Source organism: Streptomyces sp. NPDC127197 (genome assembly GCF_042672405.1).
Classification (GTDB): Bacteria; Actinomycetota; Actinomycetes; order Streptomycetales; family Streptomycetaceae; genus Streptomyces; species Streptomyces flavusporus.
In genome coordinates this window covers 1-57,671 of record NZ_JBHXVG010000002.1, presented here as the reverse complement: position 1 = coordinate 57,671, position 57,671 = coordinate 1, and the positions used below count along the sequence as shown (strand labels likewise).

49 protein-coding genes and 2 tRNA genes (1 of these 51 running past the window's edge) are annotated in these 57,671 nt (G+C 70.6%); 32 read left to right on the top strand and 19 right to left on the bottom strand.

Annotation, left to right across the window (positions count from 1 at the left end; genetic code table 11):
- Positions 1-946, bottom strand: the 5' end (the start) of a protein-coding gene (locus tag ACFVJQ_RS02920) for a DEAD/DEAH box helicase (protein ID WP_385780465.1). 1,460 nt of this gene lie to the left of the window's left edge; only the first 946 of its 2,406 coding nucleotides appear in the window; its start codon is at positions 944-946; its stop codon lies off the left edge, out of view.
- A 332-nt stretch (positions 947-1,278) separates the two neighbouring features.
- Here ACFVJQ_RS02920 and ACFVJQ_RS02915 point away from each other — a divergent pair, with 332 nt between their 5' ends.
- The gene (locus tag ACFVJQ_RS02915; protein ID WP_224735562.1) at positions 1,279-2,031 is read left to right on the top strand and encodes a ferritin-like fold-containing protein; all 753 of its coding nucleotides are present in this window, start codon (positions 1,279-1,281) and stop codon (positions 2,029-2,031) included.
- Between the two features lie 202 nt (positions 2,032-2,233).
- Here ACFVJQ_RS02915 and ACFVJQ_RS02910 read toward each other — a convergent pair whose 3' ends face one another.
- The 4 genes from ACFVJQ_RS02910 to ACFVJQ_RS02895 form a co-directional block, all read right to left on the bottom strand.
- Positions 2,234-2,503, bottom strand: coding sequence for a hypothetical protein (locus tag ACFVJQ_RS02910; RefSeq protein WP_385510726.1), 270 nt, complete (start codon positions 2,501-2,503; stop codon positions 2,234-2,236).
- A gap of 194 nt (positions 2,504-2,697) precedes the next feature.
- Complete coding sequence (locus ACFVJQ_RS02905; protein ID WP_385510725.1) at positions 2,698-2,925, bottom strand: DUF3107 domain-containing protein; 228 nt, start codon at positions 2,923-2,925, stop codon at positions 2,698-2,700.
- 150 nt (positions 2,926-3,075) lie between these two features.
- Complete coding sequence (locus ACFVJQ_RS02900) at positions 3,076-3,720, bottom strand: TetR/AcrR family transcriptional regulator (RefSeq protein WP_385510723.1); 645 nt, start codon at positions 3,718-3,720, stop codon at positions 3,076-3,078.
- Positions 3,721-3,915: 195 nt separating this feature from the next.
- Positions 3,916-4,140, bottom strand: a complete 225-nt coding sequence (locus ACFVJQ_RS02895; protein WP_385510722.1) for a hypothetical protein — start codon at positions 4,138-4,140, stop codon at positions 3,916-3,918.
- A 219-nt stretch (positions 4,141-4,359) separates the two neighbouring features.
- On the opposite strand from ACFVJQ_RS02895, the gene ACFVJQ_RS02890 reads away from it, so the two are divergent.
- From ACFVJQ_RS02890 to moeZ, 7 genes are all read left to right on the top strand, one after another.
- A complete protein-coding gene (locus ACFVJQ_RS02890; protein WP_385510721.1) occupies positions 4,360-5,382 on the top strand; it encodes an alpha/beta fold hydrolase in 1,023 nt (340 codons plus the stop codon).
- An 8-nt stretch (positions 5,383-5,390) separates the two neighbouring features.
- Entirely contained in the window at positions 5,391-6,977 is a 1,587-nt protein-coding gene (locus ACFVJQ_RS02885) for a DUF3152 domain-containing protein (protein WP_385780460.1), read from the top strand.
- Positions 6,978-7,184: 207 nt separating this feature from the next.
- On the top strand, positions 7,185-8,927 hold the full coding sequence (locus tag ACFVJQ_RS02880) for a DUF3492 domain-containing protein (protein WP_385780457.1): 1,743 nt from the start codon (positions 7,185-7,187) through the stop codon (positions 8,925-8,927).
- Positions 8,924-10,180: a hypothetical protein gene (locus ACFVJQ_RS02875; RefSeq protein WP_385780454.1), complete on the top strand. Its 1,257-nt coding sequence runs from the start codon at positions 8,924-8,926 to the stop codon at positions 10,178-10,180. Before ACFVJQ_RS02880 ends, ACFVJQ_RS02875 begins: the two co-directional genes overlap by 4 nt.
- Before the next feature lie 184 nt (positions 10,181-10,364).
- Positions 10,365-11,375: an NAD-dependent epimerase/dehydratase family protein gene (locus ACFVJQ_RS02870; protein WP_385510716.1), complete on the top strand. Its 1,011-nt coding sequence runs from the start codon at positions 10,365-10,367 to the stop codon at positions 11,373-11,375.
- Positions 11,363-12,112, top strand: a complete 750-nt coding sequence (locus ACFVJQ_RS02865) for a spherulation-specific family 4 protein (RefSeq protein ID WP_385780451.1) — start codon at positions 11,363-11,365, stop codon at positions 12,110-12,112. Before ACFVJQ_RS02870 ends, ACFVJQ_RS02865 begins: the two co-directional genes overlap by 13 nt.
- A 63-nt stretch (positions 12,113-12,175) precedes the next feature.
- Complete coding sequence (moeZ, locus tag ACFVJQ_RS02860; protein ID WP_129802271.1) at positions 12,176-13,354, top strand: adenylyltransferase/sulfurtransferase MoeZ; 1,179 nt, start codon at positions 12,176-12,178, stop codon at positions 13,352-13,354.
- A gap of 65 nt (positions 13,355-13,419) precedes the next feature.
- Here the strand turns inward: moeZ and ACFVJQ_RS02855 are convergent, their stop codons facing one another.
- The 3 genes from ACFVJQ_RS02855 to ACFVJQ_RS02845 form a co-directional block, all read right to left on the bottom strand.
- On the bottom strand, positions 13,420-14,955 hold the full coding sequence (locus ACFVJQ_RS02855; protein WP_385510714.1) for an alpha/beta hydrolase: 1,536 nt from the start codon (positions 14,953-14,955) through the stop codon (positions 13,420-13,422).
- A 138-nt stretch (positions 14,956-15,093) separates the two neighbouring features.
- Positions 15,094-16,641: an alpha/beta hydrolase gene (locus ACFVJQ_RS02850; protein WP_385780448.1), complete on the bottom strand. Its 1,548-nt coding sequence runs from the start codon at positions 16,639-16,641 to the stop codon at positions 15,094-15,096.
- 218 nt (positions 16,642-16,859) lie between these two features.
- Positions 16,860-19,601, bottom strand: a complete 2,742-nt coding sequence (locus ACFVJQ_RS02845; protein ID WP_385510711.1) for a YbhN family protein — start codon at positions 19,599-19,601, stop codon at positions 16,860-16,862.
- A gap of 185 nt (positions 19,602-19,786) precedes the next feature.
- Between ACFVJQ_RS02845 and ACFVJQ_RS02840 the strand changes: the two genes are divergently transcribed.
- From ACFVJQ_RS02840 to nudC, 5 genes are all read left to right on the top strand, one after another.
- The gene (locus ACFVJQ_RS02840; protein WP_224740215.1) at positions 19,787-20,173 is read left to right on the top strand and encodes an MGMT family protein; all 387 of its coding nucleotides are present in this window, start codon (positions 19,787-19,789) and stop codon (positions 20,171-20,173) included.
- 308 nt (positions 20,174-20,481) lie between these two features.
- Entirely contained in the window at positions 20,482-23,835 is a 3,354-nt protein-coding gene (locus ACFVJQ_RS02835; protein WP_385780445.1) for an ATP-dependent helicase, read from the top strand.
- Positions 23,836-23,926: 91 nt separating this feature from the next.
- The gene (locus tag ACFVJQ_RS02830; protein ID WP_385510708.1) at positions 23,927-27,484 is read left to right on the top strand and encodes an ATP-dependent helicase; all 3,558 of its coding nucleotides are present in this window, start codon (positions 23,927-23,929) and stop codon (positions 27,482-27,484) included.
- 10 nt (positions 27,485-27,494) lie between these two features.
- Entirely contained in the window at positions 27,495-28,898 is a 1,404-nt protein-coding gene (locus ACFVJQ_RS02825) for a dipeptidase (RefSeq protein ID WP_385510706.1), read from the top strand.
- Between the two features lie 154 nt (positions 28,899-29,052).
- The gene (gene nudC / locus ACFVJQ_RS02820; protein ID WP_224737493.1) at positions 29,053-29,997 is read left to right on the top strand and encodes an NAD(+) diphosphatase; all 945 of its coding nucleotides are present in this window, start codon (positions 29,053-29,055) and stop codon (positions 29,995-29,997) included.
- Positions 29,998-30,042: 45 nt separating this feature from the next.
- Here the strand turns inward: nudC and ACFVJQ_RS02815 are convergent, their stop codons facing one another.
- Genes ACFVJQ_RS02815 through ACFVJQ_RS02800 form a run of 4 tightly spaced genes read right to left on the bottom strand, consistent with a single transcriptional unit; the run spans position 30,043 to position 33,058 of the window.
- The gene (locus ACFVJQ_RS02815; RefSeq protein ID WP_385780440.1) at positions 30,043-31,620 is read right to left on the bottom strand and encodes an IS200/IS605 family accessory protein TnpB-related protein; all 1,578 of its coding nucleotides are present in this window, start codon (positions 31,618-31,620) and stop codon (positions 30,043-30,045) included.
- On the bottom strand, positions 31,505-32,140 hold the full coding sequence (locus ACFVJQ_RS02810) for a Scr1 family TA system antitoxin-like transcriptional regulator (protein WP_385510703.1): 636 nt from the start codon (positions 32,138-32,140) through the stop codon (positions 31,505-31,507). Before ACFVJQ_RS02810 ends, ACFVJQ_RS02815 begins: the two co-directional genes overlap by 116 nt.
- A 19-nt stretch (positions 32,141-32,159) precedes the next feature.
- Complete coding sequence (locus ACFVJQ_RS02805) at positions 32,160-32,858, bottom strand: DUF6879 family protein (protein ID WP_385780437.1); 699 nt, start codon at positions 32,856-32,858, stop codon at positions 32,160-32,162.
- Positions 32,859-32,869: 11 nt separating this feature from the next.
- On the bottom strand, positions 32,870-33,058 hold the full coding sequence (locus ACFVJQ_RS02800) for a hypothetical protein (protein WP_385510701.1): 189 nt from the start codon (positions 33,056-33,058) through the stop codon (positions 32,870-32,872).
- A 450-nt stretch (positions 33,059-33,508) separates the two neighbouring features.
- On the opposite strand from ACFVJQ_RS02800, the gene ACFVJQ_RS02795 reads away from it, so the two are divergent.
- Positions 33,509-33,679, top strand: a complete 171-nt coding sequence (locus tag ACFVJQ_RS02795; protein WP_385510700.1) for a hypothetical protein — start codon at positions 33,509-33,511, stop codon at positions 33,677-33,679.
- 67 nt (positions 33,680-33,746) lie between these two features.
- Here ACFVJQ_RS02795 and ACFVJQ_RS02790 read toward each other — a convergent pair whose 3' ends face one another.
- Positions 33,747-34,004: a mycoredoxin gene (locus ACFVJQ_RS02790; RefSeq protein ID WP_385780433.1), complete on the bottom strand. Its 258-nt coding sequence runs from the start codon at positions 34,002-34,004 to the stop codon at positions 33,747-33,749.
- A 183-nt stretch (positions 34,005-34,187) separates the two neighbouring features.
- Here ACFVJQ_RS02790 and ACFVJQ_RS02785 point away from each other — a divergent pair, with 183 nt between their 5' ends.
- The 5 genes from ACFVJQ_RS02785 (at position 34,188) to ACFVJQ_RS02765 (ending at position 38,115) form a co-directional block, all read left to right on the top strand.
- Entirely contained in the window at positions 34,188-36,416 is a 2,229-nt protein-coding gene (locus ACFVJQ_RS02785) for an ATP-dependent DNA helicase UvrD2 (protein ID WP_385780430.1), read from the top strand.
- A gap of 165 nt (positions 36,417-36,581) precedes the next feature.
- A complete protein-coding gene (locus ACFVJQ_RS02780; protein WP_129802263.1) occupies positions 36,582-36,905 on the top strand; it encodes a hypothetical protein in 324 nt (107 codons plus the stop codon).
- A gap of 175 nt (positions 36,906-37,080) precedes the next feature.
- Positions 37,081-37,449, top strand: a complete 369-nt coding sequence (locus ACFVJQ_RS02775) for a WhiB family transcriptional regulator (RefSeq protein ID WP_019072119.1) — start codon at positions 37,081-37,083, stop codon at positions 37,447-37,449.
- Positions 37,446-37,769: a hypothetical protein gene (locus ACFVJQ_RS02770; protein ID WP_385510696.1), complete on the top strand. Its 324-nt coding sequence runs from the start codon at positions 37,446-37,448 to the stop codon at positions 37,767-37,769. The genes ACFVJQ_RS02775 and ACFVJQ_RS02770 overlap by 4 nt, the downstream gene beginning before the upstream one ends.
- Before the next feature lie 136 nt (positions 37,770-37,905).
- Positions 37,906-38,115 (top strand): hypothetical protein, encoded by a 210-nt coding sequence (locus tag ACFVJQ_RS02765; RefSeq protein ID WP_385510695.1) that lies wholly within the window; start codon positions 37,906-37,908, stop codon positions 38,113-38,115.
- Between the two features lie 76 nt (positions 38,116-38,191).
- Here ACFVJQ_RS02765 and ACFVJQ_RS02760 read toward each other — a convergent pair whose 3' ends face one another.
- Positions 38,192-39,580 (bottom strand): ABC1 kinase family protein, encoded by a 1,389-nt coding sequence (locus ACFVJQ_RS02760; protein ID WP_385510693.1) that lies wholly within the window; start codon positions 39,578-39,580, stop codon positions 38,192-38,194.
- Positions 39,573-40,787, bottom strand: coding sequence for a TOMM precursor leader peptide-binding protein (locus ACFVJQ_RS02755; protein WP_385780420.1), 1,215 nt, complete (start codon positions 40,785-40,787; stop codon positions 39,573-39,575). The genes ACFVJQ_RS02760 and ACFVJQ_RS02755 overlap by 8 nt, the downstream gene beginning before the upstream one ends.
- 280 nt (positions 40,788-41,067) lie before the next feature.
- Here ACFVJQ_RS02755 and ACFVJQ_RS02750 point away from each other — a divergent pair, with 280 nt between their 5' ends.
- The 4 genes from ACFVJQ_RS02750 to ACFVJQ_RS02735 all read left to right on the top strand — a co-directional run bounded on the left by ACFVJQ_RS02750 (position 41,068) and on the right by ACFVJQ_RS02735 (position 45,029).
- Complete coding sequence (locus ACFVJQ_RS02750; RefSeq protein WP_129802258.1) at positions 41,068-41,664, top strand: M48 family metallopeptidase; 597 nt, start codon at positions 41,068-41,070, stop codon at positions 41,662-41,664.
- A gap of 147 nt (positions 41,665-41,811) precedes the next feature.
- On the top strand, positions 41,812-43,563 hold the full coding sequence (locus ACFVJQ_RS02745) for a TerD family protein (RefSeq protein WP_385780415.1): 1,752 nt from the start codon (positions 41,812-41,814) through the stop codon (positions 43,561-43,563).
- A gap of 13 nt (positions 43,564-43,576) precedes the next feature.
- Entirely contained in the window at positions 43,577-44,257 is a 681-nt protein-coding gene (locus tag ACFVJQ_RS02740) for an AIM24 family protein (RefSeq protein ID WP_086173603.1), read from the top strand.
- Positions 44,258-44,273: 16 nt separating this feature from the next.
- On the top strand, positions 44,274-45,029 hold the full coding sequence (locus ACFVJQ_RS02735) for an AIM24 family protein (RefSeq protein ID WP_224736748.1): 756 nt from the start codon (positions 44,274-44,276) through the stop codon (positions 45,027-45,029).
- 54 nt (positions 45,030-45,083) lie between these two features.
- On the opposite strand, the gene ACFVJQ_RS02730 is transcribed toward ACFVJQ_RS02735, so the two are convergent.
- Positions 45,084-45,605 (bottom strand): NUDIX hydrolase, encoded by a 522-nt coding sequence (locus ACFVJQ_RS02730; protein WP_385510688.1) that lies wholly within the window; start codon positions 45,603-45,605, stop codon positions 45,084-45,086.
- Positions 45,602-47,056: a zinc-dependent metalloprotease gene (locus ACFVJQ_RS02725; protein WP_385510687.1), complete on the bottom strand. Its 1,455-nt coding sequence runs from the start codon at positions 47,054-47,056 to the stop codon at positions 45,602-45,604. Before ACFVJQ_RS02725 ends, ACFVJQ_RS02730 begins: the two co-directional genes overlap by 4 nt.
- 193 nt (positions 47,057-47,249) lie before the next feature.
- On the opposite strand from ACFVJQ_RS02725, the gene ACFVJQ_RS02720 reads away from it, so the two are divergent.
- The 4 genes from ACFVJQ_RS02720 to ACFVJQ_RS02705 all read left to right on the top strand — a co-directional run bounded on the left by ACFVJQ_RS02720 (position 47,250) and on the right by ACFVJQ_RS02705 (position 50,408).
- Positions 47,250-48,362, top strand: a complete 1,113-nt coding sequence (locus ACFVJQ_RS02720) for an SDR family oxidoreductase (protein ID WP_224736751.1) — start codon at positions 47,250-47,252, stop codon at positions 48,360-48,362.
- 91 nt (positions 48,363-48,453) lie between these two features.
- On the top strand, positions 48,454-48,912 hold the full coding sequence (locus ACFVJQ_RS02715) for a molybdenum cofactor biosynthesis protein MoaE (protein ID WP_385510685.1): 459 nt from the start codon (positions 48,454-48,456) through the stop codon (positions 48,910-48,912).
- A 180-nt stretch (positions 48,913-49,092) separates the two neighbouring features.
- On the top strand, positions 49,093-49,257 hold the full coding sequence (locus tag ACFVJQ_RS02710) for a hypothetical protein (RefSeq protein WP_165396464.1): 165 nt from the start codon (positions 49,093-49,095) through the stop codon (positions 49,255-49,257).
- Positions 49,258-49,310: 53 nt separating this feature from the next.
- The gene (locus ACFVJQ_RS02705; protein ID WP_385780408.1) at positions 49,311-50,408 is read left to right on the top strand and encodes a PDZ domain-containing protein; all 1,098 of its coding nucleotides are present in this window, start codon (positions 49,311-49,313) and stop codon (positions 50,406-50,408) included.
- 72 nt (positions 50,409-50,480) lie between these two features.
- Here ACFVJQ_RS02705 and ACFVJQ_RS02700 read toward each other — a convergent pair whose 3' ends face one another.
- Positions 50,481-51,023 (bottom strand): PPA1309 family protein, encoded by a 543-nt coding sequence (locus tag ACFVJQ_RS02700; protein WP_129802251.1) that lies wholly within the window; start codon positions 51,021-51,023, stop codon positions 50,481-50,483.
- Between the two features lie 162 nt (positions 51,024-51,185).
- On the opposite strand from ACFVJQ_RS02700, the gene ACFVJQ_RS02695 reads away from it, so the two are divergent.
- The 4 genes from ACFVJQ_RS02695 to ACFVJQ_RS02680 all read left to right on the top strand — a co-directional run bounded on the left by ACFVJQ_RS02695 (position 51,186) and on the right by ACFVJQ_RS02680 (position 56,595).
- Complete coding sequence (locus ACFVJQ_RS02695; RefSeq protein WP_385510961.1) at positions 51,186-54,143, top strand: UPF0182 family protein; 2,958 nt, start codon at positions 51,186-51,188, stop codon at positions 54,141-54,143.
- A gap of 57 nt (positions 54,144-54,200) precedes the next feature.
- A tRNA-Met gene (locus ACFVJQ_RS02690) sits at positions 54,201-54,274 on the top strand.
- Between the two features lie 205 nt (positions 54,275-54,479).
- Positions 54,480-56,297: a sel1 repeat family protein gene (locus ACFVJQ_RS02685; RefSeq protein WP_385510681.1), complete on the top strand. Its 1,818-nt coding sequence runs from the start codon at positions 54,480-54,482 to the stop codon at positions 56,295-56,297.
- 224 nt (positions 56,298-56,521) lie between these two features.
- Positions 56,522-56,595, top strand: a tRNA-Met gene (locus ACFVJQ_RS02680).
- Between the two features lie 116 nt (positions 56,596-56,711).
- On the opposite strand, the gene ACFVJQ_RS02675 is transcribed toward ACFVJQ_RS02680, so the two are convergent.
- Positions 56,712-57,128, bottom strand: a complete 417-nt coding sequence (locus ACFVJQ_RS02675) for a Fur family transcriptional regulator (protein ID WP_129802250.1) — start codon at positions 57,126-57,128, stop codon at positions 56,712-56,714.
- A 125-nt stretch (positions 57,129-57,253) separates the two neighbouring features.
- Between ACFVJQ_RS02675 and ACFVJQ_RS02670 the strand changes: the two genes are divergently transcribed.
- Positions 57,254-57,671, top strand: a 418-nt coding sequence (locus tag ACFVJQ_RS02670; RefSeq protein WP_385780403.1) for a catalase, incomplete at its 3' end; no start/stop codon positions are given.

Sequence of the window (57,671 nt, the reverse complement as noted above, 5' to 3'; positions counted from 1 at the left end):
CGAAGCCGCGCTGCTTGAGCTGGTCGGCGAGGTCGGCCGCGGTGCGCTTGGTGCGGCAGAAGACCATGGCCAGTCCGCGGCCGTCGGCCTGGAGTATGCGGGCGACCATCTCGGGCTTGTCCATGTTGTGCGCGCGGTAGACGTGCTGCGAGATGTTCGCGACCGTCACGCCCTCGTCGTCCGGCGCGGTGGCGCGGATGTGCGTGGGCTGCGACATGTAGCGACGGGCCAGGCCGATCACCGCGCCGGGCATCGTCGCCGAGAACAGCATCGTCTGGCGGCGCGCCGGAAGCATGTTGATGATCTTCTCGACGTCGGGCAGGAAGCCCAGGTCGAGCATCTCGTCGGCCTCGTCGAGGACCAGGCACCTGACGTGGTTCAGGTTGAGCTTCTTCTGGCCGGCCAGGTCCAGCAGCCGGCCCGGGGTGCCGACGACCACGTCGACGCCCTTCTTCAGGGCCTCGACCTGCGGCTCGTACGCTCGGCCGCCGTAGATCGCGGTGACGCGCACGTTGCGCACCTTGCCTGCGGTCAGCAGGTCGTTGGTGACCTGCGTGCACAGCTCGCGCGTGGGGACGACGACCAGGGCCTGTGGTGCGTCGGTGAGCGCCTCGGGCTTGGCGCGGCCGGCCTCGACGTCGACGGGAACGGTGACGCGCTCGAGGAGCGGAAGGCCAAAGCCCAGCGTCTTTCCGGTGCCGGTCTTGGCCTGGCCGATGACATCCGTGCCGGAGAGGGCGACGGGGAGGGTCATCTCCTGGATGGGGAACGGGGTGACGATGCCGACGGCTTCCAGGGCCTCGGCGGTCTCGGGGAGGATCCCGAGCTCTCGGAACGTCGTAGTCAGGGTGCTGCCTCTTCTGTGTGTGCGGTGCGAGGCGAGCGCGGGGGTCGTGTCTGACCGTGCCGGGGACGTCGGCTGCCGCGGGGGCGAGCCGTAGGACACGGGACCTCTGCCAACGCTCAAGAGCCTGCGTACCGCTGAGGGCCCCTCCGATCGTCGTACGCACACTTGCGTACGGTCAGGGAGGGCTGTCGGGTCGGAGCCGATCGGGCCACCGACCGGGCATCCTCATACGTGCGGCCTGTCGAGGTACGACAAATTGGGCGTCGTACCAGCAGGCGCATTACCACCATACCCCGGATTCGCGCACATGCGATGGCCGATTCGGTCACGTAGTCGTCGTCACACCCGTGGACGCAGTCCTTCGCGTCGTCGTGGTCACACTGACTGACCAGGGACTTCCTCCGCGCGGCAAGCGGGCTATTGTGCGCTTCATGACGACCTCTGACAAGCCTGACAACGCCGCCGAGACCCCCGACGCCGCCGAACACACCGGGGTCGCCGCCCAGGACTGGGCGACCGCCTCCGCCGATCCGCAGTACCGGGCCGCGGTCGTGGACCTGCTCGGTGCGCTCGCTTACGGGGAACTCGCGGCGTTCGAGCGGCTCGCGGAGGACGCCAAGCTGGCGCCGACGCTGGAGGACAAGGCGGAGCTGGCGAAGATGGCGTCGGCCGAGTTCCACCACTTCGAGCGGCTGCGCGACCGGCTCACGGAGATCGGCGAGGAGCCGACGGCGGCCATGGAGCCGTTCGTCGCCGCGCTGGACGGCTTCCACAAGCAGACCGCGCCCTCGGACTGGCTGGAGGGGCTCGTCAAGGCCTACGTCGGCGACTCGATCGCCAGCGACTTCTACCGCGAGGTCGCCGTACGGCTGGACTCCGACACCCGCTCCCTGGTGCTCGCCGTGCTCGACGACACCGGGCACGCCGGCTTCGCCGTCGACCGGGTGCGCGCGGCCATCGACGCCGACCCGCGGGTGGGCGGGCGGCTCGCGCTGTGGGCGCGCCGGCTCATGGGCGAGGCCCTGTCGCAGTCCCAGCGGGTGGTCGCGGAGCGGGACGCGCTGTCCACGATGCTCGTGGGCGGTGTCGCCGACGGCTTCGACCTCGCCGAGGTCGGCAGGATGTTCTCCCGCATCACCGAGGCACACACCAAGCGGATGGCGGCACTGGGGCTCGCTGCCTGAGCGCTCCGCTGGAAGTCCGGTACGCCATCCGCGGGTGCGTCGTGGCTGGTCGCTCCCCCACTCTCGGCTTCGCTCGAGCGGGGGGACCCCCATCGCGGCGGAGCCGCATATCGAAACAGCCCCGCGCCCCTTTGGGCGTTGCCGAACCCCGCGCTCTAGGTGTGAGGTCGCCCGCGCCCGCGACGGCGGCCTCGGCGGCTGCTCACGCCGTCGCCGAGCGTCGGCGGAGTCTTCCCGCCGGGCGCAGCAGCAGCGACAGGGAGGCGACGGAGAGGATCGCCGCGCCGACCAGGATCGGCAGGAAACCGCCGGCCTCCAGTGCGCTGTGGGTGACGAAGGCGCCGAAGAGGGCTCCGGCGACGCCGGTCGACAGGACGAGCGGGCGGGCGGGAAGGCGATGCGGCAGGCGCACGGCGTAGACCCATGCGAGGGCCAGGCCGAGGATCGCGGAGCTGAGCGCTTCCAGGAGCATGTCAAGGTCCTCCCACACGGCCGGCCTGCCCGAAACAGTCGTAGCCCGTCTTACCCCTGACCTGCGGAATCCAATCCACTCCTGTGAGCGAGATGTGCTCCGTTCGTGGAGGCGGACGGAGAGCGGAAACGACAGGGCCCGGCGGCTTGCAGAAGCCGCCGGGCCCTGTCGTTCGCGTCTGTCCGCAGCGTCCGCTACAGCGCGCCGAAGCCCACCTTGCGCGGGGCCGGTTCGCCGAGCTCGACGTAGGCGAGACGGTCGGCCGGGACCAGGACCTTGCGGCCGTGCTCGTCCACAAGGCTGAGCAGCGTTGACTTCCCGGCCAGCGCCTCGGCCACCACGCGCTCGACCTCCTCGGAACTCTGACCGCTCTCCAGAACGATCTCGCGCGGCGCGTGCTGAACGCCGATCTTGACCTCCACGGCTATGTCCCTCCGAACGGTCAGTGAAGTGCGCGGGCGTCCGCGCCGTACCAGCACACATTAGCCCGGCGAGGGGACGCGCACCCTCCGCGCAAGAACGCCAGGAGCGAACAGCGCACGGGAACAAAACGTCCCGCCCGCCGGCCGGTCTCAGTGCTGCTGCTCGTTGCCGTGCAGTGGGAAGCCCGCGATACCACGCCAGGCCAGCGAGGCCAGCAGCTGAACCGCCTGGTCGCGCGGGACGCTGCGGTCGCTGTGCAACCAGGAACGGGCCACCACCTGGGCGAGGCCGCCGAGGCCGGAGGCGAGCAGCATCGACTCGGCGCGCGACAGCCCGGTGTCCTCGGCGATCACGTCGCAGATCGCCTCTGCGCACTCGTTCGTGACCTTGTCGACGCGCTCGCGGACGGCGGGCTCGTTCGTCAGGTCCGACTCGAAGACCAGGCGGAAGGCGCCGCCGTCGTCCTCGACGTACGCGAAGTACGCGTCCATCGTGGCTCGTACGCGCTGCTTGTTGTCGGTCGTCGACGCGAGCGCGCCCCGTACGGACTGGATCAGGGACTCGCAGTGCTGGTCCAGCAGGGCCAGGTAGAGGTCGAGCTTGCCCGGGAAGTGCTGGTACAGCACCGGCTTGCTGACGCCCGCGCGCTCGGCGATGTCGTCCATCGCGGCCGCGTGGTAGCCCTGGGCCACGAAGACTTCCTGGGCGGCGCCCAGAAGCTGGTTCCGACGGGCACGGCGCGGCAGGCGCGTACCCCGCGGGCGTGCCGCCTCTGTCTGCTCGATGGCTGTCACGCCGCCTCCCAAAATCGTCCACATGCGGTGTGCGCCGCGCGGCCATCGTACTTTTCGGTAACCGTGACGTGCGCGCTGAGAGCGCAGAATTTCACGGACCGGACGGCTACGAAAGCCGCATAGAAGGTTTCGAACGGGTGCAGAGCGGGCAAAAGTGCGCCTCGTTCCTCCTCAAGCGCCGGGTGTCCGCACGGGTCACCGGTAGTCGTCCTCGTCGAGGGAGACGACCCGGGCCTGCTCCACGAGGTCGGCCTCGTTGGCCCGGGCGGGGTCGACGCCGGTCAGCGGGTCGTCGCGGTCCGGGGTGACGTCCGCGTGCTGCTCGGCCGCGTCGACATCGGGGGCCTCGACGTCGTACTCCAGGGCTTCCTCAGTGTCCTCGTCCTCGAAGGTCTCGGGATCGGTCGGGTCAATGGCCATGGTGGGCTCCCTTTCTACGAACGTCCCTGGAAGAAGCAGGGGCCACACGCGGGTGCCCTCTCTACGAGCCTAGGAGACACCCGATCCGGACGCTATGCGATCCGCGTCCGGAACGTCACGCGCTGCGTATCCGCCGGTCTGTGTAGATACGGTGCCGTCCTGCGTGTCTGTGACGGCGAACACATGAACCACGACGTGATCACCTCGTAACATTGCCGCATGTCTTCGACCGAGCTGCCGTATGTGCCCAGCGCCAACGTGCTCCCGAAGGTGGCGCCCGTCAGGGTCGCGGAGGGCGAGCGGCTGCGATCGGTCCAACTGCCCGGCATCACACTCACGGTGCGTTCGAGGCCTCCCGCGCGGGAGGGGCTGCCGCCGGCGCTCTACGTCCACGGCCTCGGCGGTTCCTCGCAGAACTGGTCGGCGCTGATGGAACTGCTCGACGCGGACGTCGACTGCGAGGCCGTCGACCTGCCGGGCTTCGGCGACTCCCCGCCACCGGACGACGGCGACTACTCGGTCACCGCGCACGCGCGCGCGGTCATCCGTTACCTCGACGCCTCCGACCGTGGTCCGGTGCACCTTTTCGGCAACTCCATGGGCGGCGCGGTCACCACCCGCGTCGCCGCCGTCCGGCCCGATCTCGTCCGGACGCTCACGCTGGTGTCGCCCGCCCTGCCGGAGATCCGGATCCAGCGCACCGCCGTCCCAACCGCACTGCTGGCAGTGCCCGGCGTGGTCTCGCTCTTCACCCGGTTCACCACCGGCTGGACGGCGGAACAGCGGGTCCGGGGCGTTGTGACGCTCTGCTACGGCGACCCCGGGCGGGTGTCGCACGAGGGTTTTCGCAACGCCGTGGAGGAGATGGAACGGCGCCTGCAACTGCCGTACTTCTGGGACGCGATGGCGCGCTCCGCGCGCGGGATCGTCAACGCGTACACCCTGGGCGGCCAGCACGGGCTGTGGCGCCAGGCCGAACGCGTCCTCGCCCCCACACTCCTCGTCTACGGCGGCCGGGACCAGCTCGTCCGCTTCCGTATGGCCCAGAAGGCCGCCCGCACCTTCCGCGACTCCCGGCTTCTGACCCTCCCGGACGCCGGGCATGTGGCGATGATGGAGTACCCGGAGACGGTGGCGAAGGCGTTCCGTGAGCTCCTTGCGGAGACGGGGTCCGACGGCGCGCCCCCAGGGGCGTCCCGGACGTCCGCCGACGGGGCCGAGCCCGCGAGCACGGGGAGCTGAGGCGCGAGGTGGGACGCCACAGCCGCCGCGGCCCGGCACCCAAGGGTGCGGCCGCGGACAAAGGGGCTCGTCGGCCGGCACCGGGGCCCTCGGGGGGTCGACAGACGCCGATGCCCGACGGCACTCCCGCGCATGCGGTTCCGCGGCTGCCCGACGGTACGCCGGCGGGTGGGGTTCCGCGGATGGCGGACGGCCCGGCGGGGTATGCGGTGCCGCGTTATGCCGAGGGCACGTTGGCGCATGGTGTGCCGCGGTTGCCTGACGGTACGCCGGCGCATGGTGTGCCGCGGTTGCCTGACGGTACGCCGGCGCATGGTGTGCCGCGGTTGCCTGACGGTACGCCGGCGCATGGTGTGCCCCGGTTGCCCGACGGCACTCCCGCGCATGGGTTTCCCCGCCTGCCGGACGGCACCCCCGCCCACGGCACGCCCCGTTTCCCCGACGGCACGCCCGCTCACGGCACCCCCCAGGTCCGTGGCGGCCACCCCGAGCAGCGTGAAGGGGGTGGTGGCTGGGGTGAGTTGAGGGGTGGGCCCGGCGGCGGGCAGGGGGTCGCCGTCGGACCGGGCGTTCCGCGGCAGCGGTACCTGCCCCCGGGGCCGCGTCAGGAGTACGTCGACGCGTTCGACGAGGACGACGACGTCTTCACGCGTCGTACGCCCGCCTCCTCCACCCTTGCCGAGGACCCGTACGCATCCGTCACCAGCTGGGACACCGACACCCGGACCGGCACCGACGCCGGCATCGACGACGACGCGCCGCCGACCGGCGAGCCCGTCCCGGCCAAGGGTGCCAAGGGCCGCACGTTCACCGGGATCGCGGCCGCCGCCGTGACCACCGTGCTGGCCGTGATCGTCGCCGGTCAGGTCACGGACGCGGGCGACGACACCGGCGTACAGTCGCAGTCCGCCGCCGACCAGGCCCGGGACGCCCGGGACTCCGCGTCGCGCGGGGACGGGCGGCCGACGCCCTCCGATTCGCCGAGCGCGGTGCCGCTGACGTACGAACAGAAGATGGGCAGGACGTACGAGCTGAGCGCGACGCTCGACGGCTCGGGGGAGTTCGACGCGATCGCCGGGATCGACAAGGCGCCGGGCACGGGGCAGAAGTACACCTACCGCGTGGACGTGGAGCAGGGACTCGGCCTCGACGGGGAACTCTTCGCGCAAGCCGTGCAGAAGACGCTCAACGACGACCGCAGCTGGGCCCACAACGGCGGCCGTACCTTCGAACGGATCCACTCCGGCAAACCCGACTTCGTGATCACCCTCGCCAGCCCCGGCACCACCGCCGACTGGTGCGCCAGGTCCGGCCTGGACACCACGGTCGACAACGTCTCCTGCGACTCCGCCGCCACCGAGCGCGTGATGATCAACGCCTATCGCTGGGCGCAGGGTTCGGAGACGTACGGCGACGAGATCCACGCCTACCGGCAGATGCTGATCAATCACGAGATCGGCCACCGTCTCGGCTACCACCACGTCACCTGCGACAAGGACGGTGAACTCGCCCCCGTCATGCAACAGCAGACGAAGTTCCTCGATCACGACGGGATCAGTTGCAAGGCCAATCCATGGCCGTACCCGGGCAGTTGAGCACGCCTCGCGGAACGTGGCCCTCCGTGCCCGCGTGATCTCCTAGCGCGACGAAACGCGCTCTGCGCGGGAAAGTTACGACCGTTCACCCCTTTTGGTGGCGCGATGGACAACCGTCCGTCGCGCCACCGGCTTGTCCGCATACGTTCGTCCCGCTGCGAGTCGCCGGACAACGGTGGCTCCCCATACGGGAGATCGGGGGTGCACATGCGCATCGGACTGCTTACGGAGGGTGGCTATCCGTATGTGAGCGGTGACGCCAGGCTCTGGTGCGACCGGCTCGTGCGCGGGCTCGCGCAGCACGAGTTCGACGTCTACGCGCTCAGCCGCAGCAAGCGACAGGAGGACGAGGGCCGGATCCCGCTGCCGTCGCAGGTCGTCCGGGTGCGAACGGCACCGCTGTGGACTGTCGAGGAGGACCGGGCGGTGGTGGGCGACGGGCGGGCGTACGGGCGCCGCGCTCGCCGGCGGTTCGCCGAGTGCTACGGGGAGCTGGCGGGCGTCCTGTGCGCGGGGGCCTCGGGGGAGGCGTCGGCGGAGGCGCCCGCCGCTGAGGCGGACCGTTTCGCCAACGCCCTGTACGGGCTCGCCGAACTCGCTCGCGAGGAGGGCGGCCTGGTGGGGGCGCTGCGCTCCGAAGCGGCCGTACGCGCCCTGGAACGCGCCTGTCGCGCGCCGGGAGCGCCGCGCACGGCGCACGAGGCGCGGGTGCCCGATCTGCTCGCCGTCGCCGCGCACCTGGAACGCGCCCTGCGCCCCCTCTCGCTCGACTGGTACGAGGACGACGGGCTCGGCTCCGTCGACCTGTGCCACGCGGCGTCCGGCGGCGCGGCGGCCCTGACCGGGCTGCTGGCCCGTCACTTCTTCGGCGTACCTCTGCTGGTGACCGAGTACGGGGTGCAGCTGCGCTCGCACTATCTGGCCGCCGCCACGGAGTCCTCGCCCGCCGTACGGTCCCTGCTCGCCGCCTTTCACGGGCGGCTCGCCGCCGAGATCTACCGGCAGGCCGACTGCATCACGCCCGGCAACGCACACGCCCGCCGCTGGCAGGAACGCTGCGGCGCCGACCGTACGAAGCTGCGCACCGTGTACCCCGGCATGGACGCCAGGCCCTTCGCGGAGGTGGGGGAGTCGCCGGAGCTCGCGGAGCCGGACACGCTGGTCTGGGTCGGCCGCGTGGAACCGACCAAGGACCTGGTCTCCCTGCTGCACGCCTTCGCGGAGGTCCGGGAGCTCCGCAAGGGCGAGCCGGGCGCGCCCCGGACCCGGCTGCGGATCGTCGGCGATCCTTCCGGCGCCGAGGGCGCGGACTACCTCACCCACTGCAGGGTCCTCGCCGCACAGCTCTTCCCCGACGAGGCGGAGGGCCCGCACGCCGTCGGCGACAACCCCGTCTCCTTCGAGGAGATCGGCGGCCCGGACGCCCCGACCCTCGCCGACGTCTACGCCTCCGGCGCGGTGATCGTCCTGTCCAGCGTCGTGGAGGGCTTCCCGATCGGCCTCGTCGAGGCCATGCTCTGCGGCCGGGCGACGGTGTCGACGGACGTCGGTGCGGTGGTCGAGGTCATCGGCGGGACGGGGCTCGTGGTCCCCCCGCGCAACCCACGGGCGCTCGCCGAGGCGTGCGTGGCGCTGCTGTGCGACCCCGAGCGCCGTGAGCGCCTGGGCGCCGCCGCGCGCGCCCGAGCGCTCGAACTGTTCACCGTCGAGCAGAACGTCGCGGCGTTTCACGGCATTTACCTGGAGATCGTCTCGCGCTGCCCCGTCCCCCGCGTCGTCCTCGACGACTCCGGCGAACCCCAGCCCTTCGCCGTCCCCGCAGAGGCCCGCGTCCCCGGCCGCTGGACCGACGCCGCAACGCGCGTGGTGGCACGCGGTGGTCCCAGCTGGGCGGCCGGCCCCCCGGTACGCGCCACACTCTCCGTGCCCGCCACAGGAGCAGCCCGATGAACGACCTGGAGAACCTCGACCGCCCCCGCACCCCGGCCGGCGACGGAGTCGAGGCGCGGCAGAAGGCTCGCGTCGGTGAGGCGCACGGGGGCGCAGCCGAGGGTGAGGCTGCCGCCGCCCCCGGGCGGGACGTCGTCGGCACTTCCGTCGCCCACCGTGGCGCCGCCGATCCCGTGAAGGTCCTGATGCACCGTCACCGTGAGCTCTGCGAACGGGCCGTGGACCCCCTGGAGATCGCGGCCGGCCTGGAGGCACACGGTGTCACCGACCGCACTGCCGCGCGCTTCCGCCACCGGGACGTCTTCTCCCTGGCAGAGGAGATGTACGCCCGTGTCCCGCGCGACGGAGACCCATCCCGGCGCCCCACACCGACCACAGGTACCCGGCCGCGCGCGGACTGGATCGTCCGCACCCTGCTGCCCGGCACGCTCTGCGCCGCGACCCTGGCAGGCCTGCACCTCACCCACGGCCGGGCACGCCTCGTGCTGACCGCCGCCGGCACCCTGGCCGTGGCTCTGGCCCTGCGCGCGGCTTTGTCCCACGGCCCCCTGGGCACGAACCGCGCTCGGCCGGGCCCACCCCCGGCACCCGGCACCCGGACATGGACCTGCTGGCTCGTCGCCTACGCCGTCCTCGGCGACGGACTTCTGCAGGCCGCCGCCTCCGGAGGCCCCGACGGCCTTCCCACCGGCGCCGCGGACAGCCCCTGGCCCCTCACCACCGCCCCCCTCCTGGCCCTCACCCTGGCCTGCGCCCCCGCGGCCTGGAGCGCCCATCTCTTCGCCGTGCGGGCCCGCCACAAACTGACGGCCAGCCGTGGACTCGAGGAGTTCGCCGCCTCCGTACGCCCCCTGCTGCTCGGCGCGTTCACCCTGTTCCTGGCCGCCCTGACCGGCCTCCTCGCCCTCAGCACCGCCACCGTGGACGACCCCGCAGCCCCCTCCCAGACCCTCACCCTCGGCGCCCTCCTCTTCCTCGCCCGGCTCCTCACCATCCACGGCTTCACCCACGCCCCGGCCGTGCTCCTCACCGCGGCGGCCACGGCCGAGGCCACCGCCCTGGCCACGCTCTTCGCCGGCCGCCTCCCGCACTGCGACGTCCTTGCCACCCCGACGCAGACCCTCCTGGAGACCTGGGGTCCCGGCAGCATCCCGACCCTCGCCTGCGGAGCAGCGGCCCTCGCCCTTCTGCTGCACGCCTTCCGCAGACTGACCCGCGCCTCGGCGCACGGACGAACGGACAGCCCGTGGTGACCCCGGCAGGCGCCGCACCCGCGCCCACCGCAGGCGGCCTCCCGCCGATGCCGCACGACAGACCCGCTTCACCCCTCGCCGCAGGCGCCCGGCCCGGACGTCGGAGGCAACCGCACCACCCCTTCGAAGGAGAACACCGCATGAGTACCTCCCGATCCGCCAACCTGGCCCCGGGAGCCGCCCGATGAGAGTCCTGCTGATCGGAGCCAATGGCTACCTGGGCCGCTTCGTCGCCGACCGTCTGCTCGCCGACCCGGCCGTCCAACTCACCGCACTCGGCCGCGGCGACGACGCCGACGTCCGATTCGACCTCGCGTCCGGCAGCCCCGGCGCACTCACCCGCTTCCTCGACGCCGTCCACCCCGGCGTCGTCGTCAACTGCGCCGGCGCGACCAGAGGCGGCGCCCGCGAACTCACCCGCCACAACACCGTCGCCGTCGCCACCGTCTGCGAGGCCCTGCGCCGCAGCGGCTGCGGCGCCCGCCTCGTCCAGATCGGCTGCGCAGCCGAGTACGGGCCCAGCCAGCCCGGTTCCTCCACGGCGGAGGATGCGGTACCGCGGCCCGGTGGACCCTACGGAGTCAGCAAACTCGCCGCCACCGAACTGGTCCTCGGCTCCGGCCTGGACGCGGTCGTCCTCCGTGTGTTCTCCCCGGCAGGCCCCGGTACTCCTGCAGGCTCCCCGCTCGGCCGCCTCGCCGAGGCCATGCGGCGCGCCATGCAGACCGGCGACGGCGAACTCAAGCTCGGCGGCCTCGGTGCCCAGCGCGACTTCGTCGACGTCCGCGATGTGGCTCGCGCCGTCCACGCGGCCTCCCTCTCCGCCGCGCAGGGCGTCATCAACATCGGCTCCGGCCGCGCGGTCCGGCTGCGCGACGCCGCCGCGATCCTCGCCCGTGTGGCCGGCTACGGCGGCGCCCTGCACGAACTCGACGGCCCACCCGGCCCGCTGAGGCCGACCATCGGCCACCCCAGAGAACCGCTCGGCCACCCCCGCCACGAACCCCTGGGCCACCGCAGCGACTCCGACCACACGGCCCACTCGGCCCCCGTCGCGTACCCCTATCCGGACGGCTGCGGCAGCTGGCAGCAGGCCGACGTACGCACCGCCCGCGACCGGCTCGGGTGGCGTCCCCGGATCAACCTCGAGGAGTCCCTCGCCGACATCTGGATGGAGGCGGCATGCCGTATCTGACCAGGACCAAAGCGGCCACGGCGGGCACCGATGTCCGCACCGGCTTAGGCATCCCCGGCTATGCGCACCCCCTTCTCGCCCCCACCGAGTGGGGCGAACTCACGCGCCCCGGCACCCCCTTGCACTGGGTCGTCCTCAATGTCGCCGACGGTCCCGGCGCCCGTCCCGACCCCCACTGCCTGGAGGCGGCCAGCCGCCTCCGCAATGCGGGGGTCCGCGTGCTGGGTCACCTCGACACGATGTACGGCGCCCGCGGCTTCGCCGAGGCGATCTCGGACGCTCGCCGGTATCTGGACTGGTACCAGGTCGACGGCTTCCTCCTGGGCCGCTGCCCGGCCGAACGCGCCGGCCTCCTCGAGATCCGCCGCACGGTCACCACCCTGCGCGCGCTGCGTGACGATGCCCACATAGTCCTCGGCCACGGGACCCACCCGTATCCCGGCTACGCCGAGAACGCCGACCAGCTCGTCACGTTCTCGGGTCCCTGGAGCGGCTACCGCTGGTCGCAGGCGGCCGAGTGGACCGCCGACTATCCGCCCGAGCGGTTCTGCCACTTCGTGCACGGAGTACCCCGCGGCCACCTCGACGAGGCGCTGCGCATCGCGCGCTGGCAGGGCGCCGCGACGATCTACTTCACCGACCGCACGGATCGCGGCGGCCGCACGGACCCCTGGGAGAGCATGCCCGGCTACTGGGACGAAATCGTCTCGCGGATCGGAACGGGTGTCTCGGAATGAAAAAGGCCGTGGCAGTGTTACGAGGAGAACAACCGTAGTGATTGACCGACCAACGGAGTCCCCGTGTCGCTGCCACCCCTGGTCGAGCCGGCTTCCGAGCTCACCGTAGACGAGGTTCGCAGGTACTCCCGCCACCTGATCATCCCCGACGTCGGGATGGACGGGCAGAAGCGGCTGAAGAACGCCAAGGTGCTGTGTGTGGGCGCGGGCGGCCTGGGCTCGCCGGCCCTCATGTACCTGGCCGCGGCGGGCGTCGGCACCCTCGGCATCGTGGAGTTCGACGAGGTCGACGAGTCGAACCTGCAGCGCCAGATCATCCACAGCCAGGCGGACATCGGCCGCTCCAAGGCGGAGTCGGCCCGCGACAGCGTGCTCGGCATCAACCCGTACGTGAACGTGATCCTTCACGAGGAGCGGCTCGAGGCCGACAACGTGATGGACATCTTCAGCCAGTACGACCTGATCGTCGACGGCACCGACAACTTCGCGACCCGCTACCTCGTCAATGACGCGTGCGTGCTGCTGAACAAGCCGTACGTGTGGGGCTCGATCTACCGCTTCGACGGCCAGGCCTCGGTGTTCTGGTCCGAGCACGGCCCCTGCTACCGCTGCCTCTACCCGGAGCCCCCGCCCCCCGGCATGGTTCCCTCCTGCGCCGAGGGCGGCGTCCTGGGCGTGCTGTGCGCGTCGATCGGTTCCATCCAGGTCACCGAGGCCATCAAGGTCCTCACCGGCACGGGTGAGCCGCTGGTCGGCCGCCTGATGATCTACGACGCCCTGGAGATGCAGTACCGCCAGGTCAAGGTCCGCAAGGACCCCAACTGCGCGGTCTGCGGCGAGAACCCGACCGTCACCGAGCTCATCGACTACGAGGCCTTCTGCGGCGTCGTCTCCGAGGAGGCCCAGGCGGCGGCCGCCGACTCGACGATCACTCCCAAGCAGCTCAAGGAGTGGATTGACGACGGCGAGAACATCGACATCATCGACGTCCGTGAGATCAACGAGTACGAGATCGTCTCGATCCCGGGCGCCAGGCTCATCCCGAAGAACGAGTTCCTCATGGGCACCGCCCTGGAGAGCCTCCCGCAGGACAAGAAGATCGTCTTGCATTGCAAGACGGGTGTCCGCAGTGCGGAAGTCCTCGCGGTCCTGAAGTCCGCGGGCTTCTCGGACGCCGTCCACGTCGGCGGCGGCGTCATCGGCTGGGTCAACCAGATCGAGCCGCACAAGCCGGTCTACTGACCCGGCCCTGCTTCCCGTCCGGCGGGGGCTTCGCGCACCAAGGGTGCCCGGAGCCCCCGCCGACGTCATGAGCAGACCTTGCCGTCCTTCGGCACCGTTCCGTTCAGCACGTAGGCGTTCACCGTGGAGTCGACGCAGTCGCTCCCGCTCCCGTAGGCACCGTGCCCCTCGCCCTTCCAGGTGAGCACCACGCCGACCCCCTTGCCCAGCTCGTCCGCCATCCTGCGGGCGCCCTCGTAGGGAGTCGCCGGGTCGCCGGTGTTGCCCACCACGAGGATCGGCGCCGCACCCGGCGCGCTCACCTCCGGGCTGGCGAACTGCCCGGCCACCGGCCAGTCGTGGCACCAGCCTGCTGTGTCCCAGCCCAGGAACGTCCCGAACACCGGCGAGATCTTTTCGAACTCCGCGAGCAGCCCCTCCGCCTCGTCGGGCGTCGGCCGCTGCTTGTCGTCCAAGCACGATATGACCCGTTGTGAGTGGGTCGTCGTGGTGTAGTGGCCCGAGGCGTCCCGCTCGTTGTAGGCGTCGGCGAGCGCCAGCAGCTCGGAGCCGTTGCCCTGCTCGGCCGCCTCCAGGGCGCTGGTCAGAGCAGGCCAGCTGGACTTGCTGTACAGCGGGAGGATGATGCCGGTGAGCGCGAGTGCCTGGGTCAGCTTCCGATCGGTCGACGTCGGCAGCGGCTCCGCGTCGATCCGCTCCAGCAGGTCGGCGATCTTCTGCGAGCCCTGCTGCGGGTCCTGGCCCGTCGACTCGAGGTAGTCGTCGAGCGCGCGCTGGAATCCCAGGGTCTGGTTCCTGGCGTGGCCCACCGCGTCGGCGCTGGGGTCGACGACCGCGTCCAGGACCAGTCGTCCCACGTTCTTCGGGAACAGGTGGGCGTAGACGCCGCCGAGTTCGGTGCCGTACGAGATGCCGAAGTAGTGCATCTTCCGGTCGCCGAGGACCTGCCGCATCAGGTCCATGTCGCGGGCGGTGTCGGTGGTGGACACATGCGCCATCAGCTTCCCGGCGGACTCCTCGCAGCCCTTGCCGAAGTCTGCGGCGTCCTGGAAGTACGCCGTCTCCTCGGCCGGGGTGTCCGGCGTGGGGTCCACCGCCTCGGCGGCTTGGATCTCCTTGTCGCCGCGACAGCGGATGCCCTCGCTGGCGCCCACCCCGCGCGGGTCCCAGCTCACCAGGTCGTACCGCTCGTGGAGCACCGAGACGGTGGAGGAGTACGCCGGCAACGTCGATACGCCCGAGCCGCCGGGGCCGCCGAAGTTGAACAGGAGGGAGCCGATGCGATCGTCACCGGTCGCCTCGGCACGGATCAGCGCCAGATCGATCGTCGTGCCCTCCGGCTTCGACCAGTCCAGGGGCACCTTGAGCGTCGCGCACTGCCAGTCGTCGCCCGGCGGAGGGGCGTCGGCGGTGGCCTTGCAGTCGCCCCAGTCGAGTTCCTGCGCGGTGAGGGACGGGGACAGCCCGGACGTGGATTCGCCCGACGAACCGGTGGGTGAGGCGGCCGTCCCCTTTCCGTCGTCGGACGAGCCGCTGCTGCAGCCCGCCGTGAGCAGCGCGGCGGCGACCGTCAGAGCCGTCCACCGTACGAAGCGTGCCATGAACACATCCCCCCTCCAGAGCCGCCCGCACTTCGGTCGCGAACGGCAGTCCCGCCATGGTAGGCCGACCGAGCCGCACCCGCCGCGGCCTGTGGATAACCTTTTGACCTGCGACTTTCCCGGGATCCGGGGCCAGGTTCAGGAGCAGACGGTCCCGACTGCCGGCACCTTCCCGTCCAGCAGATAGGCGTTCACGGCGCCCTGCACGCATTTGTTCTTGCTGTCGTATGCACCGTGTCCCTGCCCCCGGTACGTCAGCTCCACGCCGACGCCGTTGCCCAGCGCCTGGACCATCTTCCGCGCCCCCTCGTAGGGAGTGGCCGGGTCACCGGTGTTGCCCACGACGAGGATCGGCGCCGCCCCGGGCGCACTGACGTCGGGATGGTCGGCGGCGCCCTGCACGGCCCAGTCGGTGCAGCTGAGCATGCTCCAGGCCAGGAAGTCGCCGAACAGGGCGGAGGCGGCCCGGAACTCGGGCAGTTTCCGTTCCACGTACTCGGTGGTGTACCGCGGCTTGTCGTCGGCACAGTTGATGGCGACGTTGGCCGCGGTGAGATTGCTGTACTCGCCGTTCTGGTTGCGCCCGTTCAAGGAGTCCGACAGCAGGAGCAGGATCTGGCCGTTCCCGTCGTACGCCTGCTCGAGGCCCTCGGTGAGGTACTCCCAGAAGTCCTGCGAGTACAGCGCCTGGGCGATGCCGCTGGTCGCGGCGGTCTGGGTCAGCTCGCGGGGGAAGATGCCCGGGATCGGCTTGCTGTCCAGGTCCTTGAGCAGCTTCGCGATGCGGGCCTTGACGTCCTGGGCGCTGTTCCCGACCGGGCAGTCCTCGACCTGTGACACGCAGTGCTCGGCGTAGTTGTCGAGCGCGAGCTGGAAGCCCTCGGCCTGCCCGAGGGAGCCCTGTTCGGGGGTCTCGGTCGGATCGACGACTGCGTCGAAGACGGCCCGGCCCACGTTCTCCGGGAACAGGTGGGCGTAGACGCCGCCGAGTTCGGTGCCGTAGGAGATGCCGAAGTAGTGCAGCTTGTCGTCGCCGAGGACCTGGCGCAAGAGGTCCATGTCGCGGGCCGCGTCCGTGGTGCGCACGTGCGGCAGTATCCGCTCGGAGTTCTTCTCGCAGGCGGCGTTGAACTCCTTGACGTTGTCGACGTATTCGGTGCGCTCGGTGGCGTCGTCGGGGGTCGCGTCCTGCTGGAAGTAGATGTCGAGTTGCTGGTCGTTCTCGCACCACACCGGTGCGCTGCGGCCGACCCCACGCGGGTCGAAGCTCACCAGGTCGTAGCGGGTGCGCAACGTCGCATAGCCCGCGCCGAACGCGGGCAGCGCGGTGACGCCCGAGCCGCCGGGGCCGCCGAAGTTGAAGATCAGCGAGCCGATGCGCCGGCTCTCCGCGCCGCTGGTCTGCGCCCGGATCAGCGCGATGTCTATGGTGTCGCCTTCTGGGTCGTCCCAGTCGAGGGGCGCCTTCATGGTCGCGCACTGCCAGTCGTCGCCGTCCGGCAGAGGCGAGGGGGCGTCGCCTCCGCCCTGGGCCTGGGCGGGCGCCGGGCAGGCCTTCCAGCTCAGCTCCTGGGCGGTGAGGTCCTCGTCCTGGGAGCCGTCGTCGCTGCATCCCGCCAGCACGGAGGACAGCAGCACGGCGGTGGCGGTCAGAGCGGCGGCGCGCAGACGGGAAAGGTTCGGCATGCATCCATCGTGCGGTCGCGCGGGGCCGGGCGCTCGGGACGTGGGCCGAATGAGGTACGCGCGCGTGCGGGTGCGTTGTGGCTCAGGCGCGCGTGCGAGTGCGTCGTTGCGGTGAGGGACGCGTGCGGGTACGTCCATTGCGATGAGGGAACCGCGCGTGAGTGCGCGTTGTGGTGTACGTGCGTGTGCAGGGCCTGCCCGCGTACCCGCGATCTGGCCTACAGCGCGCCCTTGCGCGTCAGGTGGTTGAAGGCCAGCCAGCCCGGCAGCACCGGCAGCCACAGGGTCAGCAGGCGGAACAGCAGCACGGCCGGGGCGGCGACCTCGCTGGGCAGGCCGACGGCGATCAGGCCGACGGTCAGGGTCGCCTCGACCGCGCCCACACCGCCGGGTGTCGGGGCTGCGGAGCCGAGCGCGTTGCCGGCGAGGAAGACCACGGCGACGCTGGCGATGCTGATGGACGTGGTCTCGTCGCCGAAGGCGCGGATCGACGCGTCCAGGCACATCACGAAGCATGCGGTGAGCAGCAGCATGCCGCCGATGCCGGTGACCAGCTTCTGCGGCCGCTGGAGCACGTCCAGCATGCGCGGCACGACACCGGCGAAAAGCGACCGCACGCGCGTGACGACGAATTTCCGCATGAACGGCACCGACGTCACCACGAGCACCAGCACCGCGACCGTCAGCAGACCCGCGATGACCGTCCGGGACGGCGACAGGGACGGTGTCTTCTCGGTACCGGTCAGATAACCGAAGGCCAACAGCATGAGGATGTGACAGCCCAGCCCGAACAGCTGCGACGCGCCGACGCTGGCCACCGCCAGACCGGGCCGCACCCCCGCGCGCTGGAGGAAGCGCGTGTTGAGCGCGACACCGCCCACCGCGGCCGGCGCCACGATCTTCACGAACGACCCGGCGACCTGGGCCGCCACGGTCCGTGGGAACGGCACCCGTTCGGGCACGAACCCCAGCAGGCTCATCGCGGCGGCGACATAGCTGAGTGCCGAGAACAGCACGGCCGCGATGACCCAGCCCCACTCGGCGTTGGCCACGAGCGGTCCGAACTCGATGTGCGTGAGCTGCGTCAGCAGGAAGTACGCGCCGATGGCTCCGGCGATGAAACTGATCAGCGTGCGCGGTCGCACCCGCTCCAGCCGGGCCGGCTCGACCGGTGCCTGCGGCCTGATCCGCAGCACCTCGTGCCGGATCTGGGTGAGCAGATCGTCCTCGCGCGCCTCCTCCACGGCCTCGTCCATGGCCCGCTTCTCTGCCCTGGCCTGCGCGCGTACGGCCTTCTTGCCGGGCTTTGCCGGTACGACCGCACTGTCGTCGTCCGCGGCCGCCCCCGCACGGGCCTGCCTGGACTGCCGCGACGCCGCCAGCACCGCCTCCCGCTCGCGCTCGGCGCGCTCCCGGGCCAGTCGCCGCAGGGTCGCGCGTGTGGAGCGGGTGAGCGCGATGGGCTGGAGCATCGGCAGGCAGTCGGCCACGGCGTCAGGGCCGAGCACCGCGACGGCGGAGGCCACTGCCCGCTCGGCGCCGACCCGCAGGGCGAGCGTCGTCATCAGCTGTGCGACGTCCATGCGCAGCAGCAGGTCCCCGGCCGCGATCTCGCCACCGCGCAGATCGGTGAGGATGACCGTGCCGGAACGATCCACCAGGATCGCGTCACCCGCGAGCCTGCGGTGTGCGATGCGCCGGGACTGCAGCGCCTGCACCTGGTGCCAGGTGCTGCGCAGCAGCTCGTCGGAGATCTCCTCCTCGGCCAGCGAGTCGAGGGTGCGGCCGCCGGTGTGCTCGTAGACGAGCATCACGGCGTCGGGGCCCAGTTCGGAGGTGGCGATCAGCTTGGGTGCGTTGGCGCCCGCCGCGATGGCCGCGTACGCCAGCAGTGCCTCCTGCTCCAGCGCCTGCCGCAGCGACTGGAGGCTGCGGCGGGTGGCGAAGCCGCGCAGCGTCAGGTTGCGCCACACCCGGTAGAAGAAGCCCTGTGCCTGTTGCTCCCGGTCGACCACTGTGACGTCCAGTGGTGGTCCGTTCTCCAGGGTGACGAAATAGCGCCGGCCGCGGTCGCCGTTGTCCGCTGCATCCGGGGTCTCCTCGCGCGACGCGCTCACCGGGTGGAAGCCGACCGTCCGCAGGCCCGCCATCAGGGTCCGACCGGTGGGCCGGACGTTGGGCGAGCCGACCGCGTACAGCGTGCCGTAGGCGACGGTCCAGCCGATCAGCACCGTCAGGATGATCGAGAACGGTGTGGTGTAGCCGGTGACAAGCATGGAGAAGGCGTCGAGGAGCAGCACGATCCACAGCACGGCCCGCCAGCGCGGTCTGCGGGACATGCCGACGGCCGTCATGTACGCGATGACCGGGGCGAGATAGCCGTGCACCGGGTCGGTCAGGGCGTTGATGTCGCCGGGGGAGGGCTGGGTGAGCGCCTCCTGGATCGAGTCGGGGGCGGCCCGGGCGACCCACAGGTCGGTGGCGAGCGTCACCCCGTGCGCGAGGACCGCCGCGAGCACGCCGTCGGCGATGCGCAGTCCGTCCCGCTTGATCAGCCGTTCGATGGCGAACGCGACCGGAACCAGGAGGATCGCGATGCTGGACGCCAGTCCCGCGATTTTGATGAGTAGGTCGGGTGCCTGACCGGTGCCCTTGGTGATGTCCTGTTCGAGGCCCGAGGTGGTGCCGTGCGCGAACGCGGCGATGGCGATCAGCACGACGACGGCGAGCACGCCGACCAGGAGTCGCATCAGGTCGGAGGGGCGGTGCACGCGCGCGGGGAGCAGCGGTTCGTCGCCCTCGACCTCGTCGATCGGGGCCTCGTCGGCGCGGGATGCGCCCTTCCCGCTCGGTGGGTCGGCCTTCGTCACCGGCTTCTCGTTCGCGTCGGCGGTGTCCGGGCGCGATGACGCATCAGAGGTGCTCTCCGCGTCCTCGGGCCGCACACCCTGCTGCTTCATCGTCTCTTCTTGATCTCGTATCACCAGTCACCGCCCGCACGATGGTGGCATGCCCCACCGACACACGGGGGCATCAGGGTGCAAATGCGGGAGCGCACAGTCTGCCGACGGGCCGCTCCACGGCGAGGGCCACGCACAGTTGCGAGCAGGTCACCTTGTCGGTGCCGTGCGGCAGGATGGGGCGAATGAGCGAGGAGAGTCTTCCTGGGGACGCCCGCCCGGAGTACACCGACGTCCTGCCGGAGTACGCCGAGCGGGTCCTCGAGGTCGCCGAACTGATCCCGGCCGGGCACGTCATGACGTACGGCGACGTCGCGGAGTGGCTGGAGGAGGGAGGCCCCCGCCAGGTCGGCCGCGTGATGGCTCTCTACGGGGGAGCCGTTCCGTGGTGGCGCGTCGTCCGCGCGGACGGCGTCCTGCTTCCCGGGCACGAGCTGGAGGCGCTCGGTCACTACCGCGCGGAGGGCACACCCCTGAAGGAGGCGAGCCGGGCCGCAGAGGGGCACCTGCCGCGCGTCGACATGAGACGCGCGCGGTGGGACGGCGGCGAACGCGCGGAGGGTCACATCTGACAGCTTCCGCCATTGGACGCGTCCGCGTGTGACCCGTGATCCGTACGAGCGAAACAGGGCACATCTGTGGCATGACGTACGTTCGAGAGACAAGAGGCACGCGGGCCACATGAGTCGCGAGGGAAGAAGCGGAAGCCCTGCTTCCGTCCCTTTCGTCGGCGTAGCGTCGGCTGCGCGTGTCTCCCTCATCCCGCGGTCACCGCCCGCCTCGCGCGGTGGACGGCCCACCCGTCACCCGACCACCACCCCCGACGACGGCGCTCCGCGCCGGCACCGAGACTGCACACCCACCAGGACCGGCGAACCACGTGAGCTCCTCTTCCTCCACCCAGCGCCCGTCGCACCCGCAGGTGCGACAGGGGAGCCGTGGCGCTTACCGACTGGTGCGTACCCCGCCGGTCCGAACGGGTCCCCCTCGTCTGGACGCGGCACAGCGCGCGGTGGTTGACCATGAGGCGGGACCTCTGCTCGTCCTCGCGGGCCCGGGAACCGGCAAGACCACCACGCTCGTGGAGTCCGTCGCGGCCCGCATCGCGCGCGGAGGGGACCCCGAGCGGATCCTGGTGCTGACGTTCAGCCGTAAGGCCGCCGTGGAGCTGCGCGACCGCATGGCCCTGCGCATAGGGGCGGCCCGCGCGCCCCAGGCGACCACCTTCCACTCGTTCTGCTACGCCCTCGTGCGCGCCCACCAGGACAGCGACCTGTTCGTCGAGCCGCTGCGGCTGCTGTCCGGGCCCGAGCAGGACGTGACCGTCCGCGAGTTGCTCGCCGGCCAGCCGGACCTCGAGCGGCTCGGTCTCGCGCACGTGCGCTGGCCGGACGAGCTGCGCGCCTGCCTGACCACCCGCGGCTTCGCCGACGAGGTCCGTGCGGTGCTCGCCCGCAGCCGCGAGCTGGGCCTGGGACCGGACGCCCTGGACGCCTTCGCGCGGCGCATCGGCCGCCCCGACTGGCGCGCCGCGGCAGCCTTCCTCGCCGAGTACCTCGACGTGCTCGACCTGCAGGGCGTGCTCGACTACGCCGAACTGGTCCACCGCGCGGTGCTCATCGCCCGCCGCCCCGAGGTCGCCCAGCGGCTCATCGCGCAGTACGACGCCGTGTTCGTGGACGAGTACCAGGACACCGACCCCGCCCAGGTCCGTCTCCTGCACGCCCTGGCCGGCGAGGGGCGCACCCTGGTCGCCTTCGGCGACCCCGACCAGTCGATCTACGCCTTCCGGGGCGCGGACGTGAACGGCATCCTGGACTTCCCGCGCGCCTTCCCGCGCGCGGACGGCCGCCCGGCCCCCGTCGAGGTGCTGCGGACCTCCCGCCGTTCCGCTGCCGCCCTGCTCGCCGCGACCCGGCTGCTGACCCAACGCATGCCGCTGACCCGCCTTCCCACGGACAAGGTGCGCGCCCACCGCGAGCTGGCTCCGGTGCGCGACGGCGGCCGCGTCGAGGTCTACACGTACCCGACGCCCGGCACCGAGCTGGACAACATCGCCGACATCCTCCGCAGGGCCCACCTCGAGGACGGCGTCCCCTGGAGCGACATGGCCGTCCTGGTGCGCGCCGGATCGCGCACCATCCCCACGGTCCGCCGCGTCCTCACAGCCGCCGGCGTGCCCCTCGACATCGACGGCGACGACATGCCGCTGCGCCACGAGCCGGCGGTGGCCCCGCTGCTGACGGCGCTCCGGGCGGTCGCCACGGCGGAGTCGGGCCGGGCAGGCAACGACCCGCGCACCCCGGAGCGGGCGGAAACCGCGGAGCCGGCGAATCCCGAAGAGACCGAACAGCACACCCCCTGGCTCGACACCGAAACCGCCCTCACTCTCCTCGCCTCCCCCCTCGCCGGCATGGACGCCGCCGATCTGCGCCGCCTCGGCCGTGCCCTGCGTGAGGAGGAGCGGGCCGCGGGCAATCCGGTGCCGCCACCGTCGAACGAGCTGCTCGCGCGAGCGCTCGCCGAACCCGAACGCCTGGTGGCACACGACCCGGCGTACGCGCGCGGTGCCCAGCGCCTCGGCGCGCTGCTGCGCACGGCGCGTGAGCGCCTCGCGGGCGGCGGTACCGCCGAGGAGGCGCTGTGGGACCTGTGGCAGGGCACGCCCTGGCCCACGCGCCTGGAGAGGGCCGCCCGGCGCGGCGGTGCCGCCGGACGCAACGCGGACCGCGACCTGGACGCCGTGTGTGCGCTGTTCGCGACCGCGGCCCGCGCCGAGGAACGCTCCGGCGGCCGCGGCGCCCTCAACTTCCTGGAGGAGCTGGAGGCCGAGGACATCGCCGCCGACACCCTCACGCGGCGTGCCGTACGCCCCGACGCCGTGCGGCTGATGACCGCGCACCGCTCCAAGGGGCTCCAATGGCGTCTGGTCGTCGTCGCGGGCGTCCAGGAGGGCCTGTGGCCGGATCTGCGCCGCCGCGGCTCCCTCCTGGAGGCCGACCGCATCGGCCGCGACGGACTTGCCGAACCACTCACCCCCGGTGCACTGCTCGCCGAGGAGCGCCGCCTGTTCTACGTTGCCGCCACGCGCGCGCGTGAACGCCTCGTCGTCACCGCGGTGAAGGCTCCCGCCGACGACGGCGACCAACCCTCCCGCTTCCTGACCGAACTCGGCGTCGAACCCAAGGACGTCACGGGCCGCCCGCGTCGCCCGCTGTCCGTGGCCGCGCTCGTCGCCGAACTGCGCGCCACGACGGTCGACCCGCGAGTCTCCGACGCCCTGAGGGAGGCCGCCGCACGCCGACTGGCCCGGCTCGCCGCGCTCGCCGACGAGGACGGCCGCCCACTCGTCCCGTCCGCGCATCCCTACCGCTGGTGGGGCATGTTCGAGCCGACCGAGTCCAAGGTGCCGCTACGCAACCGCGACCAGCCCGTCGTACTCTCCGGAAGCGCCCTGAACCAGCTGGCCAACACCTGCGCCCTGCAGTGGTTCCTCGGCCGCGAGGTAAAAGCCGACGCGCCCGCCACCGCCGCCCAGGGCTTCGGCAACGTGGTGCACGTCCTCGCCGACGAGGTGGCCTCCGGGCGCACCCCGGCCGACCTCGCCGTCCTCATGGAACGCCTGGACTCGGTGTGGGACGCGCTCGCCTTCGACGCGCCGTGGAAGTCGGCGCAGGAGAAGGAGCACGCGCGCGCAGCGCTCGAAAGATTCCTGAAGTGGCACGTCATGGACCGCACCGGGCGTACGCCGGTGGCGAGCGAGCACGACTTCGACGTCACCCTCGAAACGGGCGACTACGAGGTACGCATCCGCGGCTCCATGGACCGCGTCGAGGCGGACGGCGAGGGCCGCGCCTATGTCGTCGACTTCAAGACCGGCAAGCAGGCGCCCAGCGCGGCCGACGTGGCCCGCCACCCCCAGCTCGCGGTCTACCAGTTGGCTGTCCGCGAAGGCGCCGTCGACGAGGCCTTCGACGGGGCGCGCCCCGAGCCTGGTGGTGCCGAACTGGTCCAGCTGCGCCAGGGAGCCGCCAAGCGGGACGGCGGTGAGACCCTCCCCAAGGTGCAGGCCCAGGAGCCCCTGGAGGGAGAGTGGGTCGGTGAGCTGCTGGCCACCGCGGCAGGCAAGGTGCTCGACGAACGGTTCACCCCGACGACCGGTCAGCACTGCACGCACTGCGCTTTCCAGGCGTCGTGCAGCGCGCGGCCCGAGGGCCGCCACGTAGTCGAGTGACGTATCGCACCGCATGTGCTGACCTGCGCTTCTCCCGTCCCGACAGCCGATCCGGCATCTGCTGTCAGTGTCCGCCGCTAGCCTCTTGGACGTGCCCGCCCGTATCACCGATCCCGAGCAGCTCAAGGAGCTCCTCGGGATTCCGTTCACCCCTGAGCAGACGGCCTGCATCACCGCGCCGCCCGCCCCGCAGGTGATCGTGGCCGGAGCCGGATCCGGCAAGACCACGGTGATGGCGGCCCGCGTGGTGTGGCTGGTCGGTACCGGCCAGGTCGCCCCCGAACAGGTGCTCGGCCTCACCTTCACCAACAAGGCCGCAGGCGAACTCGCCGAGCGCGTCCGCAAAGCCCTCGTCAAGGCAGGTGTGACCGACCCGGACGTCATCGACCCGGACAACCCGCCCGGCGAACCGGTCATCTCCACCTACCACGCGTTCGCGGGCCGTCTGCTGACCGACCACGGCCTGCGCATCGGGCTCGAACCGACCTCCCGCCTCCTCGCCGACGCCACCCGCTACCAGCTCGCCGCGCGCGTGCTGCGCGAAGCCCCCGGCCCGTACCCGGCGCTGACCCGCTCCTTCGCGGACCTCGTCAGCGACCTGCTCACCCTGGACTCCGAACTCGCCGAACACCTCGTACGCCCCGAGGACCTGCGCACCTGGGACGCCGAACTGCTGCACACCCTGCAGCGCGTCAAGCTCACCAACGCCGACCTGCGCAAGGTCCCCGAGACGGCCGCCGCCCGCCGGGAACTCACCGAACTGGTCCTGCGCTATCGGGCCGCGAAACGCGAGCGCGACCTGCTCGACTTCGGCGACCAGATCGCCCTCGCCGCGCACCTCGCCCAACTCCCCGACGTCGGCCGCATCCTGCGCGACGAGTTCCGCGTCGTCCTCCTCGACGAGTACCAGGACACATCCGTCGCCCAACGCGTCCTCCTGGCAGGGCTGTTCGGCGGCGGCACCGGCCACCCCGTGACCGCCGTCGGCGACCCCTGCCAGGCCATCTACGGCTGGCGCGGCGCCTCCGTCGCCAACCTGGACGACTTCCCCGACCACTTCGCCCACACCGACGGCCGCCCCGCCACCCGCCAGGCGCTCAGTGAGAACCGCCGCAGCGGCGGCCGCCTCCTGAACCTCGCCAACGGCCTCGCCGAGCCGCTGCGCGCCATGCACGCGGGCGTGGAGGCCCTCCGCCCCGCCCCCGGCGCCGAACGCGACGGCATCGTCCGCTGCGCCCTGCTGCACACCCACGCCGAGGAGATCGACTGGATCGCCGACTCCCTCGCCCACCTCGTCCGCACCGGCAAGGAACCCGGCGAGATCGCCGTCCTGTGCCGCACAGCCACCGACTTCGCCGAAATCCAGAGCGCGCTCGTCGCCCGCGACATCCCCGTGGAGGTCGTCGGCCTCTCCGGACTGCTGCACCTGCCCGAGGTGGCCGACCTGGTCGCCGTCTGCGAGGTGCTCCAGGACCCGGGCGCCAACGCCTCCCTGGTCCGGCTGCTGACCGGCCCCCGCTGGCGCATCGGCCCGCGCGACCTCGCCCTCCTGGGCAGGCGCGCCCGGCTACTCGTGTCCCACGCGCGCGTGGACACGGACGACGACCCCGACCGTCGGCTCGCAGAAGCAGTCGAAGGCGTCGACCCGGCCGAGGTGATTTCCCTCGCCGACGCCCTCGACACGTTCCTGGAGACCCCACTGGAGGGCGACGGGGACGACGACGGGCTGCCCTTCTCGCCGGACGCGCGCGTACGGTTCGCGCGCCTCGCCGCCGAACTGCGCGACCTGCGCCGCTTCCTGTCCGACCCGCTCATGGACGTACTCCACCGTGTCCTCGCCGTCACCGGACTGGAAGTCGAACTCTCGGCGTCCCCGCACGCCCTGGCCGCCCGCCGCCGCGAAACCCTCTCCAACTTCCTGGACATCGCCGCCTCCTTCGCCGCGAACGAGAACGAAGCGAGCCTGCTCGCCTTCCTGGGCTTCCTGCGCACCGCCGCCCAGTACGAAAAGGGCCTCGACAACGCCCTCCCCGGCGGCGAGAACACCGTCAAGGTGCTCACCGCGCACAAGTCCAAGGGCCTGGAGTGGGACGTCGTCGCCGTGCCCGGCCTGGTCACCGGGACCTTCCCCAGCAGCCAGGGCCGCGAGAAGTGGACTGCCCAGGCCAAGGTGCTGCCCCACGAACTGCGCGGCGACGCCGACACACTGCCCGACGTCCAGACCTGGGACTCACGCGGCATGAAGGCCTTCCACGAGGCCATGAAGGACCATCAGCACATCGAGGAACTCCGCCTCGGTTACGTCACCTTCACCCGCCCCCGCTCCCTGCTCCTCGGCTCCGGCCACTGGTGGGGTCCCACGCAGAAGAAGCCCCGCGGACCGTCCGACTTCCTCCAGGCCCTCCACGACCACTGCGCCGCCGGTCACGGCGAGATCGAGGCATGGGCGGAGGAACCCGCCGAGGACGAGGAGAACCCGGCCCTGCACCAGGCCACCGCCGAGCAGCGGTGGCCACTGCCCCTGGACGACACGGCACTGGCCCGACGCCGCGCGGCCGCCGCGACGGTCCTCGCCCACCTCGACGACCTCGCCTCCCACGACAGTGGCCGCCCCGCCGCCGTACACGACCCCGACACCCACGACGACCCGGACTGGCCCCCGCCACCGGACGACGAGATCCCCCATGAGGACGAGATCCCTCATGGACACGAGATCCCCTATGAGGACGAGGTCCCCTACACGGAGGAAACCGAGGAGGACCCGGCCGACTGGGACTCCTGGGCCACGCAGCGCCCGACGGACGCGTACCACCCGACGGAGCAGCACCGCCCGACCGTCCCGCACCAGGCGACGTCCCCGGACCTCCACACCACGCACGGCGCACGCCCACACCCCCCGGAGCCCGAGCCGAGCCCGCTCACCCCCGAAGAGGCCCGCACCGTCGCCTCCTGGGACCGCGACCTCGACGCCCTCACCGGGGAGCTCCTCCGCGCGCGCGAGTCCGTCACCGAGGTCCCCCTGCCGGCCTCGCTGACCGCCTCCCAGCTGCTACGCCTCGCCGCCGACCCGGACGGCTTCGCCCAGGAGCTGGCCCGCCCCATGCCACATCCACCCCAGCCCGCCGCACGCCGCGGCACCCGCTTCCACGCCTGGGTCGAGGCACGCTTCGAAGAACTGACCCTGCCCATGCTGGAGCCGGAAGAGCTGCCCGGCACCGAAGCCGAGATCGCCGACGAACGCGATCTGGAGGCCCTCAAGGAAGCCTTCGAACGCACCGAGTACGCCCACCGCACGCCCTACCGCGTCGAAGCCCCGTTCCAGCTCGCCATCGCCGGCCGCGTCGTACGGGGCCGTATCGACGCCGTCTACCGGGACGGCGACGGCGAGCAGGCGACGTACGAGATCGTCGACTGGAAGACCGGCCGCACCCCGACCGCCGACCCCCTCCAGCTCGCCGTGTACCGACTCGCCTGGGCCGAGCAGCAGGGTGTGCCCCTGGAATCGGTCACCGCCGCCTTCATGTACGTACGCACCGGCGAGGTCGTACGCCCCGACGACCTCCCGGACCGCGCCGCGCTGGAACAGCTGCTGCTGGACGAGCCGCCCGGTGACGAACCGCACGACCGGACTGTCACTGCGGGCCGATAGGCTCGTGACCATGAGCCAGACCCCGGACAGCGCCGTCCGCACGTACATCGACCAGCACGCTGCCGCCTTCCTCGACGACCTCGCCGAGTGGCTGCGCATCCCGTCGGTGTCCGCCCAGCCCCACCACGCGCCCGACGTCCGGCGCAGCGCCGACTGGCTCGCCGGCAAGCTCAAGGAGACCGGCTTCCCGACCGCCGAGATCTGGCAGACGCAGGGCGCACCCGCCGTCTACGCCGAGTGGCCCTCCGACGACCCCACCGCACCCACCGTCCTCGTCTACGGCCACCACGACGTGCAGCCCGCCGCCCGCGAGGACGGCTGGGACAGCGAGCCCTTCGAACCCGTCGTCCGGGAAAACCGCCTCTACGCGCGCGGGGCCGCCGACGACAAGGGCCAGGTGTTCTTCCACACACTCGGCGTCCGCGCCCACCTCGCCGCCACCGGCCGCACCACCCCGGCCGTCAACCTCAAACTGCTCATCGAAGGCGAGGAGGAGTCCGGCTCCCCGCACTTCCGGGCCCTCGTCCAGGAGCACGCCCACCGGCTCACCACCGACGCGGTGATCGTCTCCGACACCGGCATGTGGTCCGAGGACACCCCCACCGTGTGCACGGGCATGCGCGGCCTCGCCGAGTGCGAGATCCGGCTGCACGGCCCCGACCAGGACATCCACTCCGGCTCCTTCGGCGGCGCCGTCCCCAACCCGGCGACCGCCGTCGCCCGCCTCGTCGCCGCCCTGCACGACGAGCACGCGCGCGTGGCGATCCCCGGCTTCTACGACGGCGTCGTCGACCTCACCGACCGGGAGCGCGCACTCCTCGCCGAACTGCCCTTCGACGAGCAGCAGTGGCTCCGCACCGCCAAGTCGTACGCCACCCAGGGCGAGGCCGGATACACCACCCTGGAGCGCATATGGGCCCGCCCTACGGCCGAGGTCAACGGTATCGGCAGCGGCTACCAGGGCCCCGGCAGCAAGACGATCATCCCGTCCACGGCCATGGTGAAGCTGTCCTTCCGCCTGGTCGCGGGCCAGGACCCCGACCACATCGAGAAGGCCGTCCGCGCCTGGGTGGCCGACCAGGTCCCCGCCGGCATCCGGCACGACATCGCCTTCTCCGCGGCCACACGCCCCTGCCTGACGCCACTGGACCACCCGGCCCTGCAGTCCGTCGCCCGCGCCATGAGCCGCGCTTTCGGAACACCCGTCCGCTACACCCGCGAGGGCGGCTCCGGACCCGCCGCGGACCTCCAGGAAATCCTCGGCGCACCCGTCCTCTTCCTGGGCATCTCCGTCCCCTCCGACGGCTGGCACGCCCCCAACGAGAAAGTCGAGCTCGACCTGCTCCTCAAGGGCGCCGAGACCACCGCATACCTGTGGGGCGACCTCGCAGAGCACTGGCCTCATGAGCCCTGACCGATCCACGCCGCACGGAGCCCCGCCCCGCACGGGGCACACTGGAAGAGCCGCGCCGCACCACGGAGCCCCGCCGCACCCGGTCGCCTCCCGCCGTACGTCCCGCTGAACCGCCGCCGCATCAACCGTTCCACCGGGGGAGTTGGAAGCACCCGTGACCACCTGGACCGACCACACCGCCGACCGACCCATCTCGCTCACCGCCCCCAGCGGAATCGACCGTGCCGCACACCACCGCCTCGACGAGGCCTGGCTCGCGGCGGCGTGGAGCCACCCCACAACCCGCTGCTTCGTGGTCTCCGGCGGTCAGGTCCTCATCGACGAGACAGCCGACGGCCGCACCGAACTCGTCATGAGCCCGTCCTTTGAAGCCCCGCTCACCGAGGCCCACCGCTACTTCCTCGGCATAGACGAAGACGGCGTCTCCTACTTCGCCCTCCAGAAGGACGCCCTGCCCGGCCGCATGGACCAGTCCGCGCGCCCCGCCGGCCTGCGCGAGGCCGGCCTGCTGCTCTCCCCCCGCGACGCAGGCCTCATGGTGCACGCGGTCGGCCTGGAGAACTGGCAGCGCACACACCGCTTCTGCTCCCGCTGCGGCGAACGCACCGTCATCGCAGCGGCCGGCCACATCCGCCGCTGCCCTGCCTGCGGCGCCGAGCACTACCCCCGCACCGACCCCGCCGTGATCATGGCCGTCACCGACGAGGACGACCGCATCCTGCTCGGCCGCCAGGTCCACTGGCCCGAAGGCCGCTTCTCCACACTCGCCGGCTTCGTCGAGCCCGGCGAGTCCATCGAGCAGTCCGTACGCCGCGAGGTCCACGAAGAGGCCGGCATCACCGTCGGCCAGGTCGAGTACGTCGCCAGCCAGCCCTGGCCCTTCCCGTCCAGCCTCATGCTCGGCTTCATGGCCCGCGCCACCTCCACCGACATCGACGTCGACGGCGACGAGATCCACGAGGCCCGCTGGTTCTCCCGCGACGAACTGCGCGCCGCCTTCGACTCCGGAGAAGTGCTGCCGCCCTACGGCATCTCCATCGCGGCCCGCCTGATCGAACTCTGGTACGGCAAGCCACTGCCGACCCGCACCGCCTTCTGACCACACGACGAAGGGGCGGCCGCCGGTGAGGGACGGCCACCGTTCCTAGAGGCTGAGCGGGAATGAGTCCTGTTGCCAGAACCCATGCTCAGCCGTGTGCCCCGAACGGTGTTGGGCACACTGGTCCCCCGCATTCGCTCCACATCCGGGCCCGGCGCATCGTGTGCGCGGTCCGGGAATGCGGGGGCGGGTTCCCTCACGCCCAGGAGCGCCCGACCGGGCCTGGGCGGTCCGATGCCCACGACGATCACTCCGGTCGTCGTGGGGCGGTGCCGTCCGTCGCCGGATCGGGTGTCCCTGGGCGCGCCTTCCGATCGCCACCGCTGCCGCGTCGTGGCGAGTGGTCTCACGGGTCTTGCAGGTGAGGGGCTGCTGCCAGTGCTGGGCTCCCCACTTGGAGGTGTAGGCCGGGTCAACAGCGATGATCGCGATGCTCATTTGGTCGGTCATCGAAGTGAGCCGGGCCCGGAGCCTGCCGGTGGGCATCCCGGAGATCAGCTGGCGGAACCGCTTCTTGCGTCCGTGCTTCTCACGGGTCTTCTCCGCACCGAAGTCCAGGTCCTCGATGGCGATCGCTTTCACACCGCAGGTCTTGGCCCAGTTCAGCAGTCGGGTGAGGGCGTGCCGGACCTGGGCGTCGCGGTGATCGCGCGTGCCGGACAGGTCGTAGAAGAAGCGGCGGGGGCTGCCGATCGGGTTGCCGTGAACATCCAGGCGCCAGGCGGCAAGGTGATCGGCGTTGGTATCGACACCGATCACGCCCTCGGCGAGCGCGGAGGCCAGTGGGATGGTCTGGGTGGGCGGGATCTGCCAGGAGGCGGTCACGTACCAGCGGTCCCGGCCCACGTCCAGGTGGATGCGGTAGGCCACGGCCCGGTTGGCCTCGATACGGTCGGCCCACTCGGCGCCCCGGTGCGGGAATGTGACGCGGCAGGCGAGCACGTACCGGCCGTGTGGCGCGTTCGCCAGATGCGCGAGCGGTGCGGGCAGCTTGATGCTCACCTCGCCCTCGGGGCTGACGCGGATGGTCTCGTTGCCGTACCGCTTCCCGGACTCGCCGTCCGCGGCGAGGAACCAGCGCTCGGACTCCCAACACCGGCGCCACCTGGCCTCGGTGAGTTGGGCTGCGTCCAGGTGGTGCCGGGTGCGCGCCAGTCGCTTTCCGCCGCGTACCACGTGCACGATTCCGGCTTCGCGGTCGGCCTGCTCGCCGGCCAGCCGATCCTCCAGCACGTGCAGACGCCGGGACTTGGCAAACCACTCCTGCCGGGATCGGTAGCCGCCCGGCACCCCCCGGAAGCCCTTCTCGCCGACTGGCAGGGACAGCCGGTGCGCGATGGTCCTGATGCCCGCTTCCAGGTTCTGAATGTGCGCGAGCTGGCCACGACGAGTCAGCGCCCACTGGTCGTGCGACGCCTTGGTGATGCTGCCCGCCCAGCGCGATGACGACGCCGTGGTCAGATCACGCTTGCGCGCAGCCCAGGTGTCGGCGGAGTGCTCCAGGCCGTCACGGCAGCGCGCCTTGAGATCCTTCGAGGCGAGCGCCCCCAGATGCGCGCCGACCAGGCGCAGCACCTGCTCGTCCACGGGTGTCAGGTGCTTGAGGCGGGTACGGACCGCCACACCGGTAGGGCCGGACGCGACGAACGGCTCCGCCACTTCCCTCAGCCCACGCACCCGTCCGCCCCCACCCGGCTTCCCCTGAAGACCCCGTCACCGCATGCAACGAAGCCCACCCGCAAAGGTCACGCATTCGATGTGCATACCTCCGTTCCCATCCCAAGAGATCGACGCCATCACCGACGCACCCGACGCCCCCACAGAGCGCCAATACTCTCCCGCTCACCAGAGCACGCGTGAGAGCACTCCAGTGGCAGCGGCTCCACACCCCTCCGGATGAGCCGATTACGCGCCGATCTTCTGCTTGACCTGCGCCCCTGTCCCTGGGATCCCGAGTCGTGAGCTCGGAGTGGAACGTCTCGACGATCACGAGCCGGTCGTCGTGGATGCTGAAGCACGTCATAGGGAAGTCCGGCATCCGACCGGACAGGGGCACAACCTCGATGGCTACATTGGGGAGTCGGGACAGGGACACAAGCCGGTCGAGTTGGACTGCCTGACGGCCGGCTCGCAGATCAGCCACCGTAGGACGTACTCACAGATCACGAAGCGGAACGACCGACCGTCTTCGTAGAGCGGGGCCTGACGCTCCAGCGTCGCTGCCACCGTCCGGGCCTTGGTCTCGTCCGCAGCGGGGGAGGCAAACAGAACACTGCCGTGGCGTACTCCGGGTTCTGGAGGAGTCCGGGGATGACTAGTGCTTCCACGGACCCATACGGTGCAGCAGGCGCCATGCCGTAGCCTCCGTGACCTCTGCTCGGGCGTTCACCGAGGAACTCTTCCTTCACCTTCTCTGCGAGTCGGTCGGCAGGCAGCAACTCACCGCCCATGAACTTGCCCTCGTGCCCCCCTCGGGGGGTGTAGTGCATGTGGTACACGTCGCAGTCGTCGAAGAGCCACAAGTCGTGATCGGGCAGGCCGGTCACGTCCTGCTCGGCCAGGTCGATGATCCCGATGGACTCCTCGACCTTGATGTTCCCAGGGCAGGCGGACAGTTCGTAGCGCAGGTAGTCGGCCAGGGGAGAGCGCAGCACGTGGACGCGGGACACGTTTTTACCCTTGTCCGTCATCGAGCGGACCCATGGGTTGTCGTCCCACTCCGGCCCCATGTCCTCACCCGCGAGGAACCGCGCGATCTCTTCCCGCTCCTCCACCACCTCGTACATGGCCAGGGTCTCCAGCCGGAACGCGGTCCGCTCGAAGGTTTCGAAGAGGCGGCCGAACTCCTCACCGCTGAGCACTGAAGTACTCCTCAAGCACGGCGGCCGGGACCATGACAGCCGTCTCCCCTTCGGGGGGCGAGCTGTGCCAGCCGCTCAGGGGCGGTGATCACGTAGCCCTGCACCACGTAGTTCTTGCCGTCATCAGTGCCCCACAAGGTCGGGCGTGTGCCGTTCTTGCGCTCCGGGTCTCCCGACAGCTTCCGCAGCGGTGCTCCCACGGCTCCCCCTCACGTCTGTCGACGGTCGGTGTCGCGTTCGATGCTTCCGACCTGCGGACAGCATGGTCAAGATCCCTGCCTTTCCAGGACAGGAAAGGCCTCCCGGCCCTGCTTCCAGGGCGGTTGGTGGTACAAGCCGGGTGCCATGTAACGTAGCGTGCAAGCTGCTTGACCCTGGGCTCATGTGCTAGTCGGCGTCCCGCCGTGTCGGCATGGGGCAGGGTTGCGCAGTTGGCACCTGGAGAGGCGTGCCACACCCGCTCAATTGAAGAGACTGGTCGGTTTTTCACGACCTCAACGAACACCCCACTGGCACGTGGGGCGCAGTTCGCGGGTGGCTGCGACTACAGACAGACTTCCGCCTGTCTTCGTTGAGGTTGTTGCAGCCAGCTCACCCTTCGCGAAGACGGCGGTCAGACCCGTCCAGGAGGGGGCGCTGTGTGGGGCGTCATGCAGGAGCTGGCCATTTCGGGGCCGTACGTATTGTTGGCCTTCGTGGCGCTCTTGGCCGTCATGATGTTGGTGGCTCTGGCCATCGCGCTGAGGGATGCGGAGCCAGGACACCGACCCGAGATCATCCGGGCCCTGGCCGAACTGATGAGCTTCTGGAAGCGGCGGTAGAAGACCCGGTAAAAGGAGCAGCCCCCGCGTCCAATTCAGGGGCGAGGGCCGCTTTCAGGGAGACGAATCAGACGCCGAGCGCCTGCTTCACCTGAGCAAGGCTCGGGTTCGTCATCACGACCTCGTCGCCACCAGTGGCGGGAACTACCCGAACGGTGGGCACCGTCTGGTTGCCACCGTTCGCCTTCTCCACGAACGCCGCGGACTCCGGGTCCTGCTCGATGTTGATCTCGGTGTACGCGATGCCCTCGCGGTCCAGCTGGCTCTTCAGCCGGCGGCAGTAGCCGCACCACGTGGTGCTGTACATCGTCACAGTGCCCGGCATGTCTCTCGCGCTCCTCGGCGGGTCGGGGACGGATGGTCGCAGAGGGGGAACGTACGCGAACGGTCCGCCATTCCCGCCGGGGGTATACGGCAGGACGTGACGCCTGCCGCATTAGTACGACTGCAGGGAGCCGCCTGTGGACAACCGGCTCACCCGCCTCCGGCGACCTGGCAGCATGGCCGTGTGACAGCAGCAACGCACTCCACCCTCTTCCCGCAGCACCCCGGCAGTGCTCAGTACTCGGCTCCGCCGAGCGGGGCCGACGCGGTGCTCGAAGGGCTCGACCCCGAGCAGCGCGAAGTCGCCACCGCGCTGCACGGCCCGGTGTGCGTGCTTGCAGGCGCAGGCACCGGCAAGACCCGGGCCATCACCCACCGCATCGCCTACGGCGTACGCGCCGGCATCCTGCAGCCCTCCAGCGTGCTCGCCGTCACCTTCACCAACCGCGCCGCCGGCGAGATGCGCGGCCGCCTTCGCCAGCTCGGCGCCACCGGCGTCCAAGCCCGCACGTTCCACTCGGCCGCACTGCGCCAGCTCCAGTACTTCTGGCCGAAAGCAGTCGGCGGCTCCGTGCCCCGGCTCGTCGACCGCAAGTTCCAACTCGTCGCCGACGCGGCCGCCGCCTGCCGTATCCGCCTCGACCGGGGCGAGCTGCGGGACATCACCGCCGAGATCGAATGGTCCAAGGTCACCCAGACCGTCCCCGCCGACTACCCGCTCGCAGCCGCGAAGGCCGGCCGTGAGGCCCCACGCGACCCGGCCGAGATCGTCCAGCTCTATTCCACCTACGAAGACCTCAAACGCGACCGCGCCGTCATCGACTTCGAGGACGTCCTGCTGCTGACCGTCGCCATCCTTCAGGACCGGCACGACATCGCCGAGCAGGTCCGCGCCCAGTACCAGCACTTCGTCGTCGACGAATACCAGGACGTCAGCCCCCTCCAACAGCGCCTGCTGGAACTCTGGCTCGGCGACCGGGACAACCTGTGCGTCGTCGGCGACGCCAGCCAGACGATCTACTCGTTCACAGGAGCAACCCCCGACCACCTGCTCGACTTCCGCACCCGCCACCCCGGCGCCACCGTCGTCAAACTGGTCCGCGACTACCGCTCCACACCCCAGGTCGTCCATCTCGCCAACGGACTGCTCGCCCAGGCCCGCGGCCGCGCCGCCGACCACCGGCTGGAACTCGTCTCCCAGCGCCCCCCGGGCCCCGAGCCCGTCTACACCGAACACACCGACGAGCCCGCCGAGGCCGAGGGCGCCGCACGCCGCATCCGTGAGCTCCTCGACGCCGGCGTCCCGGCCGGTGAGATCGCCATCCTGTTCCGCACCAACGCCCAGTCCGAGACCTACGAGCAGGCCCTCGCCGACGCCGGGATCCCCTACCAACTGCGCGGCGCCGAACGGTTCTTCGACCGCCCCGAAGTGCGCAAGGCAGGCATCGCCCTGCGCGGAGCGGCCCGCTTCGGCGGCAACGACTCGCTCCTCGACGAGGCCGTCGACCTGCCGTCCCAGGTCCGGGCAGTGCTGTCCGGCGAGGGCTGGACGACCACGCCCCCCGCCGGATCCGGCGCCGTCAGAGAACGCTGGGAGTCCCTCGCCGCGCTCGTGAACCTCGCGCAGGACTTCGCGGCAGCCCGGCCCGACGCCACCCTGAGCGACCTCGTCGCAGAGCTCGACGAACGCGCGAACGCCCAGCACGCACCCACCGTGCAGGGCGTCACCCTCGCCTCCCTGCACTCCGCCAAGGGCCTGGAATGGGACGTCGTCTTCCTCGTCGGAGTCGCTGAGGGCATGATGCCGATCACCTACGCGAAGACCGACGAACAGATCGAGGAGGAACGCCGCCTCCTCTACGTCGGCGTCACCCGCGCACGCTCACATCTCCACGTCTCCTGGTCTCTCGCCCGCTCACCCGGTGGCCGCCCCAATCGGCGCCCCAGCCGCTTCCTCGACGGACTGCGTCCGGGATCGGCCGCGACCGGGGGCCGCAGCGGGGCCGGGGCCTCTGGTGGCATCGAGCGCGGTCACGGCGGCAGCGGCACAGGTCCCGCCGCGCCGAGACGGACCCAGCGCACCCCGGCCCGCTGCCGGGTCTGCGGACGCACCCTCACCGACGCCGGCGAGATGAAGCTGATGCGCTGTGAGGACTGCCCCTCCGACATGGACGAGGGGCTCTACGAGCGGCTGCGGCAGTGGCGCGAGGTCCAGGCACGGCGCAGTGGCCAGCCGGCGTTCTGCGTCTTCACCGACAAGACGCTGATGGCGATCGCCGAGGCCGCCCCTGACGACGAGGGCGAACTGGCTCGAATCCCGGGGGTCGGAGTGCGCAAGCTCAACCGCTATGGGACCGACGTCCTGGCCATCTGCGCAGGCCACGAGCCAGAGGGAGAGGAAGACGGGGACTGATACCAACTCGTCGAAAAAATAGTTTGCGCATGCCCCAGCAATCCCCATAGGTTCTTAGCCACGGGAACAGCGGCCTTCTCGGAGGCCCTGATTCCGTGTTGTACTTGCATATCCGTCGGACTGGCTCACCCCAGTCCCCCGAGACGCCGAGAGGAGGCGAGTCCAGTGATCAGCATCAAGAACAGCACCACCAGCATCGTCAAAATGACCGATCGCTCGGTCGCCTCCGTGTGCATGCTCGGCGTCTCCAACCTGGGCACCGGTCTGTCCGGCATTCGTGCCGTCCGTCCGGCGTCCTCCCTGTCCCTCGCGGGACTTCCCGTCCGCGAGCGCAATGAGCGACCGACCAAGGCACTGGAAGCGGCAGTAGTGGCACAGGCCAAGGCCTATGCCTTTACGGCGACCGGTGCCGGATTCCGGAAGCAGACGACGCAGCACCACCTGATGTGGGCCTTCCGTGGGCCAGAACCCTGGAGTGATCCAGCCTGATCGGCGATCAGGCCGGCGCCTTCAGGGCCGCGGAACCCCACTCGGGATCCGCGGCCCTTCTGTTTGTCCCGAACGGGATGACAGAGCGAAGGGGCCTCGGGACAAGAAAAGAACCCGGTACCAGCCGCCACCCGGTCCAACAGGACCGGAACGACCAGACGAGGAAGACGACACCGTGCAACTCGAAGCGCACGCCCCGTCCGTACCGCCTTCCGAAACGATCCCCCCGCCCGGCCTCACGGAGGACTCCACCTTGACCCCGCTCACCGCGCTCACCGCGCTCGACGACGCCATCGAGAACCTCGGCGTCCCCGTCCCCTGCCGCTCCTACGACCCGGAGGTCTTCTTCGCCGAGTCGCCGGCGGACGTGGAGTACGCCAAGTCCCTCTGCCGCACCTGCCCGCTGATCGAGGCCTGCCTCGCCGGCGCCAAGGAACGGCGTGAGCCCTGGGGCGTCTGGGGTGGCGAGCTGTTCGTCCAGGGTGTCGTCGTCGCCCGGAAGCGGCCGCGTGGCCGCCCGCGCAAGAACCCGGTCACGGCATGAACACCGCAGGAACGATCGACCGCCCCCTCACGCACGACCCCCAGAAGCAGGCCCCGATGAAGCCGTCCACCAACGAGCCCACCGGCTCCGCGACATCAGACGTCACCACCACCGGCGCGAACGACTCGCGCCAGAACAGGACCCGCGAGATGCAACTCATCCCAGAAGCCCTGGCTCGTGCGCATATGCACGACCGGCTGCACGAGGCGCACCAGGAGCGCCGGGCCCTGCGCCTGGTGGCTGCGCGCCGGATGCAGCGCCGGGCCGAGCGGGCCTCGAGGCGTGCCCGCCGCGCGCTCGCCATGGCCGTCATGCAGTAACCCGGAACACCTGGAGCGGTTGCCTCCCGACCTGAGGAGGCAAGAGCTCCCCGCGGGGGCCGGTCCGTCCGAGCGGACCGGCCCCCGCGGTGCGTTGTGTCCGGCGAACCGTCGGGTACGGCGATATCGTCGCCGGGTGACGAGTCTTCCCGGAGGCAGTGACGACGGCGGCTCCGCCCCGGAGCCCCGACCCATCGTCTGCGCCCGCTGCGGTGCCCAGGCCCGCGGCCCGCAGCCCACCTGGACGTGCTCTGTGGAGCACGGCACTCGCCGCTATTTCTGCGACTCCTGCTCGCGGGAGAACCTCAGGGCGATTGAGGGGCGGTTGGACTCGGCGTGGTGGTAGGGGCTCTGGGGCCCTCCCCCCTCCCCCCACCCCCAACCCCTTCAAGAAGCCGAAAACGGCAGCCCAACAACCCGGCTCACGCCTCCGCCGCAGCCTCCTCCTCGCCCATGCCGTCCTCCTCGTCCACACCTTCCTCCGCCAGGAACCCCGGCAGCCACTCTTCCAGTTCCTCGCGCAGCCTTACCGTCGCGCCGAGTTGGCACAGCACCCCGATGGTGCTGAGGGTCACCCGGTGTATCAGGAGGTACGCGGGCGGCAGGTTGAGCTGCTTGCCGAGCTGGTAGGCGGGGGAGCGGGGGTCGGCGACGCGGGCTGCCTGGCTGCGCATCCAGCCGCGGGTGAAGGTGAACTCCTCGACCTGGGCGGGCTCGATGATGGGCAGCAGGTAGTCGAGGACCGCGTCGGGGTCCAGCTCGATGGACTGTTTGACGAAACCCTCCTCACAGAGCAGGTCGTAGACGGCCTGTGCGTCGCCGTCGAGGGTCATCCGCAGGGAGTGGCCTATGGGCGTGGGCAGGCCGCCCGGGAGGCGGTCGACCGTGCCGAAGTCCAGGACTCCGAGGCGCCAGTTGTCGTCCCCGCCCGGACCGCCGGGCAGGAGGCGGAAGTTGCCGGGGTGCGGGTCGGCGTGCAGGAGGCCGGTGCGGGCCGGGCCGGAGAAGAGGAAACGGGCGAGGAGCTGACCGGCCCGGTCGCGCTGTTCCTGGGTGCCGTCCCTGATGATCTCTGACATCGGAATGCCGTCGATCCACTCGGTGATCAGGACCTCGTCGCACTGATGGACCACGGCCGGCACCAGGACGTCCGGGTCGTCGGCGAACTCCTCTGCGTGGGTTTGCTGGGCCTGAGCTTCCAGGCCGTAGTCCAGCTCCTCGGAGACGCGGTCCCTCAACTCCGCGATCAGCGGCTTGATGTCCATGCCGGGAATGAGGGGGCCCAACAGGCGGGAGAAGCGGCTCAGTTGGTTCAGATCGGACAGCAGGGCCTCGCCTGCTCCCGGATACTGCACCTTGACCGCGACCTCACGTCCGTCGTGCCACACGCCCCGGTGCACCTGGCCGATCGAGGCCGCCGCGGACGGCTTGTCCTCGAACTCAAGGAACAGCTCCCGCCAGTCCTCGCCGAGCCGCTCGCCGAGCACGGTGTGCACGGTGCGCGTCGGCATCGGGGGCGCCGCTTCCTGGAGCTTGGTGAGGGCCACTCGGTAGGGGCCGGCGATCTCCTCGGGCAGGGCCGACTCGAAGACGGACAGGGCCTGCCCGAACTTCATCGCGCCGCCCTTGAGCTCTCCGAGCACTTTGAAGAGCTGTTCGGCCGTCCGCTGCTGCAGTTCGCGGCCGACTATGTCCGCGGACTCGCCGACGATCCGCTTGCCCAGGCCCCAGGTGGCCCGCCCGGCGAAGCCGAGCGGGAGCGCGGCGAGCTTGGCGGTACGGGTGACCGCCTTGCGGGGAAGATCAGACATGCGCCCTCCAGGTCCCAGCCGGCCGCGCCGCGCCCGCCGTACGGCGTAACTTCTTCGGCGACCGTTCCACCGCCATTGTCTCGTGTGCCTCCGCATCCTTTGAGGCGCGTTCCCCCTTACCTCTCTCCGCAGCTCCGCACGGGCATGCGGGATGGGCCCAGACCGGCCGCGCATGCCACTGAAGAGCCGGCAGCGAGACCTCCCAGCGCGCGCCCGCGCTGGAGGGCACCTGGCCGTCCAGGAAGGTGAGTGTGTGCGCGGCCGCCAGCCCGGCGACGGTGGTGGCCAGGGCCAGGTCGCAGGGGCGGACATGGGGCTGTCTGCCCGAACGCCACTGGGTGACCAGGCGGGGCCAGGCCGGGTCCCGGTCGGTGCGGTCCTCGTGCAGACAGCGGGCGCAGCCCGTCTCGCCGGGCAGGACGAGCGGGCCGACCACGCCGGTTCCCTCGACGACCCCGGCATACAGGTGGGGCGTACCCGAAGTGATGAGTGGTTCTGCGGTGTCCGAGGCGGGGGCGTGCACGGCGACGTCGTCGCGTGGAGCGAGGATCACCAGTGAGTAGCCGGGGTCGGCCGCCTCGATCCGTGGCCTGGGGCCGCGGCGGGGTGGGCGGTCCGGTGCGGCGCGGCGCACGGCACGGCGGGCGGCTTCGTCGCGGCGCTCGCCGACGGACTCGGCGGGCAGCCCGCCCGGCGCGACGTCCCACGGTTCGACCCGGCCGCAGTCGCGCACGTCCACCTCGCCGACTCCGGCGCCCGACAGCAGGGAGGCCAGGACGGTGCCCACCCGGCCGGCTCCGCGCACCTGTACGCGGAGGGAGCGACGGGCGGCCAGGCGGCTGATCGCGTCGCCGGGTCGGGAGGTGGTCAGGGACAGCGAGGCCAGGTCGGGGCGGAGCCGGTCGAGGACCTCTTTCTTCGTGCGTAGTGCGTCGGCGGCCGGGCTGCCTCCCTTGGCGTCGTCGAGCAGTCCGGACCGGGCCAGCCGCTCGACCAGCGCGTCGACATGACCGTCCGGCAGGTCCATGCGCCGTCCCTCTTCGCGCAGGAGCGGCAGGCCGCGAGTGCCGTTGAGCAGTTCGAGGAAGTGTCCTGTGGCCGAATCCATCGGACCCAGCGTCATCGCGTGCGCCGGTGTCATGCCGAACTGCACGGTGTTGAGGTCGCGCCAGCCGCGCCTGAGCGCGGGCTTCACTTTCGGATGCATGTCAGGCCCCCGTAGCCCCTGGAAGGTCGCGGTCAGGTCACGGTCCTGGTCCCTGTCCTGCCCCTGCTTGCCCTGTTTGTTGCTCTTTGATGCGGTTCGTCGGTGGAGGTGGTCTGTGTTCCGCCGACGAGTGCCAGCATGCCTGGCGCGGCCGTTCGGTGCCGAAAGTTGTCCACAGGCGGTGCATGTTTGTCGTACAAATCAAACGCTCGGTGGGGGATCGGAATCGAACCGTCCCGGAGTCGGGACTTCCCCCGTGTGCAGCGGGTAACGTCGGGGCGTGTCCGCCGACCCACTGCACCGCGCCGGAAAGCCACAGCGCAGCACGACGAGTCCGCCGTCGAGCGGCTCGGGGGCGAGCCCGATCGAGGTGCGCCGGAGTGCCCGTCGACGCAGGACGGTCTCCGCGTACCGCGAGGGCGATCGCACCGTCGTGCTCATCCCAGCCCGGATGTCCGAGGCTGAGGAGCAGCGCTGGGTGACCGTCATGCTCGACAAACTGGCCGCCCAGGAGAGCAAGCGGGTGCTCGGCGACGCCGAACTGGCCGAGCGTGCCGAGCGACTGTCCGCCCAGTACTTCGACGGCCGTGCCCGGCCCGCCTCGGTGCGCTGGGTCACCAACCAGAACACGCGCTGGGGCTCGTGCACCCCGTCCGAGGGCAGCATCCGGCTGTCGCACCGTCTGCAGGGCATGCCCGAATACGTCCTCGACTACGTCCTCCTCCACGAGTTGGCGCATCTGCTGGTGCCCGGACACGGGCCCCGCTTCTGGCGGCTGCTGGAGGCGTATCCGCGCACCGAGCGGGCGCGGGGCTACCTGGAAGGCGTGGTCGCCGCCGAGCGGTTGCCGCATCTGCCCGGCGCACGCGGTGAGTGATCCCCGCCCTGCAACGGGCTGACCTGTCCTCAGCCACCGCTGAGCAGTGGTTCTGTACCGGGTCTGTACCGACTTCGTCCGGTGTCCGCGTTTGCCGTTAGCCTGGCGCGACGCACTCGCATTCCGGATGGGGGACGGTCGTTACGCATGGCCAGGGAATTCCAACGCGGCCACAAGGCCAGGATCAGTGACCTCACCGCGGGCACGGATCTGTACGTAGGCGTGCAGATCTCGGGTCCCGGACTGAGCTTCGACATCAGTTGCTTCGGTCTGGACGCCGACGAACGGCTGTCGGACGACCGGTACTTCGTCTTCTTCAACCAGCCGAAGTCTCCCGAGGAGTCCCTTCAGCTGCTGGGCGCCCAGGCGGGCGACACGGAGTCCTTCCGGGTCACGCTCGACCGGATCCCGCCGCAGATCCAGAAGCTGTCGTTCACGGCGACGATCGACGGCGCCGGGCAGATGTCGCAGATCAACCCCGGGTACATCCGCATCGTCGCGGGCGGTGAGGAGGTGGCCCGGTACTCGTTCAACGGCTCGGAGTTCTCCACCGAACGGGCCGTCATGCTGGGCGATTTCTACCTGAAGGACGTGTGGCGGTTCGCGGCCGTCGGACAGGGCTTCGACGGCGGGCTGGAGGCACTGCTGAAGAACTTCGGTGGTGAGGTCGCCGAGGAGGAGACGCCGGCCGAGCCTCAGCCGCCCGCCGGTGCCGCTCCCGGGTTCGCTCCGCCCGCCCAGGCCGCCGCGCCGCCCGCGTTCGGAGCCCCGGCCGCACCCGCGTCCACCCCGGCACCGGCACCCGCCCCGACTCCCACGCCGCAGCCCGCAGCGCAGGGATTCGCGCCCCCCGCGGGAGCCACCCCGCCCCCGGCGCCCGCACCTCAGGTGCACACTGCGCCGACCGTCGTCGCGCCCATGACCCCGCCCGGCGGCGCCGTACCACCGCCCGCCCCGGCGCCCGCGCCGCCCTACGGCCAGCCCGGCCAGCAGCAACCCGCGTACGGCCAGCCGGGCCAGCAGCCGCCCCAGCCCTCGTACGGCCAGGGTGCCCCCGGCCAGACCGCCCCGCTGCCTCCCGGCTACGCACAGCCGCAGGCACCGCAGGCCCCCACGCCGCCCCCCGGTTACGGACAGCCGACCCCGCCCCCGGGCTACGGGCAGCAGCCCCCCGCCGGGCAGGTCCCCGGTCAGCCGGCGGCCCCCTACGGCGCCCCCCAGGGCGGCGCTCCGCAGGCGCCCGGTGTGGCCGGCGCGCTCAACCAGTTCAAGGAGACGCCCACCGGGCAGCGCTGGACGCAGCAGAACAGGAAGCTCGTCCGCGTCGACCTCGGCATCGGCGGCCAGCCCGTGCTCGCCCGGCAGGGCAGCATGGTGCTCTACCAGGGCAAGGTCGACTTCAGCTACAAGGGCGCCGGGTTCGCCGGCCGGATCGTGGGCAACGCCACCGGCCAGGAGATGCAGCTGATGCGCTGTACCGGCCAGGGCCAGGTGTTCCTCGCCGAGAACTCCACGATGCTGCACCCCATCGAGCTCCAGGGCGACGGGATCTGCGTCTCCGCCGAGAACGTCCTCGCCTTCGACGAGAGCCTCCAGTACGAGGTCCGCCGCATTGAGGGGCACGGCATCCCGGGCGGCGCGCTGTTCACGATGCAGTTCACCGGCACCGGCACGATCGTCGTCAAGACGCACGGCACGCCCGTCGTGCTACCGGTCACGCCGACCACGTTCGCCGACTGCAACGCCGTGGTCGCCTGGTCGGCCGCCTCCCAGGTCGTCGTCTCCAGCCAGGTCCGGATGCGCCGCAACGCATACCCCGGCGACACCGGAGAGAGCGTCAACCTCCAGTTCCGCGGCGCGCCCGGAAACTTCATCGTCGTCCAGCCGTACGAGATCTGAGGGAGAGCCCGTCATGAACCAGCCGCTCGCGGGCTATGCCCCCGCACCCGTCACCGCCCGCATGGAGAACCACGGCAACCACATGCTGAAGGTCGCCATGCAGACCGGAAACGATCTCCTCGCGCGCGTGGGGTCGATGGTCGCCTACGAAGGCTTCATCCAGTACGAGCCCAACCCGCCGGCCGTGCGCCAGATCGCGAAGGACTGGATGACCGGCGAGGGCGCGCCCCTGATGAAGTGTTCCGGGGACGGCCTGCTCTACCTCGCCGACTACGGCGCCAACGTCGTCGTGATCAACCTCAACGGCGACGGGATCTCCGTCAACGCCACCAACCTGCTCGCCTTCGACGCGCACCTCACGTGGGGCGTTGAGCGGGTCAAGGGGCTCGCGAAGTTCGCCGGACAGGGCCTGTGGAACACCAGGATCTCCGGGCAGGGCTGGGTGGCGCTGACCTCCCGGGGCAAGCCGATCGTCGTCGACTGCGGCGGCGGTGAGGACGAGACCTACGTCGACCCGGACGCGCTCGTCGCCTGGTCGCCGAACCTCAAGGTGAAGGGCAAGCGCAGCTTCAAGGCGCAGTCGCTCATCGGCCGCGGCAGCGGTGAGGCCTACCAGATGGCCTTCTCCGGCCAGGGCATCGTCGTCGTCCAGCCCAGCGAGGACAGCACCGACCGTCTCCGGGTCCGGGGCTGAGGGGGAGCACCACACCATGCAGAGTCCGCTTTTCGCCCACAACGACCAGCAGACCCAGGAACGCTGGAGCCTGCAGAACAAGCAGATGCTGCGCGTCGCCCTGGAGGGCCACGACGACATCCTGGCCCGCAAGGGCACCATGGTCGCCTATCAGGGGCTCGTCGAGTTCGACGCCGAGTACCAGAGCAACAGCCAGTCACGCGCGCGTGCGCACACCGGTGAGGGCCTGGACCTGATGCGCTGCCATGGGCAGGGCACGGTCTACTTCGCCAACCTCGCCCAGCACATCCATGTGATGGAGGTGGACCAGGAGGGGCTCACCGTCGACAGCAGCTACGTGCTGGCGATGGACTCCTCGCTGCACCACGAGGTCATCGCCGTCGACAGCCTGTACGGCATCTCCGGGTCCGGGAAGTACCAGCTCAACATCACCGGCCGCGGCCAGGTCGCCCTCATGACCTCGGGCGCGCCGCTGCTGATGCAGGTCACACCGGACAAGTACGTCAACTGCGACGCCGACGCGATCGTCGCCTGGTCCACCGGGCTGCGCGTGCAGATGCAGGCGCAGACGCACTCCTCCGGGGTGTGGCGGCGCCGCGGCAACACCGGAGAGGGCTGGGAGCTCAGCTTCATGGGCACCGGCTACGCGCTGATCCAGCCCAGCGAACTGCTGCCGCCGCAGAACGCCCAGATCGGGCAGGGTGCGGCCGCGCAGTTCGGTATGGGGCAGCACGGGGCGCGCGGGCAGAACCAGGGGAACGTCTGGAGCTGAGCCGACGTGACGATCGGTAAGGGGTGACCGCAACGGCAGTCACCCCTTACGCGTTCACAGCCTGGCGCGGGTCGCCTCCAGCAGTCGTACGACGGACTCGTCGGCGACCTCAGGCACCTCGTCGTAGGCGAACCAGCGCACGTCGAGGGACTCGTCACTGACCTCGTGCACCGCGTCCGGCGGGGCCAGGACCGCGTACTGGACGTCGAAGTGGCAGTGGCACGGGGGCGGGATCGGATGCCGGTCGAGCCGCACAGGGCCGCCCGGCAGCAGCGCCAGCCCGTCGACGCCGGACTCCTCCGTGGCCTCGCGCAGGGCCGCAGCCGCCAGGGTGGCGTCGCCCGGCTCGCAGTGGCCGCCCATCTGCAGCCACATCCGCAGTTTCTTGTGCAGGGTCAGCAGCACACGCCCGCGTGAGGGGTCGATCACCAGGGCGCTCGCTGTGACGTGCCCGTCCTCGCACGCCTTCCACATGCCGTCCGGGTGCTCCGCGAGGTGGTCCAGGTAGGACTGGCGCAACTCTTCCTGGTCCTCGTACTCCTTCAGTGTGAGGACCGCGTTGTCGTACAGGCTCACTCGGTGTCGTCGCCCTTGGAGCCGTCGTCCTTGGAGTCGTCGTCCTTCTTCAGGTTCGGCTTCCCGGCGGAGCCGTCCGCCGCCTCGCCGAGCATCTTGTCCAGCTCGGAGAAGTCGATCTGCTCCCGGTGCACGAAGCCGTCCGGGTCGTCCAGGTCGGAGGCCGTCGGCAGCATGTCCGGGTGGGCCCACAGGGCGTCCCGGCCGTCGACACCGCGCGCGTCCGTGAGGGATGCCCACAGGCGGGAGGCGTCGCGCAGCCGGCGCGGGCGCAGCTCCAGGCCGATCAGCGTGGCGAAGGTCTGCTCGGCCGGGCCACCCGAGGCGCGCCGGCGACGCAGCGTCTCGCGCAGGGCGTCGGCGGACGACAGACGCGGCTTCGCCGCCGCGTGGACCACCGCGTCCACCCAGCCCTCCACGAGCGCCAGAGCGGTCTCCAGACGGGCCAGGGCGGCCTTCTGTTCCGGGGTGTCCTCCGGCTGGAACATGCCCTGCTGGAGGGCGTCCTGCAGCTGCTCGGGGTTCTGCGGGTCGAACTGGCCGACCACGTCCTCCAGCTTGGCCGTGTCGACCTTGATCCCGCGCGCGTACCCGTCGACCGCGCCGAACAGGTGCGAGCGCAGCCACGGCACATGCGCGAACAGGCGCTGATGGGCGGCCTCACGCAGGGCGAGATACAGCCGCACCTCCTCCTTCGGTACGCCCAGGTCCTTGCCGAACGCCTCGATGTTCACCGGCAGCAGCGCGGCCTTGCCGGCCGGGCCGAGCGGCAGGCCGATGTCGGTCGAGCCGACGACCTCGCCCGCGAGCACGCCCACGGCCTGCCCGATCTGCGTACCGAACATCGCGCCGCCCATCGAGCGCATCATGCCGATCAGCGGGCCCGCCATGGCCTGCATCTCCTCCGGCAGGACATCGCCCATGGCCGCACCGACGCGCTCGGCGACCGGGTCGACGAGCTCCTGCCACGCGGGCAGGGTCGCCTCGACCCACTCCGCGCGGCTCCAGGCCACCGCGGAGGCGGCGCCCGACGGCAGGGACGTGGCATCGTCCAGCCACAGGTCGGCCAGGCGGACGGCCTCCTGGACAGCGGTGCGCTCGGCGGGGCCGACGCTCGCGTCCTTCGTGCCGTCCGACGTGCCCTGGGAGACCGTCTGGCGGGCGATCTGCTTGGCCATGTCCCAGTTCACCGGGCCGCCCTCGTAGGAGAGCATCTGGCCCAGCTGCTGGAACGCGGCGCCCAGATCGGTGGGGTTCAGCGAACCGAACATGGCAGCGAGCGGATTGTCCGCACCGGGGCCGCCAAAGCCTCCGGCGCCGGGCAGCCCGAAACCGAACGGGTTGGCCGGTCCCTGCCCACCACCGCTCTGCTGGTCGTCCTTCTTCTTGCCCTCGTCGCCGTTCTCCGGCTCCTCCGGCGGAAGGCCGAATCCGAATGGGGTGTCACTCACGGGAATCCTCGGCTGGTAAGGCCGCCGGTTCTTTCCGACGGCACGACTGCCCGACAACACCACCCAGCGTAGACACCCGGGGCGGTTCGGGCCTCGGTGCTCCGCCGACTCACGGCCTGCGGCAGGATGGATGCCACCTGGTACGTACGCGTCACTCGCGCTCGTATGTGAAGACAACCGCTGGAGACACCCGGTGAGTTCCCCAGATCCGCAGGTTCGCGCAGCGCGAAACCACTCAACCCCGTCGGCCCTGCGCGGGCCCGTCGTCGCGGTCACCGGCGCCGCGTCCGGCGTCGGCGCGCTGCTCACCGCGCGGCTGGCCGCGTCGGAGGAGATCAAGCAGGTCATCGCCATCGACGAGCGGCGCGGAGAGTGCGCGGCGGCGCAGTGGCACATCCTCGACGTGCGCGATCCGGCGATCGCGGAGAAGCTGCGGGGCGCGGACGTGGTGGTGCACCTGGCGCTCGACCTCGACCTGGAGACCGACGCGGCGGCCCGGACGGCGTACAACGTGCGCGGCACGCAGACCGTGCTGACCGCTGCCGCCGCGGCCGGGGTCCACCGGGCCGTGCTCTGTACATCGGCGATGGTCTACGGAGCACTGCCGGACAACGAGCTCCCGCTGTCCGAGGACGCCGAACTGCGCGCCACCGCGGAGGCCACGGGGGTGGGGGACCTGCTGGAGATCGAGCGGCTCGCGCGGCGGGCGCCGCGGGCGCATCCGGGACTCAATGTGACCGTGGTACGGCCCGCGGTGCTGGTCGGCGGCACCGATACCGCGCTGACCAGGTACTTCGAGTCTCCTCGGCTGCTGGTCGTCGCCGGTTCGCGGCCCGCCTGGCAGTTCTGCCACGTCGAGGACCTGTGCAGTGCTCTGGAGTACACCGTCCTGGAGAAGGTCGACGGGGAACTGGCCGTCGGCTGTGACGGGTGGCTGGAGCAGGAGGAGGTCGAGGAGCTGAGCGGGATCCGGCGCATGGAACTGCCCTCGGCGGTCGCGCTCGGGGCGGCGGCCCGGCTGCACCGGATCGGGCTCACACCGTCGCCGGCGGGGGATCTGGCGTACACGATGTACCCGTGGGTGGTGAGCGGGAGCCGGTTGCATGACGCCGGGTGGCGGCCGCAGTGGACCAATGAGGAGGTGCTTGCGGAGCTGCTGGAGGAGGTTTCCGGGCGGCACACGGTGGTCGGGCGGCGGCTGGGACGCAAGGACGCCACTGCGGCGGGGGCTGCGGGCGCGACGGTGGCGCTGCTGGGTGCGGCGGCTGTGGTGCGGCGGGCTCGGAAGGCTCGGCGGCGGATCTGAGGGGTGCTGTGGGCCGGCGTGGCTGCGTCGGGGCGCGTGCGTGATGGAAACGCCATTTCGTGGTGTCTGAGGCATGAGGCACGATGGAGCCATGGCTGCCATGAACGATCATCCTGGTGAGCAGGGCGCGCAGGATCCCATCAAGCTGATCGGTATCCGTGAGACACCGCTCTCCCTCGACGAGGTCTTCCGGGCCGTCGGCGACGACGCCGCAGGTGGGACCGCGCTGTTCGTGGGGACCGTGCGGAACCACGACGGGGGAACCGACGTGGACGAGCTCGGATACTCCTGCCACCCGACGGCCGAGGCCGAGATGCGGCGGATCGCCGAGAAGGTCGTCGCCGAGTTCCCGGTGCGGGCGCTGGCGGCCGTGCACCGTGTGGGGGATCTGAAGGTCGGGGATCTCGCCGTCGTCGTCGGCGTGTCGTGTCCGCACCGTGGGGAGGCCTTCGAGGCCTGCCGCAAGCTCATCGACGACCTCAAGCACGAGGTGCCGATCTGGAAGCACCAGAAGTTTTCGGACGGCACCGAAGAATGGGTCGGCGCGTAGCGCCGTCGTTGAGGGGTGGTGGTCGGGCGACGGGTGGGCGGGTGGGCGCCTGCTGAAATCTGCGGGGCTCCGTTAACCCTTCCGGTTGCGTAACCGCACCCCTGACGTGAGCGTTGTCGGTGCAGACGGTTAATCTGCTGATCGGTCAGTCGCAGACGCTCATCGGGTTGGGAGGTCGGCATGGCGGCGCTCGCCTGGTTGCTGATTCCGCTTGTGGCTGCGATCGCCGCAGGCTTGTGGGGCAGTTGGGCCAACCGGACCCGCAGGGCGCGCAGCGACGGCCCTGAGCTGGACGGGTACGCGCGCTTCCGTGAGGCCATGGAGAAGTCCCGCACCAGCCCGTGACCGCCAGGCTGCCCTGACGGTGCGCTGACAGAAGCGTCCCGTACTGTCGTTCCATGCCACGCCGCACCGCGACGATGCTCGCCTCCACCCTGATGCTGATCGCGCTCCTGTGCGCGGGAGTACTCATCCCCGTGCCGTACTCGGAGATGTCCCCGGGGCCCACGGTGAACACCCTCGGGGACCACGACGGCGAGCCGGTGCTGCAGATCTCCGGCCGCAAGACCTACCCGACGACCGGCAACCTCAACATGACCACCGTCCGCGTCACCAGCGCCGACTACCGCATGAACCTCGTCGAGGCCGTCTACGGCTGGCTCGCGCACGACAACAAGGTCGTCCCGCACGACACGCTCTACCCGGACGGCAAGACCGAGGAGGAGTCCACCCAGGAGAACGCCGAGGAGTTCAGCCAGTCCCAGGAGAGCGCCAAAGTCGCCGCCCTGAAGGAACTGGACGTACCGGTGAAGTCGTGGGTGATCGTCTCCACCGTGGTCAAGGACTCCCCGGCCGAGGGCAGACTGCACGCCGGTGACGTGATCAAGGCCGTCGACGGCACGACGGTGAAGGCGCCCGCCGACGTCGCCGAACTGGTGACCAGGCACAAGCCCGGCGAGGACGTCGTCTTCACGATCGTGCCCGCCAAGGAGCAGGCCGCCGCCGAGAAGGAGAACCGGACGGCGACGAAGACCGAGAAGGTCACGATCACCACCACGACCTCCGACGACACCGGTACGAAGCGCGCCATCGTCGGCATCTCCGCGGGCACGGACCACACGTTCCCGTTCACCATCGACATCAAGCTCGCCGACGTCGGCGGCCCCAGCGCCGGCCTGATGTTCGCGCTCGGCATCTACGACAAGCTCACCCCGGGCAGCCTCACCGGCGGCTCGTTCGTCGCCGGCACCGGCACCATCGACGACCAAGGCGAGGTGGGCCCCATCGGCGGCATCGAGATGAAGACCGTCGGCGCACGCAGCAAGGGCGCCCAGTACTTCCTGACGCCCGCCGACAACTGCGCGTCCGCCGCCAAGGACACCCCCAGCGGTCTCACGCTCGTCAAGGTGAACACCATCGACGACGCGCTCGGCGCCCTCGAGGACATCCGCAGCGGCGACACCGCCGACCTGCCGAAGTGCACCACCAAGGGCTGAGCAACAGGGCTCACACGCGGCCCGGGGGCGCCCGCACGATCAAGGGCGCCCCCAGTGCCGTACAGGCAGACCTCAGTCCTCGAACGTCGCCGCCAGCGCCTGCGCCAGCCCCGGCACCAGCTCCGAGCCGGTGAGGACCTCCGTCGGCGAGTCCTTCTCCCGCAGCCGCAGCGCCGACTCACGCGCGCCGTCCCGCAGGACGGCGACCGTCATCCGGACCTCCTGACGCTCCGGGTGCCGCGCCACCCACTTCGTGAGCGCCGCCTCGTCCAGGTCCTCCGGAACCTGCGCCTCCGCGGACGGCGGCAGCATCAGCCGCTCCACCGTCAGCGCACAGCCGGCCACCGCATCGGGCCAGGCGATCGTGCCGAGGAACTCATCCAGCGGCTTGTCCGTTGGAACCTCGTCCTGCTCGATCGGGGTGAGACCGGCGGCCTCCTGCTCGTCCCCCAGGCCGAGCTGCGCCGCGAGCGCGGGCTCCTGGGCCCGCAGCTGCGCGGTGTCTACAAGGGCGAAAAGGCGGGCGGGCTGGTCCCAGCCGAGGCCGGAGGCGTACTCGTCGATCTCGAGTACGGCCCGGGTGAGCGGGCTCGCTGCCATGGGAGTGTTGGACATGGTCACAATCCTGCCTCGTTCCCGGCCGGAATCGGGAACCGAGTAAAGCGTGAGTAAGTTGCATAGGTGAGGGCCTACGATCACGGGGCCCATCGAACGGCCCGCGAACACAGGGCCTGACAGACCAACAGCGATTTTCGAGGTGCCACCTTGGCTTTCCAGATGCCGGACCGCGGCGGAGGCCCGACGGGGCCACGGATCAGAGTGGGCCGCCCGTCCCGGCGAGTCCGGACCCTGCTCATGACACTGGGCGTCCTTGCCGTACTCGGCATGGCGTTCACCATGTTCGCGGGCTTCTGGACGGACTGGCTCTGGTACCGGTCGGTGAACTACTCGTCCGTCTTCACCACCACCCTGTGGACCAAGATCGGACTTTTCTTCGTCTTCGGCCTGCTCATGGCCGTCGCCGTCGGATTCAACATCTGGCTGGCCCACCGGCTGCGCCCGCCGCTGAGCGCGATGTCGATGGAGCAGCAGAGCCTCGACCGCTACCGGATGGGCATCGCGCCCTACAAGAAGTGGCTGCTGTTCGGGATCACCGCCCTGGTGGGCCTGATCGCGGGCGCGTCCGCATCCGGCCAGTGGCGCACCTGGCTGATGTGGGTCAACGGCGTACCCTTCGGGCAGAAGGACCCCCAGTTCCAGCTGGACGTCGCCTTCTACGCCTTCGACCTGCCCTGGTACCGGTTCCTGCTCGGCTTCGGCTTCGCCGCCGCGATCCTCTCCGTGATCGCCGCCGCGCTCACCCACTACCTGTACGGCGGGCTGCGCATCACCAGCCCCGGCGCGCGCGCCACGGCCGCCGCGACCGGACACCTGTCGGTACTCATCGGCATCTTCGTCGCGCTGAAGGCGGTCGCGTACTGGCTCGACCGGTACGGCCTCGCGGTCAAGTCCAGCGACTTCAAGGCGACGGACAACTGGACGGGCCTGCGGTACGTCGACGCCAACGCCTATCTGCCGGCCAAGACGATCCTGTTCTGCATCGCCGTCATCTGCGCCCTGCTGTTCTTCGCCACCATCTGGCGGCGCACCTGGCAGCTGCCCCTCATCGGCTTCGGCCTGATGGTGCTCTCGGCGATCCTCATCGGCGGGCTGTACCCGGCGATCGTGCAGAAGTTCCAGGTCCAGCCGAACGAGCAGGCCAAGGAAGCCCCGTACGTCGCGAAGAACCTCAAGGCGACGCGTGACGCGTACGGCATCGAGGGCACCCAGGTCACCGACTACTCGGGCACGAGCAACACCGAGGACGCGGCCAAGCTGCGCAACGACGTCGACTCCACGGCCAGCATCCGCATCATGGACCCGAACATCGTCTCGCCGACGTTCCAGCAGCTCCAACAGATGCGGAAATACTACGCGTTCCCGACCAATCTGGACGTCGACCGCTACAGCGCGGAAGGCAAGGACCAGGACACGGTCATCGGTCTGCGCGAGCTGAACTACGCGGGCATCGACAAGCAGAACTGGATCAACAACCACTTCCGCTACACCCACGGATACGGCGTGGTCGCCGCCAAGGGCACCACCGCCGACTCCGAGGGGCGCCCGGTCTTCACCGAGTCCGACCTGCCGTCCAAGGGCCAGCTGGGCAGCTACGAGCAGCGGATCTACTACGGCGAGAAGACCAACACGTACTCGATCGTCGGCGGTCCCCAGAAGGAGATCGACTACTCCGACGACAGCGGTGAGAAGACCTACAGCTACGAGGGCAAGGGCGGGATCAACCTCGCCAACCCGATAAACCGGGCCGCGTACGCGGTGGCGCTCAACGAGCCGCAGATCCTGTACTCCGGCGCGATCGGCGAGGGTTCGCGGATCCTGTACAACCGCACCCCGAAGGAGCGCGTCGAGGCGGTGGCCCCGTGGCTGACCATCGACGGCGACGCCTACCCGGCGGTGGTGGACGGCAAGATCCAGTGGATCGTGGACGCGTACACGACGACGAACGGATACCCGTACGCCTCCCGTACGACCCTCGGTACCACCACGGCGGACTCGCTGACCGCGACCAACGACCAGCGCGCGGTGGTGGCCCAGCAGAACCAGGTCAACTACATCCGCAACTCGGTGAAGGCGACCGTCGACGCGTACACCGGCGAGGTCAAGCTCTACCAGTGGGACACCCAGGACCCGGTCCTGAAGACCTGGATGAAGGCGTTCCCCGACACGGTGGAGCCGCGGAGCGAGATCAACAACTCGCTGATGGCCCATCTCCGCTACCCGCAGGACCTGTTCAAGGTCCAGCGCGAGCTGCTCACCCGCTACCACGTCAAGGACGCCGACACGTTCCTCAGCGGCAGCGAGGTGTGGCAGGTGCCGGACGACCCGACCAACAAGTCGGGCGACGCGGTGCCGCCGTACTACCTGAGCATGAAGATGCCCGACCAGAAGGAACAGGCGTTCTCGCTGACGACGACGTTCACGCCCAACGGGCGCGACAACCTCAGCGCGTTCATGTCGGTCGACGCCGAGGCGGGCACCAGCGGCTACGGCAAGATCAGAATCCTGAAACTGCCCACCAGCACGACGGTCAACGGACCCAAACAGGTCCAGAGCCAGTTCAACTCCGAACAGGACATCGCCGAGTCCATCCGGCTGCTGAGAGGCGGCGACTCGGAAGTGGAGTACGGCAACCTGCTGACGGTGCCACTGAACGGCGGACTGCTGTACGTGGAGCCGGTCTACGTACGCGGTGGCGGACTGAAGTACCCGCTGCTGCGCAAGGTGTTGGTGTCCTACGGCGGCAACACCGCCTTCGAGGACACTCTCGACCAGGCCCTCAACAAGGTCTTCGGGGCGGAGGGTTCGGCCCCGACACCACCGGACGAGGGCGAGGACACGACACCGCCGCCGACATCGGACAACCCCACGGTCCAGGAAGCGCTCAGCGACGCCCAGAAGGCCTTCGAGGCCGGCCAGGAAGCCCTGAAGAACAACGACTGGGAGGCCTATGGCAGGGCTCAGGAGGACCTGGAGGAGGCGCTGAAGCGGGCCGAGGAGGCGCAGTCGCAGGCCGGCAACACGGGCGGTGGCGGTGGCAACAGCAGTCCCAAGCCCACCAAGAGTCCCAGCCCCACCGGCAGCCCCAGCCCCACCAGCAGTCCGAACAGCAGCTGATCGAAGCAGCTGATCGAAAAGCTCTCCCCGCGTCGTGATACGGTTGCAGAACAACGACGCGGGGTGGAGCAGCTCGGTAGCTCGCTGGGCTCATAACCCAGAGGTCGCAGGTTCAAATCCTGTCCCCGCTACTGAAGTCGAAGGCCCGGATCCTCCAAGGATCCGGGCCTTCGTGGTGTGCGAACGCATGTGCCGATGTGCCACATCGCCGTGCCGCCGTGGGGAGTTGGCAGAACTGTGTTTGACTTATCTCTCTGTGGGCATGTCGACAAAACGCTGAAGTGACCTCACTGGCTGCGGTATACCAGGTGTACCCAGGTTGCAGGTGGTGCGACGATGGACGTTATGGGGGACAAGGCAACTCTGTTCGAGACAGGGCGATTTGTGCAGCCTTCCGGCCAGGAGGAGACCCGGGACGAAACCGGCGAAGCGGCCGAGGAGGCGCGTCAGCGGCTCGCCGCCGAGGCCGGTGACGTCGAGGCCATGAGCGTCCTCGGCGCCATGCTGCTGCGCCGCGGCGATCTCGACGGAGCCGAACCCCATCTGCGCGCCGCGACCGCCGAGGGCGACCGCGCCGCCGCCAACAACCTGGGCGTCCTGCTGCACCAGCGTGGGTACGCCGACGAGGCCGCCGGGTGGTGGCGGGTCGCCGCCGTCGCCGGCAGCGCGGCCGCCGCGCACGCCCTCGGGCGGCACCACCGCGAACGCGGTGACGAACCCGCCGCCGAGTACTGGCTGCGCCAGTCCGCCGAACAGGGACACGTCCTGGGCGCCTACGCCCTCGCCGACCTGCTGGAGCACCGCGCCGACGCCGACGCCGAGCAGTGGATGCGGGTCGCCGCCGAGCGGGGCCACCGGGAAGCGGCGTACCGGCTGGCGCGCACGCTTGATCGCCGGGCGGCACAGGAGGGCGGGGCCGGGTCTGACAACGGTGTCGAGCCGCCTGCGGAGGCGGAGGCCGAACAGTGGTACCGGCAGGCCGCCGCACGCGGCCACCGCCGGGCCGCGCTGCACCTCGGGGCGATCCTCGAGAAGCGCGGCGAGCTGAAGGAGGCCGGGCGCTGGTATCTGACGTCCGCCAAGGACGGCGAGGCGCGCGCCGCCTGCGCGCTCGGGTTCCTGCTCCGGGACGCCGGGGACGAGGAGAGCGCCGCCGTCTGGTGGCTGCGCGCCGCGCAGGAGGGTGACGGCAACGCGGCCAACGCACTGGGCGCGCTGCACGCCGAGCGCGGGCAGACCCAGACCGCCGAGCGCTGGTACCGGGCCGCGATGGACGCCGGGGACGTCAACGGGGCCTACAACCTCGGGCTGCTCTGCGCCGAACAGGGGCGGACCACACAGGCTGAGCAGTGGTACCGGCGCGCGGCGTACGCCGGGCACCGGGAGGCGGCGAACGCGCTGGCGATCCTGCTGCTCCAGGGCGGGGACCAGACCGGGGCCGAGCCGTGGTTCTCCAAGGCCGCGGAGGCGGGAAGCGTGGACGCCGCGTTCAACCTGGGGATTCTGTATGCCGGACGCGGCGAGGACGCGGCCGCGCTGCGGTGGTACGAGCGGGCCGCTGCAGCCGGGCACATCGAAGCCGCGCTGCAGGTCGGGATCGCGCGACTGCGGGACGGGGACGAGCTGGACGCCGAGCGGCATCTTCGGTGCGCGGCCGGTGGCGGGAGCGCGGAAGCCGCCTACCGGCTGGCGGCCCTGCTCGACGCTCGGCGGCCGCCGGCTCCTCAGCATGAGCTGGGGGAGTCGGTGCATGAGAAGTCCGAGTGTGAGGAGTGGTACGAGCGGGCGGCTCATCAAGGGCATCGCAGAGCGCAGGTGCGGGTCGGGATGCTGGCCGCGGCGCGCGGTGATGTGGTCGAGGCGGCCCGGTGGTACCGGGAGGCGGCCGAGGCCGGGTCGCGGAACGGGGCGTTCAATCTTGGGCTGCTGTTGGCTCGGGAGGGGAGTGAGCCGGAGGCTGCCGTGTGGTGGACGCGGGCCGCTGACGCGGGGCACGGGCGGGCGGCGCTGCGGCTGGCCCTCGTCTACGCGCGTCGGGGGGAGTTGGCGGAGGGGCAGCGGTGGGCCGACCTTGCCGTGAACCTGGGGCCGGCGGAGGTTTCGGAGCGGGCGGCGCGGTTGCGGGATGCCTTGCGGGAGGAGCTGTCGGCGTGACGCCGGCCCGTGCTGGAGCTGGTCCGGCGGGTGCCCGGCGTCGCGGCTGAGGCCGGGTGGGGAGCGCAGCCCGGCGTGACGGGGTGCCTCCCTCAGAGGGGGACCCCCAGCGCCCACCCGTGCCGCCCTGGGCGGCACGATTGCCCGCGGACTGACGGCGGAAGGGTGAGCTGGTAACTGATTTGCTTCCTTCCTCGTCATTGACGTAACGTTGCATTCACCGACGCGGGGTGGAGCAGCTCGGTAGCTCGCTGGGCTCATAACCCAGAGGTCGCAGGTTCAAATCCTGTCCCCGCTACTGAAGGTTGAGGGGCTCGGATCATTCGATCCGAGCCCCTCAGTGCGTTTGAGTGCGCGTGCGCAGCAGAAAACCCCGGCACCGTATCGATGCCGGGGCTGGCTGGAAGGCTGTCGTTACGCGCTCGCGCAGTTCGGGCAGACGCCGCGGTACGTCACTTCGACGTCCGAGACCGTGAAGCCGAAGCGCTCCGAGTCCGGGAGGTCGGCCAGCGGGTTGCCGTTCGGATGGACGTCGCGGATCGCGCCGCACTGGGCGCACACCAGGTGGTGGTGGGGCCGGTGGGCGTTCGGGTCGTACCGCTTGGCGCGCTTGTCGGTGGCGACCTCGAGCACCTCACCCAGGGACACCAGCTCGCCCAGCGTGTTGTAGACGGTCGCCCGGGAGATCTCGGGCAGCTTGGCGACAGCCCGCGCGTGGACCTCGTCGGCCGTCAGGTGGACGTGTTCGCCGTCGAGGACCTCGGCCACGACGCGCCGCTGCGCGGTCATCCGCCATCCACGTCCGCGCAGTCGTTCCAGAAGGTCACTCATAAAGCTCAGCTTAGCAGCTGGTAACCAGTTTACGAATAGGTGTGGCTTTGGAGCTCTGCTTGACTTAGACAATGTCCATTGTAGGATCGAGCCTGGCTTTGGCCGAGGGACAGGAACGGTCAGGAATGATGCAGGAGGCGCACGTGACGCAGGGACCGCTTACGACGGAGGCCGGTGCGCCGGTCGCCGACAACCAGAACAGCGAGACCGCGGGCATCGGCGGCCCGGTGCTCGTCCAGGACCAGCTCCTGCTCGAGAAGCTGGCCCACTTCAACCGTGAGCGCATCCCGGAGCGGGTCGTGCACGCCCGTGGCGCCGGTGCCTACGGCACCTTCACGGTGACCGCCGACGTGACCAGGTACACGCGTGCCGGGTTCCTCTCCGAGGTCGGCAAGCAGACCGAGGTCTTCCTGCGCTTCTCGACCGTGGCCGGCAACCTGGGTGCGGCGGACGCCGTCCGTGACCCGCGTGGCTTCGCGCTGAAGTTCTACACCGAGGAGGGCAACTACGACCTCGTCGGCAACAACACCCCGGTGTTCTTCA

Bases quoted from the DNA above. Each gene is read 5' to 3' on its own strand.
- ACFVJQ_RS02855 (WP_385510714.1), bottom strand. From the start codon at position 14,955: ATGGCACGCTTCGTACGGTGGACGGCTCTGACGGTCGCCGCCGCGCTG.
- ACFVJQ_RS02675 (WP_129802250.1), bottom strand. From the start codon at position 57,128: ATGAGTGACCTTCTGGAACGACTGCGCGGACGTGGATGGCGGATGACC.
- ACFVJQ_RS02875 (WP_385780454.1), top strand. From the start codon at position 8,924: ATGAACGACCTGGAGAACCTCGACCGCCCCCGCACCCCGGCCGGCGAC.
- ACFVJQ_RS02915 (WP_224735562.1), top strand. From the start codon at position 1,279: ATGACGACCTCTGACAAGCCTGACAACGCCGCCGAGACCCCCGACGCC.
- ACFVJQ_RS02700 (WP_129802251.1), bottom strand. From the start codon at position 51,023: ATGTCCAACACTCCCATGGCAGCGAGCCCGCTCACCCGGGCCGTACTC.
- ACFVJQ_RS02850 (WP_385780448.1), bottom strand. From the start codon at position 16,641: ATGCCGAACCTTTCCCGTCTGCGCGCCGCCGCTCTGACCGCCACCGCC.
- ACFVJQ_RS02755 (WP_385780420.1), bottom strand. From the start codon at position 40,787: ATGCATCCGAAAGTGAAGCCCGCGCTCAGGCGCGGCTGGCGCGACCTC.
- ACFVJQ_RS02825 (WP_385510706.1), top strand. From the start codon at position 27,495: ATGAGCCAGACCCCGGACAGCGCCGTCCGCACGTACATCGACCAGCAC.
- ACFVJQ_RS02740 (WP_086173603.1), top strand. From the start codon at position 43,577: ATGAACCAGCCGCTCGCGGGCTATGCCCCCGCACCCGTCACCGCCCGC.
- ACFVJQ_RS02735 (WP_224736748.1), top strand. From the start codon at position 44,274: ATGCAGAGTCCGCTTTTCGCCCACAACGACCAGCAGACCCAGGAACGC.
- ACFVJQ_RS02710 (WP_165396464.1), top strand. From the start codon at position 49,093: ATGGCGGCGCTCGCCTGGTTGCTGATTCCGCTTGTGGCTGCGATCGCC.
- ACFVJQ_RS02770 (WP_385510696.1), top strand. From the start codon at position 37,446: ATGAACACCGCAGGAACGATCGACCGCCCCCTCACGCACGACCCCCAG.
- ACFVJQ_RS02790 (WP_385780433.1), bottom strand. From the start codon at position 34,004: ATGCCGGGCACTGTGACGATGTACAGCACCACGTGGTGCGGCTACTGC.
- ACFVJQ_RS02870 (WP_385510716.1), top strand. From the start codon at position 10,365: ATGAGAGTCCTGCTGATCGGAGCCAATGGCTACCTGGGCCGCTTCGTC.
- ACFVJQ_RS02890 (WP_385510721.1), top strand. From the start codon at position 4,360: ATGTCTTCGACCGAGCTGCCGTATGTGCCCAGCGCCAACGTGCTCCCG.
- ACFVJQ_RS02760 (WP_385510693.1), bottom strand. From the start codon at position 39,580: ATGTCTGATCTTCCCCGCAAGGCGGTCACCCGTACCGCCAAGCTCGCC.
- ACFVJQ_RS02880 (WP_385780457.1), top strand. From the start codon at position 7,185: ATGCGCATCGGACTGCTTACGGAGGGTGGCTATCCGTATGTGAGCGGT.
- ACFVJQ_RS02910 (WP_385510726.1), bottom strand. From the start codon at position 2,503: ATGCTCCTGGAAGCGCTCAGCTCCGCGATCCTCGGCCTGGCCCTCGCA.
- ACFVJQ_RS02795 (WP_385510700.1), top strand. From the start codon at position 33,509: ATGCAGGAGCTGGCCATTTCGGGGCCGTACGTATTGTTGGCCTTCGTG.
- ACFVJQ_RS02705 (WP_385780408.1), top strand. From the start codon at position 49,311: ATGCCACGCCGCACCGCGACGATGCTCGCCTCCACCCTGATGCTGATC.
- ACFVJQ_RS02685 (WP_385510681.1), top strand. From the start codon at position 54,480: ATGGACGTTATGGGGGACAAGGCAACTCTGTTCGAGACAGGGCGATTT.
- ACFVJQ_RS02715 (WP_385510685.1), top strand. From the start codon at position 48,454: ATGGCTGCCATGAACGATCATCCTGGTGAGCAGGGCGCGCAGGATCCC.
- ACFVJQ_RS02895 (WP_385510722.1), bottom strand. From the start codon at position 4,140: ATGGCCATTGACCCGACCGATCCCGAGACCTTCGAGGACGAGGACACT.
- ACFVJQ_RS02840 (WP_224740215.1), top strand. From the start codon at position 19,787: ATGAGCGAGGAGAGTCTTCCTGGGGACGCCCGCCCGGAGTACACCGAC.
- ACFVJQ_RS02845 (WP_385510711.1), bottom strand. From the start codon at position 19,601: ATGAAGCAGCAGGGTGTGCGGCCCGAGGACGCGGAGAGCACCTCTGAT.
- ACFVJQ_RS02695 (WP_385510961.1), top strand. From the start codon at position 51,186: ATGCCGGACCGCGGCGGAGGCCCGACGGGGCCACGGATCAGAGTGGGC.
- ACFVJQ_RS02865 (WP_385780451.1), top strand. From the start codon at position 11,363: ATGCCGTATCTGACCAGGACCAAAGCGGCCACGGCGGGCACCGATGTC.
- ACFVJQ_RS02745 (WP_385780415.1), top strand. From the start codon at position 41,812: ATGGCCAGGGAATTCCAACGCGGCCACAAGGCCAGGATCAGTGACCTC.